Origin of the sequence: Winogradskyella sp. KYW1333 (assembly GCF_003335675.1) — a bacterium.
Classification (GTDB): domain Bacteria; phylum Bacteroidota; class Bacteroidia; order Flavobacteriales; family Flavobacteriaceae; genus Winogradskyella.
In genome coordinates this window covers 115344-173014 of record NZ_QPHL01000016.1, presented here as the reverse complement: position 1 = coordinate 173014, position 57671 = coordinate 115344, and the positions used below count along the sequence as shown (strand labels likewise).

Below are 57671 nucleotides of genomic sequence, written 5' to 3'. Positions count from 1 at the left end.
TATGACTCAACATATGTACATCCATTTTCATCTCTTACTTGAAATGTATAGGTTCCTGGAATTAATCCACTAAAGCTATTTGATATTTGATATGCCGTTGTTGAAGCAGCAGGTGCTATAATTTGGTATTCAAGAGTTCCCGTCCCTCCAATAGTATTTGTTATAGAAACTGTGCTCGTATTCGTTGGACAAGTAATAGGAGTATTATCAAACTCCATATCAGTTGGTGGGTCAATAGGATCTATTACAATTGTATTTACAATATATGTACAAATATTAGCATCACTGATAGTAATAGTGTATGTTCCTGGAGTTAAATTATTGAATACGTTACTAGATTGAAAATTTGTGCCATCAATACTATAGGTATATGGAGGATTTCCTCCAGTAACACCTGTAACGGTTATGGTTCCATCGCCTATACAAGAAAACGAACTCGTTAACTCTGCAGTCCCTGAAATGGCTGTGTTTTCAATTATTGAAACGCTCTGAGTATTTGTGTTACAAATTGCTGTTCCAGATGTGTATTGTATAATGACATCATAGTCATCTGCAGTCAAACCAGAAAATACATTCGAATTTACAAATGTAGTTCCTCCATCAATACTATATTGAATGCTATTTCCATTTGGGTTTGTAACATTTATTGTTATTATACCTGTATCATCTGTGCCACCACATAAAATATCTGTGGTTGAAATATTGAACACTGGCTCTGGGATGGGATCAACAGTGATTGTTGTGTCTGCACTACAGTTGTTAGAATCAACGACCGTTATATCATATGTACCTGCAGAACTAACAGTAAATTCAGGTACTGTTTGAAAATCGGTAGTACTATTTATATAATAAAAGTAAGGCGGTGTTCCTCCAACTGGGTAAATGGTAATCTCACCATCAGTACAAGATAAAGGTATTGTAATTGTAGCCGTAACTGTTAATAATGGTGGATCAGTGATGGTAACATCCTCAGAATAGATACAACCATTTTCAGATTCAACTGTTACCGTATAAGTTCCAGTATTTAAGTTCTCAAAATTATATGTGTTTTCTGTTATTGGCCCAACACTATTAACCAATGTTCCACCATTAAAAATAGAGTAGGAGTATTGAGGGTCAATATCATTTGCAGCTAAAAGTATACTACCCTGTCCGCCATTACATAAAGGCTGAATAACTGTAGCCTCACCAGAGAAATCCCTATCTCTGATTAGTACTTCAGGTACTGAGAAAATACATGGGTTTGTAGGAACACCCACTTGTCTTATATAAACAGTATAAGTACCAGGTGTACTTACAGAAAATAAATTACTTGATTGGTAGTTTACACCATCTAAGCTGTATTCATATCCATTAGGTACGTCGTTTACAATTATATTACCAGGCGTAGTACAAATAATGTCATTAGATTCTACCGTTGGATTGAGTATATTTTCATAAACATTAAAGTAAAACTGATTAAAACATCCTCCAGGATAATTTAAAGTAAGTCTGAATTGACCTGATGAATCAGCCAGAAAATCTGGTCCTGTAGCCACTTGATTCCAAACACAAGAATTTTCTTCGTTAGCACAATCTGGATCTGAAATAGCAGTACAACTAGATTCGTCTAGTTGTTCCCATATGATTGACGTGGTATTGGCAATATTTGTTTCAATAAATCTCGAATCATCAGCACCACATAAGAAAATATTCGGTAATAATTTACCATCATTAGGACAAGTCACAACTTCATCTGCATATGGAATAACAGGGTTTTCAACATCTCCTCCAAATAATTGAACTTCATATTGTTGCTCAATAGATTGACAAGGTGCAATTGCATTATTAAAGGAATAATAAGTTCCAGAAGCATTGACAGTAATTGTTTGCGTATTTCCAATTACAGGTGCACCAGTTGGGCTCGTGGACCATGTGTATGAATCATATCCATTAGCTGCCGTTAGTTCTACAGAATCACCACATAATATAACTTCCTCTATAAACTGACAGTCTAAATCTGCCAAGAAATTAGTTGCTTGTGGAGTGAATAAACAACCTGTATTGCTGTTTAAACTTGGATCATCTGTGATTTGAAACGTTGGATTAAAAAAGCCATTATAGGTTGCAAAGGCTTGATTATTTATAATATTAGAACAGGCATCAGCAAGTTCGCCGCATGAATCTACTACTTGTACTTCAATTCTTATCTCATAAACAGGATCATTCTCTTCTACTAAAGAATTATCAATATTGAATATTATTTCTCGAGTTGTTGAGTTATAACTGGCAACAGTAACTCCAGGTGGTAAAATTAAGTCTGTTGGATAATTAAAGATGATATTAACTGGTAGTATATCCCTAATTAGAAAATTTGTGGCATTATCATTACCTGTATTCTGGAATCCTATGATATAATTGAGAGGAGCTCCTAAATCTACAAGTTCTCCACCAATATCGTTACCCATATCATCTTCTACTATTTTTGTAAGAACTATGTTAGGTTCGATGATTTCTACAGCAAAGGCAAAGAAATAAGGAAAATAAGTATCACCGCTTGTCTCTAAAGTAATAACTCCAGATGTGGCATCATTGGCAATTACAGAATTACCTGGATTAGGGACCGTAATTGTACCAGTATCAAAACCTAAAGTATTAGCACTGTTTGGAACTCTATTTGTAACAGGAGTTGCATCCAAACGTGTAACTGAGCTATTAAAGAAATTAGTTGCTGGTCTATCAACTGTGGAAAGGTTAACTCCATTTAGTAATAATTGATCTCCCAGAATTGGATTATCGCCTTCAAGTGTTGCAAAAGCAAAATTTGCTCTAACTGGAGCAGGAGCAGGGACCGTTCTAAAACCATCCACTGGGATATCTAATGTTTGGTTTCCACCAGTAACACTAATGGCACTGAAACCATCAAAACTCGTAATAGATTTACCAGGTAATGTTGGATCTTCATATACAATAAATAGTGACCAACCAGCTGATTGACCCGTACCGTTAAATGGATTAAATGTTGCAGTTTCTCCAGTTGCAGAAGAGACATTGGCAACAGTATATGTTCCTAAATCGTTTCCAAATCCAGTAACAATGTCTGTAACGTCAGCAAAACACGCATAAGAAAAACTATCTCCACCATCAACAGTCGTACCATTTGAGTCATATATTATTGTTCCTGTAATATCGTTATATCCTCCTTCAGGACCCATGAATTTCACTTCCGTTATTGGTTCACTGCCTGGGTTTACAGCACCCCAATACAAACCTGCATAAATAATTCTAAAACAGTTTGGGTTAGGAATTTCTAAGTCTGCACTAGACGAGCTGAAAGTAGAAGGATCACCATCAATATCGATATATTGCATATCTACATTATGGTTGTATATATTTAAATTATTAAATGGATTATTATCTGGTCCAAGAATATTATTACCAATTAATATAATATCCCCTTTTAAATCTTGATTAAACCTTGGTGTAAATGGCTCATAATTCTGGGCATATGATTGAAGCCCCATTACCAGAATGGTAATTAGAATTATAATTCTTGAAAATGTAGGTCTTTTCATGGCTTTTAAATTTTCACTTTGAAATAGTCTTTAGGGCTCAGACTAAATCATAGCATTGCTTAACTATTTAGTTTTCTATTTTCATGAGGGACATATTTATATTATATGGTCTTGTTCCTTTTTTGTTCAGTGCTTCATTTGCTTCTTGAAGACTATAAAATTTATCAGTATAGATGTAATATTTGCTTGTACTCACGTCGTAAAAGAAATCCACATCTTGTCTACCTGAAGCAATAACCTTAGTAACAAAGTCATTTCTTTTGGCAATATTGCTATGTACTGCAAGCACCAAATAGAATCCACTTTCTACGTTATTGATATTCTTAAGTATCTTAATACTATTGCCTTGATTTTCACCAAAATCAAAATCATTTTCAGAGTATGGTGTATCTGATAAGGACGTGGTTGATTTAATTGTCTTTAATGTTTCTCTATCTTGTGCATAACGCTCCTCTACATTATCATAGGCAGCTCTTACAATACGTCTTCTTTTTTCAAATTCTGTTGCTACTCTAATAGTTTCTAATCGCACTTCCAATCGTTGTTTAGTTTCTAGGGCCTTCAATTGCTCTGCCTCTAAACGCTTTATTTTCTTTCTGTAAAACAATAAAACAGTCTCGTTAGTTAACGTATCTCCAATTTTAGTTTGTTCTTCATAAAGTGATTTCAAGTCCTCAATTTTCTTGTTTTGATCTTCAATTATCCTTTCTAAATCAGTTTTAATAGCATTTAGTTTATTATTTTCTGCCGTAACACTTTTAAATGGGCGTGGTGCAACTGTTATTCCTTGTTCGCTTAGGTCATTTTCTTCTTTAAGTGCTTTTAAATCTTCATCTTTAATTTCTATTATAGTGTTATAATCACTTAATAGTTTGTCTTGCTCTTTTTTAGTTGATTCAACAATTGAATCCATTCCTAACATGGTCTTACCAAACTCATTTTTAGGATTTGTAATTAATTCTTTTTCGGCTTTTTGTTCTTTGAGTAACTTGGCTTCAGCTTCTTCTTTAGCTTTTTGCTCTGCTAATAGTTTAGCTTGTGCCTCAGCTTCTTCCTTTGCTTTTTGTTCTGCTAAAAGCTTAGCCTGATTTTCAGCCTCTTCTCTAGCTTTTTGCTCTGCTATCAGTATAGATTGTGCCTCAGTTTCTCCCTTTGCTTTTTGTTCTGCTAAAAGCTTAGCCTGAGCTTCAGCCTCTTCTTTAGCTTTTTGCTCTGCTAAAAGTTTAGCCTGAGTTTCAGCCTCTTCTTTAGCTCTTTGCTCTTCTAATAGTTTGGCATCTTTCTCTCCTTGTACAGAAGTATTTTCCTGATTGATTATTTCTTCAGAAGATTTTACAATAGCTACTGGTTTTGCAGTAGTGGCTTTCTTTGATGTTGTATTTGTTTTACGTCTTCTTGAGGCAGATACTGTTCTTGAACGACCTGTTCTAGGCTCAGTTGAAATTAGGCCACTTATTTCGTCATCACCACTATTGTAGTAGTTTTTGTTTTCTTTAAACCTGTAAGCCAATGTAATATCATGTGAAGGTCCAAAATTATTAAGATCTCCAACTGTAGTTTCAAAATTATATTCAATTGCAATCTGTGTAGTGATATTTAAACCTAATCCTGCAGAAGGGCCAAATACTGAATTGTAACCAACTTGTGCCCATATACCTTTTGGTACCGTTACCATAGCAATTCCCGAAACTATTGTTTCTTCACTTCTAAATTCTGAACGTACCAAGGCAGAAAACTTTGCATTATCAAAAAATCCACGACTTTGCATATACCCAGTATACATCGCGTGAGCTTGTATACCTTGCTCAGGATTGTCCTCAATCATTTCCGAAGTCTGCAAATTGTATGAAACCAAATTGTTCATAGAAACTCCAAAATCAAAAAACTCTGTACCATAATTAATACCAGGACTTGTTGTAAGAATAAAATTAGATGGCACATTGTTTAATGATGGATCACTAAAGTTTGTAACAACACTAGATGTATTAATACCACTACTATAGGCACCAATGTTCAAACCAAATGTTAGGTTGTTCATTCGGCTAACTCTAGCATTATAAGCAAAGTTTAAAATTCCTCCAAAAGTTGTTAATACACCAAAGTTTTGCTGAAATACGCTCACACCAGCTCCAATATTTTCTCCAAATCTTCCAGTATAACCTGCCATATAGGTTAAAGGTGCATCTTCAAACTGTACCCATTCTCTCTTGTTATAAAGACTAATGAACTTTGATTGTTCTCTAACAAAACTGAATGTTGGGTTTAAGGCAAATCTGTTAAAAGTTAACGAGTTTCTAACTGGTAAAGTTAAAGCAACAACACCATCTTCTTCTTGTGCAATTGTAAATTGCACAGAAAAAAGAATAATAATCAGTATGATAGGTGTCATTTTCATTTTACTTTACTACTGTTATTGAGCCTTTTTTTGTTTCATCATTTTCTGTTGTAATGATGTAAAAGAAAACTTTATTAATACTAATTAAATTCAAGTTTGTTTGCGGCCAATTGTTTTGATAATCAGTTGTTTGAAATACCACAACACCACGATTATCCATTATCATTACTTCTGTATTTGTACCACTTACATACTTTTGAGGTATTACCCAAGTATCATTAATACCATCACCATTCGGGCTAATTACATTAGGTAATTTTTCTACATCTGGAAATGGGTCTTGAGCTTCTTCAATTGTAAATTCATAAGCTTTTGAACTGTTACATCCCGAAGTTTCCGTAATAACAACTTTATAATCACCAAAACTTGAAGCCTCTATAGTATCTGATGTTTCACTTGACATAAGTTGATTCTGAAAGTACCACTGAAATTCTGGTGCCTGCGCATCTGTGGTTACTATTACAGTAATAGACTCGCCATCTTCTATACTGTTAACTTCGTCTACATTAATTTCACTATTAAATAGTTCACTGACTAATTCAATAGTTCCAGAAGCAGAACAATCTCCAAGATCTACTTGTACTGAGAATGTGCCAGATTCATTAGTTTGCAATTGCTGTTCAGTTGCATCAGGAATTATTTCTCCGTTTTTATACCATTGATAGCTAATACCACCAATTGTACTTAGTGTTGTATTTCCTTGCTCAGGACAATATGGATTTCCTAAACTTGAGGCAATCGTAGCATCAGCTTCTCCAGAAGAAGCTTCTGTAATTGTTACTCTGTTGGAAAATGAGTTTGAAGTACATGTTCCATAATTGGTTTCAACGAAATAAGTACCTTCTGTACTAACAGATAGAGTGGGACCTTCAGCTATAAATTCAGATGTAGTAGGGCTTGTTTCTCTAAACCAGTTAAATGTCAATGATGGATAGTTTAATGGAGAATCATTATTACCGTTACCTGGGTTATCTATTGTTAATAAATAACTTCCACCAGTACAATAAGCACCAGTAGAAACTAGATTATTTATAGTAAATGGAGAATCTTGTAATTTAAAATATGCCGCGAAATTTGTTGAACCAGAACTATTTGAGGCTGGAGCACTACTTTTTACTCTTAATCTATAATTTTCACCAGCCGTAGTTTCTGGCATTGAAAATTCTAGTGTAACAGGTGATGTCGTAAACTCACCTGGTTGTGAAATATATATAATGGTTGAATCTGAAAAATCACCGTCTGGATCTGACATCTCAATACTGAACTGGTTTGATGATTCTAATGCACTTTCTGGTGAAAACACAAAAGACAAACTATAAGTATTAAATGTATCATTTGCACAAGCTTGCGTAAACCCTAAGTTTGGTGTACCTAAAACAACTTGAGCCTTTGCTTGCTCTTGAAAGGTTGAAATAAGCAAACAAAGACTAAGAATAAATTTATTCAGGTTTGTTGTGGTTAACATAAGTAGTACTGTAATTTTTTTACAAGCAATAGGTTTGTTTGGGGTAATTACTTTTTAATCATCGTCATCGTCAAAGTAATCGTTAGATGCAATAATTCTGTTGATTCTTAATCTAAAATCCGGATATTTTTTATGGCTTGCACCGATAAAAGTTTCTGAATCTGGTCCTTTTGAATATACGTTGTTAAATGCTCTACTACCGTACCAACTCTCTAAGTCATCGTTGTTGGTGTATCCTTTTCTAAAGATATTACCGTTACAGTTGTTAAAATAAGTTCTAACGAACTCAATTTTGCTTAGGTTGGTATTATTCATTTTAATTTTATCATCTATTACTACAGCTGGATTAAATCCAGATATAACGCTTCTGTCACTCACAAACGAAGTATCATTTCCAATATAAATTGCTTCTTGTACTAAGCCAATTTCAATATCTGATTCTAAATCGTTAGTTATATTTAGTAATGTTAAATTCTCTGCGTTTATATTTGTGTATTCTTTTGTTGGATCTACATCTTCCTTAAAGTCGTATGAAGAAATATATAGTGCTCTGGAACCATCAGGACTTGATACGTAAGGAGATCTTACAGCCAAAGAATTAACTAAGTTGCATTGAGCACCATAATTAAATTTATAGTCATTTTGGTTCGAACGGAACGAAACCATTTTAACCAATATTAAATTACCACCTAATAGATTAAAGGAATTTCCTTCACAATAACTTACCATTACATTATACAATATAGTATCGCTACCAACACCTGCAAGTGTCAATCCACTTAGATTTCCGTGTTGTTTTGTTCTTTTACCGGCAAATTCAATTCTTACATATTTTAATATTCCAGAATTACTCACGGAATTCTCGCCACCATAAACAATATCCATGTAAGAAGAAGGTCTAAGTCCGCAGTTTACTGAAGACTCATTGCCATGTACATTTAATGGAGCATCACCTAAAACAAAAATTCCGCCCCAATCACCTGGTTTCTTAACACTTCTGTTTGAAGTAAAAATAATAGGATCTGTTTGCTTTCCTTCTGCTAGTATTTTTGAACCTTTACTAATTATAAGAGTACCTTTAGTTTTAAAATCACCTAAGATCACTGTACCTGGTTCTATGCTTAGTGTTGAATTATCAGTGACAAATACATCACCTACTAAAAGATAGGTATTACGTTTTGTTAATTTAGTGTCAATAGTAATCCTACCACTCAAAATTTGTGTAGGTTCCTCATATTCAATTTTACTTGGTTTAAACTCTGTCCATGTATCTAGCCAATTATCGTAGCCAATAATTCCTTTTTCTTGTTGAGCAAAACAATTGCTAATTAATAAAAAAGCAATAAGCGTAGTAAATGTAATTTTTCTCATAGTAGTTCAGTTCAGTTAATAAAATTTGGTCGCTTTTATGATAATAAACCAAACTTATGAATAAAGCCTATGAAATACAAATAATATCGATGAAATACACTTAATTAAAGTAAAATGTTTTATTTTCTTACATATATTAAAAATATCAAAATGGCTAAAATTTGAAGCATTTTTAGAGACGTGACCAAACCACAAGAATAAAAAAACCTCGACATTTAATGCCGAGGTTTAATAACTAACTAAATTTAAATCAAAATAAAAAAACTAATTTGTTTTAAAATCGTCATATGTATGAAGTGATTTTAGGGTCTCTTCATAGAATAATATCGCAGCAATGAGATCTGATGTGTCTGAATAGGGTAGAATCTTTTTTTGAAATTCTATGGTACTTTCAAAATACTCACCAGAAGCTTCAATGTTTTCTTCTAATGCCTTCTTATTCTCTTTGGTTTCTGGGATACCTAATGATTCCATTGTTACTCCAGGCTTCGTTGCGAAGGCAATATTTGGTAAAATATTTACTATTACTTCAATTCTTTCAATATATAATACCAATAATTCACCTTTTGGCATATTATCTAAATCTGTTCGGCTATGGTATTTTGAGATACTTGTTTTGCCTGCGATGATACTTTGAGATTTCTTATCTTTTTTTTGAGCAAAACTCATACTTATCATAAGCAAAAAAATAGCACTAAAAAGTGTAATTTTAGTTTTCATATTCATGGGTTTGATTTGGACTTTCTAAAGCAAATCTATATAAATATTCCATAAAACCAAGAAAATTTAACTATATTTTTTAACATTTTAAATGCGTATATCTTAGATAAACGGCATTATAAGTGGATTAAAAGCATATTTAATCGATGAAATACTTTTGTTTTTGCAGTGAATTTTATTGTCGATTTTTAATATTTTGATAAAAAAATTACATAAAAAAATAGAATATAGGATTTAATTAAGACATTTTATTTTGGAAATTTTAAATACTAGATTTTGTGTTTTTTAACGGTAGAAAATGCTGCTTTATACATTTCATCGTAAAAATTCGGCATTCATATTATATTTAGGGAGTTATGAATTTAATCTATGAATTTTGACCTGAACCCAAATTCAAAGTAAATGAGAAGATTAACTAGCCTAATATGTATTTTCTTTTGTCTTTCAGCAATACATCTTGGCTACACTCAAGACATTTCAGACCTATTAGATTATCAAGAACGTCATTCATTATACGACTATAATGATCTTCAATTAAAAAATACGGATACAATACCAGACTTTAATTTAAAAGATGAAAAACTTAAACTTACTGGTACCATATACTTAAGTGATGGAGTTACACCTGCAAAGGATGTGATTCTATTTATTGAACAACCTGATGAAAATGGTAATTTTGATTTACGTGAGGATAATGAAAAGCGATATGTACATCATAGAGCTTGGGTAAAGACAGATGTTGACGGTAAATATACATTCTACACCTTTGTACCAGGTAATGATAGACGCTACAATCAGTTACAACAGATTTTCCCTGTTATAAAAGAGCCATTTAAAACTGAATATGAAATAGATACGTTTTTGTTTGAAGATGATCCATTATTGTCTAAAAGATGTAGAAATAAAATAACAAAAAAATCACATTTATCTAGAATACTAAGTCCTAAGAAGAAAGATGGTATTCTTATAGCAGAAAGAAATATAATTTTGAACCCTTAATTCTAAGTCTGTATAAATTAGTACCATAACCATGTTGTAAAAAAGTCGTAATTATGTATTGCGTCTTTTTTCTTTATCTATTCTACATTAAGCTAAGATACTTTCATGACCAGAATCCTTGACGAATAAGCACAAACTGCTTGTTCTAGTAGTCATTTCTTTAATGAGCACAAATTTTAAATTTGGCTCCATACCAAAGATATCAAGGCCTGCTGATGGTCCTATAGTTACAATATCACTGTAATAAATTCTTGTTTAATATAAATTATCACCTTCAGAATTATTTTAATTGTTATTCAATTATAAGATTCACTTCTTATGTTGAAGTCATAAACATACAAGACATTAATGCGACTTATGAAAGAATGCTTAAGAGTGATGTTAAATATCGCTTTGTTATTGATATGAAATCCCTAAGTTGATTTTGTAAATTTAGTTAAGCATTGGTCTTAATTTTTCCCAAACCGTTTTGGCAACAATTTTATGACCTTCAATAGTTGGATGTATGCCATCTTGCTGATTTAATTCTTTAATACCACCAACTTCATTTAAAATAAAAGGAATGAAGGTAACATCATTTTCTATTGCTAAATCGGCAAATACAAATTTAAATTCCGATGTGTAATCCTGTCCCATATTTGGTGGGAGTTCCATACCAGCTAGGATAATTTCAGCATCACTATATTTCTCCTTTACAGTTTCAATAATGGATTGAAGATTAGATCTTGTTTCTGTAAGAGGAATACCTCTAAGGCCATCATTTGCGCCAAGTTCTAATAAAAAGATATCTACATTTTGTCGTAAAACCCAATCAATTCTACTTCTTCCACCAGAAGAAGTTTCACCGCTTAAACCAGAATTTATTACTGTATAATTAAGATTTAAAGAATCAATTTTTTGTTGTAAAATAGCAGGATAAGCGTCAGAACTATCATCTAAGCCGTAACCAGCAGTAATGCTATCACCAAAACACAGTATAGTTTTAGTCGTTCCCACCATATTTTCGTTTGAATCTTTTTCAGTTTTCATCTGACTTTCAGTTGATTTATCATTACCCTTATCACCACCACAACCTAATAAAACCATAACCACTATAAAATAACAAAACTTTAAGATATTAAGCTTCATACTTTCTAGTGAAATCAATTGCAATTGTGTATTTTGAAATTCGAACATAAGACGTTGTAAAAGTTGTTAAGCCTATGACAAAGATATTAAAGATTAACGGTTTGGAGAAGACCTATAAAAGTGGGCAAAAACAGTTAACAGTATTAAAAGATATTTCATTTGATGTTGAAAAAGGCCAAACTTTCTCAATAGTAGGACCTTCGGGAAGTGGCAAAACTACATTATTAGGATTGTGTGCAGGTTTGGACGAACCAAATTCTGGTAATGTTGAACTTTGTGGGCTTGATTTAAAAAATCTTAACGAGGACGAACGCGCTGAACTTCGGAATAAAGAGGTTGGTTTTATTTTTCAGAATTTTCAATTATTACCAACGCTTACAGCGCTTGAAAATGTGAGTGTTCCATTAGAACTGCAAGGGGCAAAGGATGCCATCCATAAGAGTAAAGAATTATTGGAAAAAGTAGGGCTTGCAGACAGGATGCATCATTACCCATCACAACTTTCTGGTGGTGAACAACAGCGAGTTGCTTTGGCTAGAGCCTTTTCCAATACACCAAGTATCTTGTTTGCTGATGAGCCTACAGGTAATTTAGATGAAGAAACAGGAGAAAAGGTTATACAATTGCTTTTTGATTTAAATAAAGAAGCTGGTACAACACTTATAATTATTTCTCATGACCTAGATTTAGCTAATAGAACACAACAAATATTAAGACTTAAAGGAGGTCAAATACTAACCAATCAAAGAACTTAAGTAAATTGAAACCAACATTTTCATGGTTATTTAAAATGGCATTGCTAGATGCAAAAGCCAGTCGTGTAAGATTGCTTCTGTTTATGTCTTCCATAATTTTGGGTATATCTGCGGTCGTTGCTATTCAGTTATTTTCTGAAAATCTAAGAGATAATATTAAAAGGCAATCTAAAAATCTCATGGGAGCCGATTATATTATAGATACTCGCCAAGAACCAACGGAGCGTGCTCAAGAAATTATTGACTCTCTACAACCTGATGCAATGGAAGTCAATTTTGTTTCGATGATAGCATTCCCGAAAAATGGAGGTACAAAATTAGTGAATGTTAGAGGTATGCAAGGAGATTTTCCATTTTACGGCACCATGAAAACAGAGCCAATTGTCGCTTCCAAAAATTATCAAGACAAAAAAGGAGCTCTAGTTGATGCTACATTGATGTTACAGTATAATATTTTAACTGGTGATTCTATCAAAGTTGGTGAAGTGATATTTCCGATACTAGGTTCATTAAAATCTGTACCTGGAAGCAATGCTGTTTCAACTTCGGTTGCACCTCCGGTGATAATACCATATAGTTCAATTGATGATACAGAATTATTACAATTTGGTAGTCGCAAAGAATTTCAATTTTTTTATAAAGCATCAGACACGCTAGATTTAAATGCCTTTGAAGATAAAATTGATCCTATGTTAGATTTGGCAAATGCAGATTTAGATACACATACAAGTACAAGTCGTCGTTTAGGTAGACGATATGATAATGTTGGCAAGTTTTTGAATTTAGCAGCCTTTATAGCATTACTTCTTGGGTGTATTGGAATAGCTAGCTCAGTACATATTTACATAAGAGAAAAGCTTAAAGCAATTGCCATTTTAAAGTGTTTGGGAGCAAGCCGAAAGCAAAGCTTTTTAATTTTCTTAATCCAAATTTCTGGTATTGGTGTATTAGGCGGATTAATTGGATCATTTATTGGCGTGGTCTTACAAGGTCTATTTCCTTATATACTCAAATCATTTTTACCATTTGAAGTAGAAATGTCAGTTACAGTACAACCAATCATCATTGGTATTCTACTCGGATTATTTATGTCAGTGTTGTTTGCATTAATACCTTTATTACATACCTGGTATGTATCGCCCTTAAAGGTACTGCGAGTGAGTGAGGAGCCACAACAACCAAGGAAAGTGATCACCTTAGTATATTGCTCAATTTTACTTTTCCTGTTTTTATTTTCATTTTGGTTATTGAAAGATGCCTCTTACGCATTAATTTTTGTTTTAGGAGCAGTTATAACTTTTATTATTATAGCAATAGTCGCTAATCTCTTCATGAAATTGGTAAGACGCTTTTTTCCTAAAACTTGGAGTTTTACGTCCAGACAAGGCTTACTTAATTTGTACAGGCCGAATAATCAAACAGTTGTTCTTGTATTAGCTATTGGATTAGGCACCTTTCTTATAAGTACATTGTATTTTACGAAAGATATTTTACTGTCAAAAACAGAAGTGGGACCTACTGCTGAAAATGCCAATATTATCATATTAGATGTACAAAGTCATCAGAGAGAAGCAATGGTATCTCAACTGAACGAAAGTGAAGTACCTATTTTGGATAATATTCCATTAGTAACCATGCGCATGCATCAAATAAAGGATAAACTTCTTAATGAACTAAGGCAAGACACAACAAGACAAGTAAGAGGTTGGATTTTAAATCATGAGTTTAGAACTACTTATCGTGATAAACTAATAGCGTCAGAAATACTTATTAATGGCGAATGGACGGAGGAATTAGGGCGTAATGAGCCTATAGTAATATCTATATCAGATAATTTGGCAGCTGATGCAAACGTTGAAGTCGGGGATAAAATAGTTTTTAATGTCCAAGGTGTTTTAATGGAAACAACTATTGGAAGCATTAGACAGGTAGATTGGGGACGCATGCAACTTAATTTTTCAATTGTTTTCCCAAAAGGAGTTTTAGAAGACGCTCCTCAATTTAGTGTATTCACCACAGCTGCTGAGAATGAACAAGTTTCTGCTAATCTACAGCGTAATTTAGTAGAGAAGTTTCCGAATGTAACTATCATAGACTTAAGACAAGTATTTAATATTGTTGAAGATATTTTAGACAAAGTTGCATGGGTCATAAATTTTATGGCATTCTTTAGCATCATAACTGGACTGATAGTTCTAATAGGATCAGTTAGAACAAGTAAATACCAGCGTATTAAGGAAAGTGTTCTTTTACGTACAATAGGTGCCAAAAATCCTCAAATACTAAAAATTTCTGCACTGGAGTATCTCTTTTTGGGAGCATTGGGTAGTTTAGTTGGTATTTTGCTCGCCCTTATCAGTGGGCTATGTTTAGCACTATTTATTTTTAAAGAACCCTTTACACCATCGGCAATTCCATTCGTAGTATTCTTACCTGGAATTACATTAATTGTTTTGATAATTGGTCTAAGTAATATTAGAGCAGTATTAAATAGTTCTCCATTAGAAGTACTTAGACGAGAAGTATAAGAATTATATTAGATACAAATAGCTAATCTAATAGTGAGGTTATCCCATTATTAATAACACACTAAGGTGCCAGTAATGGTGCTTTTTTTATTCGTATATAATTCTAATAATCAGTATATTTAAGGCTAAAACCAATCAAATCAATTTTGCTCAATAAAAACTAAATTCATTAATGAAAAAATTATTCTACTTCTCAGTAATAATACTACTTTACGTTTCTTGTAATGATAATAATAACAAGAATGAAAAGGCAACTTTTGAGGACACCCAAGCCACTGTAGGTAAGAATTTTACAGGTAATAATGCGACCGTTTACCTAACAGCTCAAAATACAGATAAAAGGTTGGCTTTAGACTCAGAAAATCAATTTACAAACGCAAATCAACCCTTAGAAACGGAAATAGCTGTTTTTGTAAATCCAGAGAAAAAATTCCAAGAGTTTTTAGGAATTGGAGGTGCTATTACAGATGCGTCTGCCGAGGTTTTTTCAAAATTAACTGAAGATAAACAAGAGGAATTACTAAACGCCTATTTTTCAGATGATGGTATAAATTATAATATCATAAGAACTAGTATTCATAGCAGCGATTTTGGTATAGGAAGCCACACCTATATTGAAGAAGGGGATAAGGAACTTAAAACATTTTCAATAAAGAAGGATAAGGTAAAACGAATTCCTATGATTAAACGTGCGCAAGCACTTATTAAGGATGATTTAGTGTTTTATGCTAGTCCATGGAGTCCACCTGCTTTTATGAAAACAAATAAACACATGCTTCAAGGTGGTAAATTGTTACCAGAATATAATCAGACTTGGGCGGATTATTTTGTGAAGTTTATTCAAGCGTACGAAGCGGAAGGAATACCTGTTTGGGGAGTTACCATTCAAAATGAACCTATGGCAGTACAACGATGGGAGTCTTGTATCTATACAGCAGAAGAAGAACGAGATTTTCTAAAAAACTATTTAGGCCCAACCTTCGAATCTAACGGCTATAGCGATAAGAATATTGTAGTTTGGGATCATAACAGAGACTTAATTTCGCATAGAGCGAATACTATTTTTGAGGATCCTGAGGCATTTAAGTATGCTTGGGGAATAGGGTTTCATTGGTATGAAACATGGACAGGTGGTGATCCAAAATATGATAATCTAAAAAACGTTAAAGAATCCTTCCCAACTAAGAATTTACTATTTACCGAAGGTTGTCAGGAAAAGTTCGATCCTACCCAATACCAACGTTGGTCAAATGCAGAGCGATACGGCAATTCTATGATAAACGATTTTAATAGCGGAACAGTAGGTTGGACCGATTGGAATATTCTGTTAAATGAAAACGGTGGGCCAAATCACGTTCAAAATTTTTGCTTTGCACCAATACACGCGGATACTCAAAATAATGAACTTATTTACACACCAACATATTATTATATAGGTCATTTTTCAAAATTTGTTAAACCAGGTGCAAAACTTATAAGTACTACAGCAAGTAGAAGTACTATAGAGAGCTCATCTTTTCAAAATCCAGATGGGCAAATAGTTACTGTAGTGATGAATAAAACAGATGAACCAATAGCCTATAAACTATTAGTCGGTGAGAGTGAAATAGCTTTAGATATACCAGCTCATGCTATGCAATCGATTATATATTAGAAAAAGGATAAAATAGTATAATATTGTGTTAAAAGCGATGTTCTCAGATACTCATTTAATTATTAGTTTTGAAATAGTTGAATGAAACATAAAGTAATTGATACTTAATATCATTAAAAAGAAACATTCAAGACTCATCAAAATAAAAGCTCTTGTTATTCAGGGGCTTTTTTTAGAAATTAGTAATAAAGGGTAGGGATTTATGGACGTAACATGTTATATATTAAAACAAACTAAATTATTATGAAAAAATCAGTATTTATTCTTTTAGCATTTCTAATTTCCAATTGTTCAGATGATGATACAGTAGATCCAACTGTCTTTAATAACAACCTCTCGATTATAGAAAATCTAGAAAATGGTGTTGCAGTCTTAGATATTACAAACGCTTTAGGCGCTGAGGTATTCTATGGATTAGAATATGGTGGTGGATACATTTATTATGTTAATGAGATGGATGGTTCATTAATGGTTGCAACAAATTATTCTCAAATTGGAACTAAATCTTGGGGCGATCATTTTGATTTAACTAATGGTGAAGCAATTGGTGATGGGGAGTTAAACACCGAACAAATTGTTAATGGGAATTTAGCTGATAATAGTAGTGTTCCAAATGGTTTAGAATTTGGTAGCGACGATTATGCATTTAAAATTGCTTATGACCTAAATCATAATTCCTATGACGATTGGTTTATACCAAGTCGTAGTTCTGCAGAAACTATCTTTAATAACCTTCATCTACAAAATATTGGAGATTTTGATGAAACATTGTTTTATTGGACATCAACAAAAGCAGGATATCAACCGTATGTCATTAGTTTTAATTCTAATTTTGGAGGAGAGACATTTCTAGGCTCCTGTTTTAATTCTAATGCAATTATATTGGTCAGAAAAATATAATATCACAGAAATTAAAGAAGGCCAACTTTGAAGAAAGTTGGCCTTTAAAATTGCGTTAGATTTTAAATTTCCAATTCTCTAAAAGATATTTAATTCAGCGCAACATATGCCTTGTTATTAACTTCACTGTCAATTTTGAATTTCAAATTTTTAATTTCATTGTCCTTTTTGATTTCTACTTCATATATTCTATATGTACTACTATTAGAGTTATAGTATACTTTTTGTAGGTTATTAGAAATAGACCATTGGTTATTGTACACTCACATAGAAAACCAAATAATAACAATTGTCTTATAATTTATATTATGTAAAATAGTATTTTGAGCTTACCGCTTTCCTATAATAAATATTAATTATTTTTTTACTTCATAATAAAATTCAGTATTTAAATAGTAATATTTTTACTACATATATAAACGTTTTAACGAATTATTAATTCATTAATCTATTTTATACACATTTATTTTATAAATTCGTTCCACTCCAAATTAAAAAAACTTAATCTAAATGAAACTATCTCGATTACGATCTAATTCGACCAAATCTAGAATTCAATTACTACATCAATATTATTCATATACCGGTTTTTATGAATTTGTTTTGCTTGCATTGAAAAATGCCTTTCCATATATAGTTGGTTTTATTGCAGCAATTGTTACGTTAAATCAGTTTGTTGATATTAATTTGACTTTAGAACGCGTTACACAACTATTACCAGTTTATGGTGTTTTAGGTTTCTTCTTTGTTTCAGAAACTATACTTGGTCTTGTGCCTCCTGAGATATTTATCGCCTGGTCTGGTAATATGCCAAGACCATGGCAGTATTTAAGTATTTTGGCATTATTGTCTTACTCTGGAGGTTTAATGGCCTATTGGTTCGGAAAATGCATTACAACTATGCCAACTGTTCATAACTATTTAGAGGTGAAAATGGCAAAACAACTTAGAAACTCGAAAAAATGGGGCGGTATACTCATCGTAATCGGAGCCATATTACCATTGCCATTTGCAGTATCGTGCATGACAGCAGGTATTATTAATTACCCTTTTAAAAGTGTTATGTATTATGGTTCATTGCGCATCATTCGCATTTTCGCATATGGCTTTGTTATTTTCAGTATGTTATAGAGATATGTATTTTTTTATAGTTGGTATATAATTTTTTAATCCTTATCGCTGTCAATGTATTCATAACCTTGATTAATACCTTTTTCAATAGCAGGAACGCCACGATCCATCCAAATAGGCTTTGGTTCTCCTTTTAAATAATAATCAAAAAATTGCGCCATTCTTATATTAAAATCCACACGGTTTTGCATTTTTAGTGGCCAATGTGGTTCGTCGTTATAATTCAAGAACCAAGAAGGTTTTCCAAGACGTCTTAAACTCACAAAAAACTCAATACCTTGATACCATGGCACATGACCATCAGCATCATTATGCATTATCAATAGTGGTGTATTAATTTTATCGATATTGAAAATCGGAGAATTTTCAATATAGCGTTGGGGGTATTCCCAAGGCGTACCTCCTATTCTACTTTGTGTATGTTCGTATTGGAATTGACGGCTTAGACCTGTCCACCAACGAATTCCACCATAAGCGCTAATCATGTTTGGAACCGGGGCACCAGATTCGGCAGCTTTAAAAATATCTGTTTTGGTAACCAGGTATGCGATTTGATATCCTCCCCAACTATGACCTTGAACTCCAATATTATCCTTGTCTATAAAGCCTTTTTCAATTAACATGGTTATTCCAGGAATAACACAGTTAAAAGCACTTTCACCAGGATAACCATCTCGATAGTATACATCAGGATTAAAAATTACATAACCTCTACTTGCATAGAACGGATAGTTTATTGTACTACGACCATAGCTTGGTGCTCGATGACGATACAATCCGTCAGAGCTTTTCTCATAGAAATTAACGATTAATGGATATTTCTTTTTAGAATCAAAATTTTCTGGTTTAATCAACATTCCTCTTAAAAGTTTGCCATCTAAAGAAGTCCATTCTACCATTTCTGAAGTTCCCCAGTTATAATCACCTTGTTGTGGATTAGCATCTGTTATTTGCTTTGGTGATTTAAATGAAAGATTAGTACTCCAAAAATTAGGGAAATCTGTGAAGGACTGTCTGGTGAATACAAGTCGATTCTTTTTATCGTTTTGTGCCATTGCAATTTGACCATATGAATATGGTCCTTCTTCTAATTGTTTTAGTGACTTTCGTTTTGGATTGTAACTCGCCGTTCCGCCATATTTATTGCCTTCATTGAATGTGCTTAACATCCAATTTTTACTTTCAGAAATTGATCTTTCTTCATTATCTAACTTTACATAACGGTAACGAACCTTAGATGCTCTACCATTGGTTAAATTTTCTGGTTTTCCAGTATCAGGATCAAATGACCAAATATCAAAACGATCATAAATCAGGAATTTAGCATCATTCTCGGTCCACCCTGCATAACCGTAACTGTATGGGTCATCCGGATAATCGTGTAATTCGTTATAAAATTGACGTCCCTTAGTTAATGCAGTATACTTTAAAGTGTTAAGGTTATAAGTGTACCAAGTGCTATCCTTTCGGCTATAGCCATATAGATAGTTTCCTTTTGGACTTATTGAACTTCCTCCATATACTTTCTTAGCTATATCAGTGCGTTCGCCAGTATTTAAATCTAAGCGTTGCATATCCATTGGACGCTGGGCCGTCCATTGACTCTGTAATAAATACGGTGTTTGGTTACCTAAAACTGCATATCTACTATTCCCTTCATCACTGTATCTTGCTAAGTCATATTCTGTATCGGCAACTGGGATAACCTTATTGCTGGTAAAATCGTATAAACTCATATACGCTTTTTTCTTATCGTTTTTTAGATCTAATTCTTGAACAGTATATAATCTAGGTTCATCATAAGTCCAAACTTCTACGTTAACGATTTCCTCATCAAGTAAAGTTGTGTCTTGAACAATTGGTGTTGTTTGTAACCCAAAGAATAATCGGTTTTCATTTTTTGAAAATCTTAATTGTTCATCACTAGAAACCAACATATTTGCGCCATTTTCTTTAGAATCTGCTATTAATTTAGCAGTAGTATCTCCTTGATTCCAAGCATAGAGTTTAGGCATTTTTATTAAGCTTTTAGTTGAGTCCGCATCTACCACAAAACCTATGCGTCTACCTGATTCTGATATACCCAACTGAGGATATTTAGTTTTATGGTGACTAGACATTAACAAAGTCTTGGAAGCTTTGTCTATATCATAACTATAAACACCACCTCCAAGGCTATCTATTGTGCCTGAAGTTGCATAAACCAGATGACGTCCTTCCTTAGCCATGGCATAGCGATGTACGTATTTAAGAGTGTCTTCAACACCTGTTTCTAGGTTTCTTATTACCAGATGAAAACCATTGTCTTTAGAGACCTTTTTTAATTTCTTTTTAACTTTAGTGGTATCATTCTCTTTTGATTTTGAAGTGTCTTTATTGGTAGATTTTGGTGCTTCTAACGTATAAGCAACTATTCCAGACCATTTTTCTGGCATTTTATAGGATTTTACATTCGGAATCTTTTGCAGTGATTTACTATCTAAATTATAAATCAGTAAAGAATCCTTTGGTAAATCTTTCTTTTTCAACTTTTTACGCTTCATTTCTCTAATACTATCCTTTAAAGCATTGACTGCAAACACTACATGTTTAGAATCATATGAAAATGCACCACCTTTACTGCGTTCATAGGTCATTATTTTTCTGCCATCCATATCGTGTAAATGAAGTTTTTGGTCTTTTTCCTCTGGTCCAAGATTATAAAGCATATAATCACCTGAATTTGAAACTTCAACATTTCTAATACGGTTCCATAATGCCTTATCTTCGTGCTGCATTACTTTCTTCTGTGCTGTTGTATTTATTGTAAAGAATAACAGCCCTAAAATCATTAAAATTCTCATATAATTTTTCAGTTTAATTATTGTTTTCGTAACCACGTCCTTGTGTATACAGTGCACTGCCATATACTAGCTTTTGTTCAAAATTATTCAATATTTAAATAGAAGAATGGTTAATTTACCCACTCAAATCTCAGAATAATCTATTATATACATTATTTAATCCTTAGGAGGATAACCATGTATTTCCTCAAATTTCTCATCAAAATTAGCCCGTAGATAAGAGTTTAATTTCATTTTGTAGTCATCTTTTAACCACTTCAAGAAATTATGGGTGCTTTTACTTATACACTTGGCGTAAGTTTCAATTCTTTGATTTATATCATCTTTAAGCAGTTTTGCTAAAGCTATGGCATCATATACATCCTCACTGTTTTCGATACATATTTTAGCGTGATGCTCTATAGACCGTTCAAGCACCACCTTTGACGATTCTCCGTTATCCACAGCATCTTTGTAGCACTGACGAATATCAAAATAAGTAACTTCTGATTTAGAAAATTCATCCTTAATTTCATCTGCCAATTCATGTTTAAAGTTGGCCTCAATGGCTTCGTCACTTTTAATACGATCTGCATACCAATTAGGTGACTTAAATATTAATTGCCAGTCTAGGTCAGCTCCCCAAGGTCCAAAACGATACAAGTTATTCCCTAAATCTATGATAGTAAATTTAGATTTATTGTTCAAAATTCTAGATCCTCGTCCTACCATCTGATAGTAGAGCGTAAGAGATTTTGTTGCTCTATTTAAAAGAATAGTGTCAATTGTAGGTTCATCAAAGCCAGTGGTAAGGATACTTACTGAAGTTAAAATGGCATCCGGTGTTTCATGAAACCAATCTAGAATTTGCCTTCTTTGTTTTTTATTTGCCGTATTATCTAAATGCATTATGGGCAGGCCTGCTTGTCTAAAGGCATAATAAACACTAATTGAAGTATTAATACCATTATTAAAAATCAAAGTCTTCTTCCCTAGTGAATGTTTTTTATAGGCATCAATTGTTTTTTGCAACATTGCAGGGCTAGTATATAAATCTTCTGAAGATTTCACAGTATAATCACCATTTGAACCTATTTCTAAGGACGTAAGTCCCATGTCGTAAGCATAGGTTTCTGCTCTAGCCAAAAATTCGTTTTCGATAAGGTTTTCAATAGTTTCACCCGCAATTAACTCATTATAATTGTCCTTCATTGGTAAGTCCTTGTTAGAACTTAAAGGGGTTGCCGTAACACCTAATATGAACGATTTTTCAAAGAACTTGAATAATTTAGTAAATGAATTATAGTGTGCCTCATCAATAATAACCAGCCCAACATCAGAAATGTCTAGCATATTATCGTTTAACCTGTTATTTAAAGTCTCAACCATTGCAACAAAACAAGTGTACTCAGCTTGATTATCTAGATTTGCATTGCTACTTACAATCTTATTGGTAACACCAAAACTAGTGAGCATTTTAGAAGTCTGATTACAAAGCTCAATACGGTGTGTCATTACAAGAACCTTTTTATTATGGTTTTTTAGGTATTGACGAACCATTTCAGAAAAAATTACCGTCTTCCCTCCTCCGGTTGGTAATTGATACAATAAATGATAATCATAAGGAGCTGTATCAAATTTTTCGAAAATTTTACTAATGGCACCTTGTTGGTAGTCGTATAATTCTTTATCAGTCTTCTTTTCTTGGACTGTTTGATTATCTTGAGACATACTTACTATGTTTGTTAATTATTGAGGTACAAAAATAGTCTATTTTAACAGATGTTAAAGCGATTTGAGTTCAACAATAATTGTGTTAATTTTGCATTCTTTCAGTATATAGTATATAACAAAAATGAAAAAATCCCTTTTATGTTTCATATGTCTAGTTATTACACTTTATGTACAATCACAGGAAAACCCTTCACATAGAAGCTTAAAGATTCAACTTCCTGTTGCATCGCTTAATAAACTGGCAAATCCAAATGAAATAGAAATACCACTGATTGAAAAAGACTCAGTTCTAAATATAAAATCTATATTAAACATAAAGGAGGATCACTGGAATACGATAGTATATAATCCCTACAAAGACTATGCACCTGATTATCCGTTTAAAATATTTTTTGAAGACTCGGTTTATGCATCACCAATTTTAAAGGAAAAAGTTATTACATCTAGATATGGCTGGCGTCGAGGCAGACCTCATAAAGGTATTGATATAGATTTGGTTACAGGAGATAGTGTAGTCTCAATGTTAGATGGTATAGTACGTTTTGCAAGATATAGCGGAGGTCACGGTAAAACAGTTGTTGTTAGACATTACAACGGTTTAGAAACAACATATGCTCATCTTTCTCGTATTGGAGTTAAAGCAAATGATAGTGTTTCAAAAGGTCAGTACCTTGGTAAAGGTGGTAATACGGGCAACTCCAGAGGGAGTCATTTACATCTCGTAACCAGTTTTAAAGGGGAATATATTCACCCTGAATATTTATTTGAAATTACCGAAGACAATAAAGTACGTTCTAAAGAGCTTTGGGTAACACGTAAATGGACGAGAACAAGATATCATAACTCTAGACGACTGACTAAACTAGCGTTGTATGAAACTGAAGAGGAAGCTCGTAAGAGTTTAATTAAACAAACAAAGGTTTATATAGTTAGAAAAGGTGATACTTTGTCAAGAATTTCTAACAGAAATAATATAACTATTGCTTCAATTTGTAAGTCTAATTCAATCAGGAAAAACTCAACTCTCAGAATTGGCCAGAAGCTAATATTAGAGCTTTGATTTTATTGGTAAATAAACGTCCTCTTCAGACTTATCACTATTATTGATATATTTCTTTCCCATAACTTGAAAATGAGGCCTACTATCTACTTTATAGCCAGAATTTGGTAACCACTCAGACAATATTTCACGGTATAATGCACCAGCATCCATTCCCTTTAGAACAAAAACTGCATACTCGCCTGCAGGAATAGTTAGGCCACTCAACCCTTCTGGAATATTATTTAAGTCAGACACTTCTGCACATGCCCAAATATCAAAAGCCAATTTGGTGTTAGAAAAGTCTTTATAGTTCTGCAGAGCAATAAGTTCTTCATTTAGAGTATTGGTCACCTTAAATTTATTTGGCATAAACTGTTTCCACAAAGCAATAATTTTATGCATTTCACCATGATGCATACTACCTCGCATTCCTATAAGGTGTTTTTCACCAATTGTCTTAATAGTTGGATTCAATAGTTGACTACGATTTTTTAACTCTCACAGCATTCATTCCCCTTTGTCCTTTCTCGAGTTCAAAAGTAACCTTATCATTTTCAATTATATCATCGATTATACCACTAACGTGGGTGAAGTATTTCTCGTTTGTTTCTGTGTCTATTATAAAACCAAATCCCTTTGAGCTGTCGTAAAATGAAACCTTACCTTTTCTAATCGGATCAAACTCTTCCTCATCACCTTCTTCCTTTTTTGGAATACCGATTTCAATATTTTCGGCCTTTACTTTTACTTTCATAGAAGGATCTGGAGGTGTATCAGTTAAATTACCATTATAATCAACGTAAGCTATTGGTATTCCCTGAGACCCACCTTCTTCTTTGGCAAGTTTACGCGCCTCCATTTTTTTGCGTTTGTCTTCACGCTTTTTTAATCTCTTTTTTTCTTTTTCACTTTTACTAAATGTCTGTTGTGATCTACCCATGTAATGATTTAAAATTAATATTCACTTGCTTAAGAAAATACTAATAATGATTACTAAATAACTTACGAAACAGAGAATCTTAAAATACCGAAAAAATAACTTGGAATACTTGTTACTTGTGAGGTGTACCTTCAATAAACTTAGTGTAAAGGTACTGTTTCTTTTTAAAATTATATGTACTCTGAAGATAAGTTTTCAACAACAAGGCCATCCTCTAAACTCATGATTAAACCTTGAGCAGCCCGTTCACCTGACAACATCGCTCCATTTAATGATCCATTTAATAAATGGTCTCCGGCTAAATATATGTTTGGCTTCAATTGTGTTTCAGTTGGTGAAATCTCGTATTGCAAATATTCTAAGTCTGGTAAAGCCTGCTTTATATGGTAGGTTTTGATAAATTTTAAAACTTCAATATTGCAATACTTTTTCAGGTCTTGTTCTACCCTCTCAGTTAGTTGTTGTTCATTTAATTGATGCTCTTTTACTACAGTGACAGAAAGCAATTCATTATCACCTCTAGAAGAGGTCTTGATACTATTATGAAAAAAGATATTATTAATTAAGGCATCATTATCAGCCACTAAACCGATTAGAGGCTTATCAATGTTACGTTTATCGACTTCAAAATATAAACAATAACAAGATTTCCACTGTTGTTCCTGATCCTTTAAATTTGAAATAAATTGACTTGGTGAAGTGGCGATAATTGTGAAATGTGTATCTAATACTTCACCATTATCTAATAGTATTCTATTGTCTTCTACAGATTTAACCTTAGTGTTAAATCTAAATTGGGTATGTTTAAGTTGGTCTTTAATTTGATTAGGTATTGCTCCGATTCCAGCTTTTGGAAGTGTAGCAGATCCCTCTCCAAACATCTTATAGACAAACTCAAACATAATACTGAGAGTTCTGAGTTCAGGTTCTAAGAATATTCCAGAGAAAAATGGTTTAAAGAAATTATCAATTATCTTATCTGAAAATCCATAATCCTTTAAATATTCTAGAGTAGATTGTGATTTTTCCTGAAAAATTTGATTTATGGATTTCTTTTTTAACTGTCTGTTTAACTTCAATATTTTCAATTTGTCACTTAGTGTACCGACTGATGCCATTATGGTTGGTAACAACAAACCTAAATTACGACTTGGATCTCCTATGGTTTGTGACTTAGCATTAGTAAAAATGGTTGCACCTGGTAAAAATTTTTGAAGGTCTAAGTCATTATAATCCAAATGCTCTTGAGCTTTTGGATAAGCATCAAGTAATACTTGAAAACCATGATCTAATTGATATCCATCAACAATGTCCGTTTTAACTCTACCACCAACATTATCAGAAGATTCTAGAATGATTGGCCTATAACCATTAGCTTCTAAAGTTTTAGCTGCTATTAACCCGCTAATTCCAGCACCAATAATATGAATTATATATTCCTCTCTTTCCATTTATTGTCTAAAGATTGTACCTATGTATTCTATTTCTTCATTCAATGAATAAACCTTCAAAAAAGCCTTACCATTTGGCATTATTCTAATATTGAATTGAAATGACATTTCTCCAGAAGCAAGGTCAAATGACAGTTCTACTGATTGGTTTTCATCATTGGTTTGCACTTTGTAATTCTTAATTCTGTCCTTTTCAAATGAAACAACACTAGATTTAGAACTTGTAATAGGTATTAATGACCCAGATAACTTGTTTTCAATAAAGGATACCTTACTATAGTTTTTTTCGCGTTGTGAACCATCATAAACCATGAGAGATCTAAACTCATATGAGTTACTTTCTATAATTGTCTTATTTCTCTCATATGTTTTTTCAAGTGTAATATTATCTGTTTTATGGGATTGAGCTGTTATACCTGAAATTGAAAAAATAAAAATGATAAAAACTAATGAGATTGATTTTAAGAATTCATAAAATAGGTTTTTCATTTGTATGCTCAGTGTATTTAAAGATTGGTTTCATGTATATAACATGCTAAAGATAATTAATCGAAATTGAGTATTAATATTTTTTATTAAAAGCTGTTAAAAACACCATTTAAAATACAATTCTCATGTATTTTTGTACAAATATTTTCTAATGACAAAACTGTTGCCACTATTCAGAATTACTGCTATTCTCGAAGGGCTTTCATACATTTTATTACTATTCATTGCAGTGCCTATCAAATATTTACAAGATGACCCACAATTTGTAAAAATGCTAGGTATGCCACATGGTTTATTTTTTATGGCCTATATAGTCCTTGCAGTAATGCTTGGTGCTGAATTAAAATGGCCTAACAAAACATTATTTATTGTCCTTGTTGCCGCAATAATTCCTTTTGGAACTTTCTATATTGACAAAAAATATTTAAGAAATGAAAACGCTTAGTATAAGACATTATATATATGACCTCTTGATGGAAAAGGGGTTTTCAGAAACTTCAGCTCAGTACATAAACATGATTTGTTTATTGTTAGCTGTATTAGTTATTGCGTTTGTAGTTGATTTTATTACAAAAAGACTTCTTTGGCGTTTTTCTGCTGGTCTTGCAAAACGGACTAAAACCAATTTTGATGATATCCTAATTAGTAATAAACTACCAAGAAACATAGCGCACATAATTCCGCTTATAATTCTTATAGAATTTGTTCCTGAGGTTTTTACAGATTTTGAATATGCCGAAGATATTATTGAAAAAACTTTAAAAGTTATTACTGTAATATTAACGCTTAGGATAATTAGAAGTTTTTTAAATTCTATTAAAGACTATCTAAAAACATTAGCTAAATATAAAGACAAACCTGTTGATAGTTACATACAAGTATTTATGATATTTGCATGGATTTTAGGCGTCTTTGGAATCTTTTCTATCCTTACAGGTATTACTTTTTTGAAATTTGCATTTACCCTTGGTACTGCATCTGCAGTTATCCTGTTAATTTTTAAAGACACTATTTTAGGGTTTGTAGCAAGTATTCAAGTGTCTATTAATGACATGGTGCGTATTGGAGACTGGATTACTTTTGAGAAATATGGTGCTGATGGTGATGTCATAGAAATAAACCTGGCAACTGTTAAAGTGCAAAATTGGGATAAAACAATAACAACCATTCCGACATATGCTTTGATATCTGATTCTTTTAAGAACTGGAGAGGTATGATGTCTTCTGGTGGTAGGAGGATAAAACGATCAGTTATTATAAAAACTTCGACTATAAAATTTTTAACGGATGAAGATATTCAGCGCTTTAAAAAAATTCAATTAATATCTAGTTTCATAGAACAAAAATCAAAAGAGATTAAAACGTTTAATACAGATAATGCTATTGATAAATCTGTGCTTATCAATGGGCGCAATTTGACCAATTTTGGAGTGTTTAGAAAATACCTTTTAACCTATGTTGAGAATCACTCAGCTATAAACCATAATATGACTTTAATGGTCCGTCAACTAGAACCAACACCTCAAGGTATACCAATGGAGATTTATGCATTTAGTGCAGACATACGCTGGCAAAATTATGAGTTTATTATGGGTGATATTTTTGATCATGTTTTAGCTTCTGTATCTTATTTTGATTTAGAAATTTACGAACTAAGTGTTGCAAATTCTGATTAACTTTTAGATAACTTAAAACGGCATTGTTAATAACAACGTTAACAAGATATCGATGCTATAAAAATATTCTTAGGGTTAATAATTAAATTTAATTCCAAATTAATCCTACCTAATCATGAACAAACGATCCGAAAACCTACACACTATTAGACCTATTATAGCCTCTGCTAAAATTTATGAAGCAATGAGTGCTGACGAAAAGTTTCAAAATGAAACCCTAAGACCTATAATAAAAATGCAACATGATTTATTTGTTGCCGTCTTTAAAAATTATATTTCTAAGCGCAAGAATGTATTTTATGAACTGTCATTACAAAAGCAGTTAGATTATATGGAAAATGCTATTCACAAGGACATGAAGTTTAGAAATTCTATTAAGGGTATGATTATTGGCCAATTTACAATTGAAGAGTACGATACTTATATTCAAAATTCGTCTGCATTAAATAAGCGTATGATGAATATTGTAAAGAATCGCCTAATAAATAGCATTCAATTGTTTATAAAGCCAGATGTTCTAAAGGCTGTCTAAAGCAAAGATTCTCCATTTAAATTTGTTGTGAGAACATCACTCATATAATCAAAGAATGGTCTCACATTGACAAATGAGGTGTTTACATCATCTAGGAAACCCTTTGAATTAACCTCTTTATCAGTATATTTTTTAATAAATATAAATTGCTTTTTCCTAATCAAATCAATTGCTTGGTGTTCTTTATCAAATCCCTTTGGAGCTGTTTTTAATTCGTCACCAACAAAACCTCCCCAAGTATTATTGAATTTTGTCTGATTTAATATTTCACGTATTTCACTATCATCCATTTCAAACTCTTTTCTTATCCTGAACAAATCTTCCTTGTTTGGCTCCCAAAATCCAGTAGCAATAAATGACTCATTTTTTGGTTGTAGATGCAAATAGTAGCCACCTCTCAATTCAGGTTTTTTTCTATGAAACGAACCACCGAAATGGGTTTTATATGGAAGTTTATTTTTAGAAAATCTTACATCTCTATAAATTCTAAAAACTTTTACCTTATCTATTTGATCATGGTTATTCAATAATTCACCAAGAGAGTTGTAGGCTTCCTTTACTTTGGTTTCTATTGCTTTAAATTCTGCTTTATTATCGTTAAACCAATCTCTATTGTTGTTTTTGGATAATTTTTTTAGAAAAGGAAGAGTCTCTTTTGGAATTGTATTGACCATTGTATTTAACTATTTATATAAAAATAGAAAAAGCCTTTTAAATATGGTATTTACTTAACTATGAATTAACGATTCTTCTAATGATTGAAGTTTCTTAATAGCCCCAAAACTCAAATGTTAAAAAATAAACTTGCGTAGTGATATAATTTTCACTATCATGCACTCCTATTTAAAATTCACAATAAATTTATGGGTAGACCAGCAACTAGACCAACCAAATTAAAGGATGGTTTTTACATTGAAATTAGAAACAAAGGCTCAAAATCAGGTGTTAAACTTTACAGTGGTACAAAATTACAAATGCATCGTGCAATTAAAATGTACGAGCGTTCTAAAGAGGTCATCATTCTTGGTGAATCTGTTAACGGTAAATTTGTAGATAAAGAGCCAAAATTACATGTTGTAGAATAAGAAATTTAATATTTTAAATTAAAGGGTGTTAGCAAAAACTAACGCCCTTTTTTCTTTGTGTAAAATCAATTTATCAAACATTTTTAATTGTTTTTTTATAAATTGTAATAGGTATAACTAACTAAATCATCAATATTATGACATCAACAACACAAAAACCACCAGTATGGTTTTGGATTATTAGTGTATTAGCTTTAGTCTGGAATGCAATGGGTATAATGGCCTATTTGGGCAGAGCATTTGCTACAGACGAAATGATTGCGGCACTTCCAGAAGAACAGCAAGCAGAATTTCTAGTGGAATATCCTGCATGGTATACTGCAGCATTTGCCTTAGCAGTATTCGGTGGTGCCTTAGGAGCTCTTTTCTTATTGATCAGAAAAAAATGGGCAATCTCAATGTTTGTTTTATCAGCTCTGTCTGCCATAGTTCAGCATGTTTATTTATTTATAAACGTTGAGGGTATGAGTTTAACAATGCCAATAATGGTAATGGTAATTTGTGTTGTACTAGTTTGGTTTGCTAGACATTCATCATCTAAGAACTGGATATCTTAAAAATTAACCAACCAATCAATAAAGAGGTATTAGTATTTACTAATGCCTTTTTTGGTTTTAAAATATTAGATTTGGTAACAAATAAAAATTATGAAGTTAGGTACAATTGATTGGGTAATAATCATTTTCTTTTTAAGCTTATTTGCATTTATTGGTGTATATGTTTCCAAACGCGCTGGTAAAAACACTAATGAGTTTTTTCTCTCTGGTAGAAATATGCCTTGGTGGTTATTAGGTGTAAGTATGGTAGCAACCACATTTGCGGCTGATACACCAGGACTTGTGACTGAATTGGTTAGAAATGATGGTGTATCTGGCAATTGGGTTTGGTGGGCATTATTGCTTACAGGTATGCTAACTGTATTTTTTTATGCAAAACTATGGAGAAGAAGTGGTATTACAACTGATCTTGAATTTTATGAACTTAGATATACTGGTAAAAGTGCTGCATTTTTAAGGGGATTTAGAGCCATTTATTTAGGTGTAATATTTAACATTATTACAATGGCTGGTGTATGTTTAGCCGGAGTAAAAATTGCTAATATTTTGCTTGGTTTTTCACAAGAGCAAACCTTAATATATTCTTCAATAATTGTTGTTTTTTATGCATCTTTAGGAGGATTGAAAGGTGTACTTATAACCGATTTCATTCAATTTATTATTGCAATGATTGGTAGTATTTGGGCCACGATCTATATTGTTGGTCTACCTGAAATAAATGGTTTGTCAGCGCTCTTAACTCATGATAGTGTAAGTTCTAAATTAGATTTTTTTCCTGATTTTAATAATACCGAGGCTTTAATTACCCTATTAATTATTCCTCTTGCTGTTCAATGGTGGAGTACATGGTATCCTGGTGCCGAACCAGGTGGTGGTGGATATATTGCTCAGAGAATGTTAGCTGCTAAGAACGAAAAACACGCAACTTGGGCAACCTTGTTCTTTAATTTTGCACATTATGCAATGAGGCCTTGGCCGTGGATTATTGTAGGTCTTGCTTCATTAGTTATATTCCCAGACCTTAATTCTATTTCAAGTGCATTTCCAGGTCTAACTGCTGAGATGCAAGGAGATGATGTTGCTTATGCCGCTATGATGACATATTTACCTGCAGGACTAATAGGAATTGTTATGACATCCTTAATCGCTGCATTTATGAGTACTATATCAACTCAATTGAATTGGGGAAGTTCTTATGTAGTTAATGATTTTTATAGTAGATTCATTAATAAAGAAGCATCAGAAAAACAAAAAGTACGCTTTGGTAGAATTTCTACTGTTTTATTGATGATTTTAGCAGCTTGGTTTTCTTTTTATTTGCAATCTGCAAAGGATGTATTTAACCTGTTATTACAGATAGGTGCTGGTACTGGTTTGCTTTTTATACTTAGATGGTTTTGGCATCGCGTGAATCCATTTAGTGAAATAGCTGCAATGGTGATTTCATTTTCTATTGCATTATTCTTTTTCATTAATGGAAAGTTAGATGTTCATATCATAGATTTACCGTCACATTGGCAATTAGTCACTGGAGTTGTAATTACCACATTGGGTTGGGTCTTGGTGACTGTATTTACCAAACCTACAAATCAAAAGACAATAGATGAGTTTGATAGCTTGGTTTTTGCTGGTAAATCTAAATTTAATGGTTTTGGATTAAAAATCGTAGCATTCATTATTGGTACCTTAGGAGTGTATTCAACATTATTCGGTATAGGTAGTTTTATTTATGGTAATACTATTAAGGGAATTATTCTTTTAAGCTTAAGTACAATAGCCTGTATAATTATAGTAAAAATTATCCAGAAAACTGATTAATCAAAATCTAAGGAATGGAGTATTAAACCTGATGCAGGAGCAATATAATCCATAACTTCCTGGCTATCATCTTTTAATGTTGAAGCAATATAATCTAGGGTTACTTCTCCCCTTCCTAATTTTATCAAACAACCAAACATTAATCTAATTTGATTACGCATAAATCCTTTTCCTCTAATTTTAAATACATATGTTGATTCGGGAAAGAAATTAGCGGAATATATGTTATTATTGGTAATTACAGATTTTTCAATTGTTCTAATATATTCACCTTTGTTAGTTGCGCGATAGCAATAAGATTTAAAATTATGAGTACCCTCAAATAACCTCGCACCTTCTTTCATTAATTCTACATCTAACCGATCTAAAATGGTAGATAAAATTGGCGCACAAAACGGGTGATTTTTAGTGCCTTCAGAGAAAACATAATGATATTCCTTAATTTTAGAATCTTGAATTATATTAAATTTTTGGTCTACCTCTTTAATCTTTAATGCTCTAATGTCTTGGGGTAAATTATGGTTGAATAATTGAAGAAAGGCATCAAAATCCTCTATCGGCTTGTCATAAAGAAACAGCTCTAATGCGGCTTCATTGGCAGAAACCATTGCATCCGTTCTTCCTGCACCTAAAGTTTTAAATTTTTGATCGCCTAAAATGAACTTAAACGTCCTATCGATCATTAAATGCAATGTTTTTACATCAGGTTGTTTTTGCCAACCATGAAAACGATAACCTAAATACTGAATTTTAATGAGGTAGTAATAGCGTTTATTAAACATAAATACAAGAACGCCATTTTGAAGTAACTACACAAATAAACTAGTTGTCTTTGTCTAATGGTAGTATTTCTTCTGTATATCTTATCGCAGTCCTATTAGAACCGTAAACGATCATATTGCTCTTGTAGTTAGTAAATACAACCATTCTAATCCTAAATTGTTCCACGGTACTATTAGCGTCAAATTGAATAATAATTTTATCGCCATCTTTCTTTTCTTCGATTGAAAAATCGGTATATAGACCAGAAAAATTAATACCATTATCTGAAATATCACTGAATCCCACATTACGCATTTCTCCAAAAAATGACAAACTACCTTTTGCAGTGTCACCATCTAAAATTAAAAAATCACCATTGCTTGACAAATTTATTTGACCTCCCAAGTTTTGAGTACCTTTCATTAATGCATTAGTAGCCCGTATTACATCATTAGATTGCATAGGATAAGCAAACTTAGCATCAAATTTAAATAATTTGGCCCGAACCATTTCTCTTAATTCTTCTTCCTTCTTAATTTCCTCAGGAGAGAATTCTTTTTTTGAACTACCACAAGCAAATAATATGGTAAAGATTAAATACAACAAAACAAACCTTAATTTCACAATATAGAATATTAAATCACACATTTAAAGATAATAATTATGTGTTTTTTAAATATTAAAATTCCTTGAAAATTGCATCAATAAAGGTACTTTTACTTTATGCTTAAAAACATGTCATAAGCTAGGTTTTAATTATTTTCAAAAGAATTGAAAAGTGAATTCTCACGACAAAGAAATATTACAAGAAATGTTTAATGGCTATCAGGGCACTCCTCTACTTTGGAAAGACAAAAAGGTATTTAATATGGAGCAATATGTTCCGGATTCGACATCCAAGCTCTTTATTAGAGATAAGGAATTTAATTCAATTCGTCTTGGGAATCTAGTAGAAAAGTTTGTGTCATTTCAGATACAAAATCTATCTAATGCAGAAATAATTGCAGAGAACTTACAGATAAATAAAGAAAAGGAGACCACTGGTGAGCTAGATCTATTGTTTCTTCTAGAACAACAACCAATTCATTTAGAAATTATTTATAAATTCTATCTGTTCGATTCTAATGCTGATCCTAATGATTCACTTGGGCATTGGATTGGACCCAACAGAAAGGATAGTTTGATTTACAAGCTCAACAAGTTAAAAAATAGGCAATTACCACTTCTCTTTAAGCCTGAAGCTATTTCAGCAATCAAAAGCCTAGGTATTGATGTGGCTAAAATTAAGCAACTCACATGCTTTAAAGCACAGCTTTTTGTACCTTATAAAAGTAATGCAGAAAAGCTTAAACCTTTAAATGAACAGTGCCTTACGGGTGAGTATTTCAATTATAATTTAATAGAGTCCTTGAAGAATTGTCAATTTTATATACCTACTAAATTAGAATGGCTGTGCAAAATCAGAAGTAATATAAAATGGTTAGATTTTAATACAGCACATGCTAAAATCAAGAAGTTTATCAATGAAAATAGATCACCTCTTATTTGGGTAAAACAGGAAAATAATAGCTTACAAAAATATTTTGTTACATGGTGGTGAATTTTAAATAAGAAAAAGGGTGCATCATTATTATAAAATATATAAACCCTATGGGTATTTAAGTCAATTTGTGAACAACCAGAAGAAAAGGAAAAGTAAGCATCTTTTAGGTGAGCTAGATGAATTTTCTAAAGATACTATGGCTGTTGGTAGATTAGACGAAAAATCTGAAGGTTTATTGTTACTGACAACAGATGGAAAGTTTAGCCAATTAATAACAAGTTCTAAAATTGAAAAAGAATACCACGTAATGGTAGATGGTATCATTGATGAAATAGCAATTAATGAATTAAGAAATGGTGTAGATATTACTGTAAAAGGCAAATTCTATAAAACACAGGCTTGCGATGTTTCATTATTATCTAATACAAGCCATATTATTGATAGGTTTGTGAGAGAAGAACGTCATGGTCCGACCTCATGGATTTCAATTATATTAAAAGAAGGTAAATATAGACAGGTAAGGAAAATGACTGCCAAGGTTGGATTTCCAACTCTACGCTTGGTAAGAGTACGTATTGGAAACTATAAACTAGAAGGCATGAAACCTGGAGATATTTCTAAATTTAATTATTAGAAGCTTCGTCATTGTCTTCCTTATCTCCTGCTTTAGGTTTTATTACAGTTTTTTGATTATTGAAGATTATCCTAGCTTTCACACCAGTTAAGAGATTCCACTCTTTTGAAGAAATTACTTTTCCTGCATCATCATAAACTACAAATTCAGCTGTATTTGGGCCAGAATCACCTTGATTAAGCGCGATGATATCTACTATATTTTTACCTTCTGCCAGGTTAACTTCAACTCTTCTGTAACTGTTAGTAAGTAATAGGTTATGTTTTACTATAAAACCATTTAATACAATTTGCACCCTATCACCATCAGGAAACTCATGATCTCTGCATACTATATTAACAAACTTTGTATCCACATTGTGTTCACCTAGAAACTGATCTGACATTGTTTTGATCACACCACCTTTTACAAGTTCTTTCTTCCAACGTTTTTCGTAAATCTCACCTGGACTTTTTAAACCATCATCATAAACCATGGAGAATGGCGTCTCAGATTCTTTCATTTTAAAGTTCTTAGTATCGTTTTTAGAACCTGAATTTTTATTGTCTTCCTTTTCTAATTTTGGTGCTACCTTAATTCTTAATGGAATGGAGTCTTTTTCCTTATCTGACTTCTCAGCAGGAATTCTTATGGATTTAGTTTTCTTGTCCTTAACTTGAGAATACACCATTGTGGCACATAACATGCTAAAAACAATTAATGTAGATTTGAGTGTTTTCACTTTTATTTAGACTAGAATTCTATTTTAAACTTGGGTTCAAAAACTGTACCTATTTCAAAATAAACGCTAAAAAATATAATTCCTTACAAAAAAACGTTAAAACTTACCGTTAAAACTTATTCTCAATTTCCTGTTATATTCCTCAAAAAGCCAATCTTTATAATTATCTGTACTATTCATAATACAGTAACTATATTGTTTAATACGGTATGCAATATCATCTTGCAACAACTTAGTTAATGCCCTTGCATCGTATACATCCTCACTGTTTTCAATACACATTTGAGAATGTTGGGCAATTGATAGTTCAATGACTGTAAAAGATTTTTTACCTGAGTTAATCACATCTTTATAAGTGGCTTTAACATCAAACTCCAAGCTGGAAGATTTTTTAAATTGTTCCTTTACAGATTCTGGCATAACGTAAACAAAATCGCGTTCTAATAACTCATCATCAATAATATTCTCGAGATATAAATCTGGATATTTAAAAATGTGTTGCCAGTCAACAGGTTGGCTCCAAGGACCAAACCTTGCAATATTGTTACCAAGATCTATAACTTGAAAAGTGTTTCTGTCTTTAAAAATTCTGCTACCACGACCAATCATCTGAAAATATAAAGTTAATGACCGAGTAGCTCTATTAAGTATGATTGATTCTACAGTTGGTTCATCAAATCCGGTTGTGAGAATACTGACCGAAGTCAACACAGCATCTGGAGTATTTTTGAACCACTTTAAAATATCCTTACGCTCTTGTTTACTCGCGGTATTGTCTAAATGCTTTACGTTATAACCAGCCTTCTTAAATGTATAATATACTTCCTTTGACGTATATATACCATTATTAAAAATCAGTGTTTTTTTACCTTTTGCTAATTCTTCATAGGCCATTAGCAACTTAGATTGCATTAATGTATTGGTGTAAAGTGCTTCAGAAGACTTTACGGTATAATCTCCATTAATACCTATTTTTAATGTGGTTAAACCAACATCATAATGATACAAATCTGCTGTAGCTAAAAATCCATTCTTAATAAGTGTAGCAATATCATCACCAACTATAAGTTTATCATAGTTATCTTTCATTGGTAACTTAATATTACTACTTAAAGGTGTTGCAGTAACTCCCAATATAAAGCAGTTCTCAAAAAATTTGAATAACTTTCTAAATGAGTTATAATGAGCCTCGTCAATGATTACAAGTCCCACATTATTTAACTCAAAATCTTTATCAGATAATCTATTATTAAGTGTTTCAACCATTGCCACAAAACACTTGTAATCGTCTTGATCTGGTAAGGTTTTAACCTTACTGTTTATGACTTTATTCTTAACCTTAAATCCTGTAAGAACATTCGAAGTTTGTCTACACAACTCAATACGATGCGTTAAGATTACCACCTTTTTATTGTGCTTTTCAATGTAACGTCTTACTATCTCAGAAAAAATTACAGTCTTCCCTCCTCCGGTTGGTAATTGATACAGCAAATTAAACTTATCATCTTCCTCGTCCATTACATCAAAAATGCGGTTGAGGTCCTTAATCTGATAATCATAAAGGCGCTTTTCTGTAATATTTTCGTTTAACGTTCCTGTAGACATTGAAAATTGCTAAGTCATTAATTTTGCAAAAATAGCACATTGTAAGTGTTTCTCGTAGCTATTGTTAATAACCTTTAACAAGATTGGTATTGTTCTTGGCCTTTATAGTATTAACATTTAAAATATTCAAATTATGAATACTTCACGAGGACAATCTGCCACGGTCAACGCAGGTTCAATGGCAGACATTGCTTTTTTATTACTTATTTTCTTTTTAGTAACCACTACAATATCTGATGAAAAAGGAATTTTACAACAATTACCAGCAGAATGTCCTTCAGGAACAATTTGCAAAGCAGATATCGCGGAAAGGAATTTATTGAGAATTTATATAAATGCTGAAAATGAAATAATAGTAAAGAATGAAATTATCCTTATTGAGAAATTAAAATAATCCATAATTGAGTTTGTTGATAGTAACGGATCAGATTCATGTGGTTATTGTAACGTAAATAAGAGTGAACAATCTTCAGATCATCCCAAAGAGGCGGTCATATCTCTGAGCCATGATGCATCAACATCTAATGAAGCATTTGTAGCTGTACAAGATTAATTAACCAAAGCATACTTCCTTTGAAGAGAAAAATATGCTAAACGGTTTTTTTATAAAGCTCCAAACGAGTTGTCTAAAAATGAACTGTTTACAGTTTAAAAGGCCTACCCTTTCATTGTTTCAGAAGTTAAAATAATGCGTAAATAGTTAAAGTATGTTAAATTACTACTATGTAATGCAAAGTACTGTAACAAATTAATTTTTGTGTCGTCTATATTATGTAATCAATTAAAAACGAAAATCATGAGAACATTAGACAATAATCAATTAACTTGTACAATAAGAGGCACAAAAAGTCATACTTGGAACAACAAAAGACGTTACAGATAATAACGTAATTCATCAATCACTAAATCAAATAGTTATGAGAGCTTTATCAAAAATCGTCAATACATCTAACAGTTTAGATGATGACCTAGAAACTATCAAGTTATGAGAATTGAAACTAATCAAAGTCAATCAAAGTAAAAAGCCAGTTTATTTAATAAACGGGCTTTTATTTTATTATAAAATCTTTAAATTATTCCTTAATAATTTTTTGAACAAAACTACTGGTCGCAGTACTTAGTTTAATAAAGTAAATACCGGTACTTAATTCTGATAATGAAATTCTATTTAGCGTATTAATAGGTAATTTACCTACTTGAACATTTTGACCTAGAGCATTTACAACTTCGTAATCCAATACTTCACTAATGTTTTGTGTACGAATATTTAATTCGTCCTCAACTGGGTTTGGATAAATTGAAACATAATCTGCTAGTGAGTTATCATCAATACTAAGTGGATCCAATGCTTTAAATAAAACTGATTCGCTAGCTCCAAAATCACCTCCTGCTATTATTACATTTCCATCTCCATCCTCTAAACTATAAGAACCACTTCCAAATCCACAACAAATACCATCTCCATAGGAATCTAAAATAGTAAATGTATAACATTCATCAAATGCAGGAATTGAAATTGTCTCTTGATAAGTAGTGGCATTGGCATATGCTGCTCCTCCATTACTAATTAATACCCCTAAACTATTTCTCACCTCCCATGTAGTCTCACTTGCATAATTATCCGTAGTGATATCAAGAATGATGTCATTGGTTGAGTACTCTGGTGAAACTTCGAAGGCAAAAACAAAAGTGTTATTTGAGGTATTTTCATCTACAGTACTATTTGGATTTGTTACTTGAACAGTAAACGAATGACCACCAGGAGCTAAGCCAGGGTAGGTTGGATTAGCTATTACTTGACTTGCATCTGTAGCCAAATTACCAGTCCAATTAATTGTTGTTTCTGGCTCTGAATCTAAATGATATGTTACATCTGCGGATATTAAGTTTAAATTTCCTGGATTTATAAGTGTTACATCTGGAGAAAAATCTTCAGAACACAAAATCGCTTCATTACCACTACCGGCAGAAACTCTTGCGTCAATATCATAGGTTTCCAATGGAGGATATATTCCAACCTCTGTTGCTCCTGTATTCCCTGGATCTAACCAATCTCGTAATCTTGATGAGGCCGAACTACCAAAGTCCCAGGCCACACCAAAACGACCATAGATATCAAACCCTCCATTGTCGTTAGTGCCAGAACAAGCAGCGCTACCTCCGGATAATACACCTATCAACTCTCCATTCTCATTAAACAATCCTGATCCTGAAGATCCAGGTTCTGTAACACCTAAATCCCAATCAGCAATACGCCAAACCTGAGTTGTAGGATTTCCATTAAAATTGGTCTGAGTTCTAGTACCTCCTTGATCGTCTCTACAAACCTTTTGAATATCTCCACTTGGGTGATGTATTCCAAAATTCAAATTAGGAGTTTGTGTCGTTGAGTTATTCCAACCAGCCCAAACTACGTCAGGGTTATTATTAAAAAATGTTGGGTCAGTTATTTCAACTAATGCCATATCTGATTGTGAACTATTTGCTCTTAAAACTGCACCACTTACGGTTTGATTAAATGGGCCATTTGTGCTATTGGTAAACGTGCCACAAGAAGGGTTCGGACTTCTCCAGTTAAAACGAAAGGCCCAACTAGTTGAAAAACCACAGTGATTTGCAGTCATAAAATATGGTGTACCGTCATTACTCGTGTTATTCACCAATGTACCGGAACAAAAGCCTGTGTTTCCGGTTACAAGCATACCTGACGCCTTTTTAACGCTCTCTTTTACAGTATCGATATTATAAGAGTCAGTGCCTGGAGGTGTAATATCACAATCAACATCATGGTTACATGCACCAGAATCGTTAAGTGCCTTTTGGTACGTTTCTGCCGTTCTGTATCCATGGATTACAGAGCCTACTGTTAATTTTGCTTGACCTTTAATGTTTGCAGGTTGATGATACTCAATCCAAGCTCTATCTCCTTCTACCAACCAAGTACCTAACACTTCTTCAGGGTTGTTATTGTGATATGTAAAAGGTCTGATAATATCAGTTTTTTCATTGTTGTAGACATACAATTTGGCACCTTCAGGAATCCGAAAGACATCAAAGAAAAAGTTTAATGATAATGCTCCTTCAGATGTATAAGACATTCTCCATACCTTATCTCCATTAGGTAAAGTTGTCCATTTACCTACTTCATTGAAATTATGATCCACATAGAGTTCATGACCAAAGCGCCATGGTTTTGACTTGTCCTTATCATTAATTAAATCTTCATCTTGAATACTCTTCAAGTCAAATGATTGAAGTTTAAATGGTTTTGAACTTGAAGTAAATTCATTGGGCTGTTTCCAGCTTGGTGGCTTAACATCTTCCGGAATGATTTGACCGAATGAAAATGCTGAAACGCAAAGCACCAACAATAGTAGTTTGTTTTTCATTTTAGATAATTTTTTTAGTGTCCCCAATTTACCAATTTAATTGGAAAGCATTAAGATATTTTTAGCTTTTGTAGATTGTGACTATACAAAGCACTAAAAATTCCGATAAACTAATAAGCGACCAACTCCATTAAAACATCATTAAGCTTAGATTTAGCTAAATATTGATCTTCTAATTGTTGAGCAAACGGAATAGGTGTTTCCATACTTGCCAAGCGTTTAATTGGAGCATCTAAAAACTCAAAGCATTCCTCCATAATTAATGCCGAAATATCGCTCGCAATACCACCAAATAAAGAATCTTCTTGAAGAATGAGTACTTTACCTGTCTTTTTAACTGAATGTATTATTGATTCTATGTCTAGCGGCTGGAGAGTTCTTAAATCAATGAGATCAGCAGATATATCAGAATTAGCGTCAAGTGATTCAATAGCCCAATGCACACCAGCTCCATATGTAATTATACTTATATCATCACCATCTCTAACCTTAGAGACCTTACCAAATGGTAATGTATAGTAATCAGTTGGCACGTTTTGACGTATGCTTCTATATAATGCCTTATGCTCAAAGAACATTACCGGATTTGGATCATTAATTGCAGTTGCCATCAATCCTTTAGCATCATAAGGAAATGCTGGGTATACTACTTTGAGTCCAGGTGTTTTTGTAAACCAGGCTTCATTTGTCTGAGAATGAAAAGGACCTGCTCCTACACCAGCACCGCATGGCATACGTACAACAACATCAGCACTTTGTTCCCATCTATAATGTGATTTTGCCAAATAATTTACAATTGGATTAAACCCTGAAGTTACAAAGTCTGAAAACTGCATTTCTACAACTGCTTTCATGCCTGCAATAGACAATCCCATACCAGCTTCAACTATAGCAGATTCACAAATAGGTGTATTTCTAACTCGTTCTTTTCCAAATTGTTCAACAAAGCCTTCTGTAATTTTAAAAACACCACCATATTCAGCAATATCCTGTCCCATAATAACAAGATCTTTGTGCTTTTCCATTGATTGTTTTAATCCTTCTGAAATAGCATCAATCAATCTTAACTCATTTACTTTTTTGTTAGGTGTAATATCTTGATATTCAAATGATTTATAAACATCAATTAATTCATCACTTCTATTTGGAGTGATAGCTTCTTCAGCATAAGCTGACTCCAATGATCTATCTATATCAGCTTTTATTTCAGAGCTATACTGCTCTTCGATTTCTTGATTTAAAATCTTCTTACTAAACAAGTAACTTCGGAAATTTTCAATAGGATCTTTAGCTTCCCATTCTTTCATTAATTCATTCGGCACATACTTTGTACCACTCGCCTCTTCATGACCTCTTCTTCTAAATGTTTTAAATTCAATAAGGAGAGGTCTTGGACGCTTTCTTATACTTTCAGCTAATTTCTTAACCTTAGTATAAGTCTCAATTATATTATTACCATCTAATATAAAAGACTCCATGCCATAACCTTTACCTCTATCTGCTATATGTTTGCAACGGTATTGCTCATTTATTGGTGTTGATAATCCATAACCATTGTTTTCAATACAAAAAATTACAGGTAATTGCCAAACAGCAGCAACATTTAAAGCCTCATGAAAATCTCCCTCACTTGTACCGCCTTCACCTGTAAAAACCGCTGTAACTTGTCCGTTTTTTTTAAGAAGGTTAGCTAATGCTATACCATCAGCAACTCCTAATTGTGGACCTAAATGAGAAATCATTCCCACAATATTGTAATCTTGTGTTCCAAAATGAAAAGATCTATCGCGGCCTTTGGTAAAACCACTCGCTTTACCTTGCCACTGACAAAACAAACGATGTAATGGGATTTCACGTGTTGTAAAAACCCCTAAATTCCTGTGCATCGGAAGTATATACTCACTCGGTTTTAGGGCCATTGTTACTCCAACAGAAATAGCTTCTTGTCCAATGCCAGAGAACCATTTAGAAATTTTGCCTTGCCTAAGAAGAATTAACATCTTTTCTTCAATTAACCGTGGCCTCAGCATATTGTAATAAAGTCTCAGTAAAACTTTATCATTTAAATCCCTTTTATCGTAATTAATATTGCTCTTAGTTATGGTGGGCATAATGCATTTTAAAGATTATCTCAAATGTAAATAAATTTGATGCAACATTTATATAAACACCTTTAAATTGTAAATAAATCGGACCTAATAATTTAGTAGTATTTTCGTTAGATTTGTATATTGAATAAAAATAAAACACAATCTAATGGATAGAATACCTAGCGTAGATTTAATGGACTTCATTTCTAATGATCCTGAGCGAAAGCAAAAGTTTATAAATGAAATAGGAAAGGCGTACGAAGAAATTGGTTTTGTTGCTCTAAAAGGCCATTTTTTGGACGACAATTTGGTAGATAGACTTTACAATGAAGTAAAAACGTTCTTTAGTTTACCGGTTGAAACAAAAAAAAGATATGAAATTCCTGGAATTGGTGGCCAAAGAGGCTATGTCTCTTTTGGTAAAGAAAGTGCCAAGGGAAAGAAAGAAGGTGACTTAAAAGAATTCTGGCATTTTGGACAATATGTTGAGGATGATGAAGAAAGGAAAAAGGAATATCCGGATAATGTAGAAGTTAAAGAAGTTCCAGAATTTAATAAAGTGGGGAAAGAAGCTTATGAAATGCTTGAGAAAACTGCAAAGTATGTATTGCGCGCTTTAGCATTGCATTTAAATTTGGAAGAAACCTATTTTGACGAGTACATACATAACGGTAATTCTATATTAAGACCTATTCATTATCCACCAATTATTGAAGAACCTGAGAATGCCGTGCGAGCAGCCGCTCATGGTGATATAAATCTAATTACTTTATTAATGGGAGCACAAGGTCGAGGCCTTCAAGTACAAAGACATGATGGTGAGTGGATTGATGCTATTGCAGAACCAGATGAATTAATGATTAATGTTGGCGACATGCTCTCACGACATACAAACAATAGGTTAAAATCTACTATTCATAGAGTTGTAAATCCACCACGTGAACTTTGGGGAACTTCTAGATATTCAATACCTTTTTTTATGCACCCAATTAGTGAAATGAAATTAGATGTATTGGATAGTTGTGTTGACGAAAAGAATCATAAAAAATTCGATGATATTACTGCAGGTGAGTTTTTAAATGAAAGACTTGTTGAACTTGGCTTGATAAAGAAATAGAATGGATTTAAAAGATCAATTAAAAAATTTATTTCCTGATCACGTTGAAGTTCCTAATGAAAACCTGAACGAAAAAGAAAGTGGTGTTTGGATGCAAGATGATCCTATAATTTGCAAATACGAAAAAAGAAAAGGTAAACCAATAACAATTCTTGAAGGTTATACTGGTACAACTAATGATTTCAAGAAACTAGCAAAAGAGCTTAAATCTAAATTAAGTGTTGGAGGTAGTTTTAAGGATAACAAAATCATTATTCAAGGTGATTATAGAGATAAAATTATGTCCATGTTAAAAGAAAAAGGATTTAACGTTAAACGAGTTGGAGGTTAATTATTATGGGTAAAACTTGTTTGCATATTACTAATGGTAATATTCTAACTGATTATTTGAGAGAACTAGGCTTTAAAAATGATATACTAACCTGGCAAGAAATGCTTTGCGAAGGGCCAACTATACCAAAAATTGACTCAGAAGAGTTTTTCGAAATTAGAGCTGATTTTTTAAAGTCTTATTATGATATTGAAGTTGACACAAATGAACTTAAGGAAGAGTTATCAAAACTAGATGATGTTGAAAAGTACGATGAGATAAATCTCTGGTTTGAATATGATTTGTTTTGTCACATTAATTTAATTGGCGTCCTTAATCTTTTGCATCAAAAAGAAATAGAAAAACCACTATATTTAATTTGTAGCGGACGAGTCGAAGGAGAAAAAAGCCTAAAAGGATTAGGAGAACTTAATCCTGATCAAATAGAACGGCACTATAAAGACAAGGTATTATTAAGTCAAGATGACAAAGATTTAGCAATTGCCTTATGGCGAACATACTGTGGTAAAGATCACAATATTTTAAAACCGTATATAGTAACAAATTCTAACTTCAGATACATGAGTAATTGCCTAAAAGCTCATTTGAAGCGATATCCTCACCAAAAGAGTGGTTTAAGTGTTTTAGAAGATAATATCCTTAGGTTAATTAGAGACAACCAGATTAACTCAGAACATCATTTAATGGGTTATTGTTTAAATTATCAAGGTTTTTATGGATATGGTGATTTACAGATGAAGAGATTAATCGATAAACTATCCATATTTTTTGAGGTTTCTGAGGAAGGTATAAATCTAAACAGAAAAGGACATGAGGCGTTATTGAGAAGGTATAATTATGCAGTGGAAGTCAATAACGATATGAGTTATGGAGGTGTTAAAAGGTTAGAATACCAATTTAGTGTAGATCAAAATAAACTTGTAAAAACGGTATTGCATGTCAATTAAAAATTCCGAATTAATATTAAACCCAGATGGCAGTGTTTACCATCTAAATTTGAAACCAGATGATATTTCAGACACTATCATTTTTGTTGGTGATCAAGATAGAGTTGAGAAAATCACAAAACATTTTGACAGCATTGAGTTTAGTACTCAAAAACGTGAATTTAAAACACAGACTGGGTATTATAAAGACAGAAGGATTTCTGTAATTTCTACAGGTATTGGTCCAGATAATATTGATATAGTACTTAATGAGCTTGATGCATTAGTTAATATAGATTTAAAAACACGCAAACCAAAAACAGAATTAACCAGTCTAAATATTGTAAGAATTGGCACCTCAGGATCATTGCAGGCAGATATTCCTGTTGATTCCTTTATAATGAGCACCCATGGTTTAGATATAAACGGTATGCTTCATTTTTACCAAATTAATGGTATTAGCAATCCGGAAATTGAGGATGCCTTTATAAAACATACAAAATGGGATAAGAATAAAGCAAGACCAATTATTATTAATAATAGCAAGTACTTAGAAAAACACTTCAAAAGTGAAAAAGTTTTTATGGGTATGACCGGAACTGCTGGCGGTTTTTATGGCCCTCAAGGAAGAGTGCTTAGACTACCCTTATATGACGACCAACTCAATTCAAAACTAGATAACTTCAGTTATAAAGAATTTAGAATCACCAATTTTGAAATGGAAACCTCAGTTATTTATGGACTTTCCAAACTTTTAGGACATGAAGCCTTATCGCTTAATGCTATTATAGCAAATAGATCTAATGGTGATTTTAGTAAAAATCCTAAAAAAACAGTTGAGAAATTAATCTTATATGCCTTAGAACGCATCGTTAATATCTAATATGAAAAAAGTCAATATAGGAGGTGTTCCTGAACATTTCAATCTTGCATGGTACTTAACTTTAAAGAATGGTGAATACAAGAATGCGGGAATTAATTTAAGATGGCATGATTATTATAGTGGTACTGGCGCAATGTGCAAAGCTTTACGTTCTGGCGAAATTGACATAGCTGTTATCCTTACTGAGGGTATCATAAAAGATATAATTGCAGGCAACCCTTCTAAAATTGTTCAAACTTTCGTAAAAACTCCATTGATCTGGGGAATTCATGTGGCGAATAAATCAAAGTTTGAATCCTTGGAGGATATTAAGGGCTCTCGAGCTGCAATAAGCCGATATGGTTCGGGTTCACATCTTATGGCCTATATAAATGCCAAGAATAATAAATGGGACTTGAACAAAGATTTAAAGTTTGAAGTCATTAAAAATCTTGATGGTGCGGTTAAGGGTTTAACCGATGAAGAAGCAGATTATTTTATGTGGGAAAAATTTACCACAAAACCTTTAGTTGATAATGGAACATTTAGACGCATAGGCAATTGCCCTTCCCCTTGGCCATGTTTTGTTATTGCAGTGCGCAATGAATTTATCGAAAATCAAGAAGAAGCCCTGAGAAGAATTTTGAACATCATTAATATTTCAACTACTGATTTTAAATCTATACCAAGTATCGATAAAACCATTGCAAATAGGTACGATCAAAAACTGGAAGATGTACAAGAATGGTTATCTCTTACAGAATGGTCTCAAGAGGTTATTGATGAAAAAACCATAGAAAATGTTCAAGATGAACTCCTAAATTTGAACATAATTCCAAAAAAAGTGAAATATTCAGAATTAACTACTAATATTTAGCAATCTTCTATAAAAGACCCTTTAATTTTACGATAAGTTTAATATTTGTCGATAAAACGTTTGTTTTTTACGACTAAATACATTATTTTTTAATAATATATTTAGATTTTTCTTACAATATAACAGGCTAAAGTACAGATTATCCATTTTTTAATTATATTTACCAAGCCAACTATGTGCTATTAACAAAAAAAAACAGACTAATATGCTATTAACAATTACTCTGATTTTAAGTTTTCTGGTGGCGGTGAATTTTTTGCTTTTAATATTTAGTTGTAATAAATCAACAAAAAAAGTAAATAACAAAAAGCCACAAATAATAAGAAACGAGAAACCTACTTTAGTGACCACTCAATTGCAGACAGCCCAGCTTGCAGCAACAGGGAGTTAGTTGTACTAAATTGCTTATTACCAAACCAATACCCCCTATTTGCGCTTAGTGGAGACGGATGACCAGTTTCCAAAACAAAGTGGTTATTGGTATTGATTAATTTCTTTTTCTTGTTAGCATATCCGCCCCAAAGCATAAAGACTACATTTTCTTTATTATCGCTAATGATTTCAATTACCTTATCTGTAAAAGTCTCCCAACCCTTCTTTTGATGGCTCCCAGCTTGATTTGCTCTAACAGTTAATGTTGCATTTAATAAAAGAACACCCTGATCAGCCCATTTTTCAAGGTTTCCACTTACAGGATAATTAATGTTTAAATCGTCTTCTAATTCTTTAAGTATATTTTTTAATGAAGGTGGATGTTGTATACCGTCATTTACTGAAAAGCACAAGCCATTTGCTTGACCTATTCCATGATATGGGTCTTGCCCAATAATTACAACTTTTACAGCCTCGAATGAACAATGATTAAAAGCATTGAATATTTGTGATCCCTTAGGGAAGCAAGTATAATTTTTATACTCAGCTTTAACAAATTCTGCTAAACTCTTAAAATAAGATTTATCAAACTCTGCTTGCAAATATTGTTTCCAACTAGGACCTATTGAAACATTCATTTAAGTAGTTTTTTCAAAAATAAGCATATCATAGCAACCTTGCATATTATTCTTATTAGAGTAATTACCGTAAATTTGCGTTTTTAATTCTGAAACAGACATGATAAAAATTCATGAAAAAACCTTAAAAGACCTTGAGTTTTTTACGGTTTTAGAACAAATAAATGAATACGCTATCACCTCTTTAGGAAAAGAGGCTGTTTCATCTATTTTTCCCTTTGAAGTTGAAACTAAACTTAAGCGTGAGTTAGACTATGTCAATGAGTATTTATCTTCGTTTGATAATGACAATAGAATACCTAACCATGGTTTTGAGCCGATAACAAAGGAGATTCAGTTATTAAAAATTGAAAACACATATTTAGAAGTTCCTAGTTTACAAAAACTGGTAAGTATTTCTTTAACAGCAAACAGTATTGTGAAATTTTTAGATAAATTCAAAGAATACTATTCACAATTATATCAATATAGCCAACATATTGAATTAATTACAAGCATTATTGAACAGGTTGATGCAGTTGTGGATCGATTTGGTGATATTAAAGACAATGCATCTGCTCAATTATTAGAATTAAGAAAAGAAATAAATAAGTTAAAGGGTAAAATAAATAGCAGTTTTTCATCTGCACTTAACAGATATCACGGCCTAGAATATTTAGATGACATAAGAGAATCTGTAGTTGATAATAGACGGGTTCTCGCAGTTAAGGCCATGTATAGAAGGAAAGTTAAGGGTGCAATAATGGGTGGTAGTAAAACTGGTAGTATTGTCTATATAGAGCCTGAAACTACACTACAACATACAAGAGAACTAAATAATTTAGAATACGAAGAAAAGGAAGAGGTTATTAAAATACTGAAAGAATTGACAAATTATATTCGTTTGTTTCTTCCACTGTTGAATGATTACCAATCTTTTTTAACTAAAATAGATGTTATTTCTGCAAAGGCTAAATACGCAAAATCGATTAATGCCATTTTACCAGAAATTACGGATGCTCGTGAATTGAATCTTATTAATGCCTATCACCCACTGCTTTTTATAACAAACAAAGAAAAGGGTGAAAAAACATTCCCTCAATCTATAAGTTTAAGTAACGAAAAGAGAATTATAGTTATTTCAGGACCTAATGCTGGTGGTAAAAGTATAACCCTAAAAACCGTTGGCCTCTTACAAGTTATGCTTCAGAGTGGTATTTTAATTCCTGTTCATGAACGTAGTAAGGCTTATTTATTTGACAGAATTATAAGTGATATTGGAGATAATCAATCCATTGAAAACCATCTAAGCACTTATAGTTATCGCTTAAAACAAATGAATTACTTTTTAAAGAAGTGCAATTCTAAAACTCTTTTCTTAATTGACGAATTTGGTACTGGTAGTGATCCAGAATTAGGTGGTGCACTTGCTGAAACTTTTTTAGAGGTATTTTATGAACGAAAGTCCTTTGGTATAATCACCACCCACTACTCTAACCTAAAATTACTGGCAAACGAATTACCTCATATGCAAAATGCCAATATGCTTTTTAATGAAAAGAGTTTAGAACCCATGTACAAATTGGTAACAGGTCAAGCAGGTAGTTCATTTACATTTGAGGTTGCTCAAAAGAATGGTATTCCATATAGCCTTATAAATAAATCGAAAAAGAAGATTGAGCGTGGTAAGGTAAGATTTGATGCAACAATTGCGAAGCTACAAAAACAAAGAAGCCGATTAGAAAAGACAGAACAGTCTTTGAAGGCGTATGAAAAGAAGAAACTTTCTGAGGCCGAAAAACTAGAACTCACAAATGCCAAAATTCAAAAGAAACTAGAAAGTTTTCAAGAGCTTTATGATAGTAATCAACGCTTAATTTACTTAGGACAGAAAGTGAATGGCCTTGCCGAAAAGTTTCAGAACAATAAGAAGAAGCGCGAATTAATGGCAGAATTATTCCGGGTAGTACAGATTGAAAATTCTAAACGTAAAAAAATGTCTGCTAAACAGAAACGCGCTGAAAAAGCTGAGGAAAATCAGATAAAACAAGAGGCGGAGAAAAAGGTTAATATAATCCGTAAAAAGAAAAAAACTGCAAAAAAGAAAGAAGTTGTGTTTCAAAATCCAAAACCGATATTAAAAGTAGGAGATCGCGTCCGCATGCATGATGGTAGAGCCGTTGGTTCAATCGATACAATAGAAAAAAATAAAGCCACAGTAAACTATGGTTTATTCACTACAAACGTGAGTCTTGATTTACTAGAACTGGTTGAGGCCAATAAGAAATAATTACTAAGTTAGTGGTAACCTATATTGGCATTGTTTATTATTGTATTACCTTTACATCGTGATTAAGGAAGTTCCAAAATCTAAACAACTTATTCTTTTTGATGGTGTTTGCAACCTATGCAACAACAGTGTTTTGTATATTATAAAACGTGATAAAAAGGAAAAATTTTTATTTGCTCCACTACAGGGCGAAATTGGTAACAAAATCATAAACTATTTTAAAATAAATACTAAGAAAATAGATTCAATATTATTATATGATCCTATAACGGATAAAATATATTACAAATCTAATGCGGCACTTCGCATAGCAAATCAGTTGAACTACCCTACTAAATTACTATCTATATTCTATATTATTCCGACCGTTGTTAGAAATTGGGTATACAATTTTATTGCAAAAAACAGATATAAATGGTTTGGAAAAAAAGACGCTTGCATTATACCTAATCCAGAATTGCAGGCCAAATTTATAAAATAAAAAAAAGCCTTTTTAGCTTCCATTCTAAAAGGCTTTTCTAATTAACAACTTACTTAAAACTATTTCGTTTAAACAAATTTTAAATTTTGTTGAATGAGGGAAATAACAAAAAATTAATAGCACATTAGTTTTGTTACATCAAAAATAGAGTATCTAGTTTCAATGATTAAAAAAAATCGATGTATTGTCAAATCTTTTGATTAAAAAATTATAATGGTTAAAAACTTCTATGAGTTACACATTGTCATTTCTGTTTCACTAATTCCATACTCAGTTTTACTAAATCTAATTCAATACATACATGTTTGATTTTTTAATTTATAAAACCCAATTAAATTAAATCTAAGCTTTCAAGCAAATGTTTAGAGCTTATTAATGTTGCGAACCTCAAAGTATGAAAATATTGATTCGACCCTAGCTTCTGTTAGTTAGAAATGAGTTGAATTCTAATTGGAGACATGTCTAACTTGCTATTAGTATCATTGAAGATGATGGACTGAGAAACCTCTAGCTTTGAGGTTTTAAATTAGGTTAAATTTTGGAAGCTATTTTAAACTTTTAAGAATGAAATCTAAATTAGGATCCATGTTATCATTATTTGCAAAGCCATCCGTAAAATATTTAGACTGAACAGCCAATCCTAAATCTTGTAGTTTTACAATAGTTGGTATATACTCTTGACTTACTTTACCAGTTAAAAGTATTCCTAAGTCCTGCCCTTTTTTAGCATACTTATATACATTTCTAATACCACGCAAATAAAGGTGGTCCTTTGTAAAACCTCCTCCTCTATGAACCCTTAATGTTATAACAAAAGCTTTATCTCTATTGAGCTTATGTTGGCTGTGCAATAAATGGAATGTGTCTGAAAAACTGTAACCTTTATGCAAGCTATCTACAGCTATAACCCTAAATGCAAGTTCCTTTAACCGTTCAATAGTTAGGCAACCACTCATGAATTCTGAATATACAGCGAGACCTTCTTGAGTCTCTACATTATTTGGGAATCCATTTGAAAATACTTTTAAGGGCTGTATTAAACCATTAAATGTAGTAACCATATGCACACCAATCTCATGATTTGTAAGTACCTTGAGTTGATTTAAACTAAAATTGTGGCTCTTTCTCAATACTAGTGTTTGCGTATTATTAAGTACCATTGCTGCCGCAGAGATATTATTGGATATTTTAATATTATAATTAAAATCATAACGTTTAGAAAACTCATCGAAATATTCTCTAGCCTCTTCAGAATTATACATTGGAAGCATTTCCTCATTAAAATCGGAATCATCAAAACGCAGAATGAATTTAGCATTATCCAAATCTTTCTCGGTCGGTGTGCCGAAACTTTTGAGACTGTTAAAATAAAACTTTCTACCATGCCCAATGGTTTGTATACATTCTATTAAACCAGAATACTCATATATGATATCTTCATATAATTGTCTTATGTCAAGATCTGTTATACGCTCTAATCGTTGAGAAAAGAATAGCCGATGCAACTTATATCCATTAAATCTTATCTTAGGATATTTAAACTCTGGTTCATACTTATACTTTGAAGAAAAAAACTTCTTCTTTTCAGAGGCAATATTTAATGGATTGATGTAATTGAGCAGTTCAATATTCCTAACCAGTCGATTTAGATTTGCGTCTATATCAAATAAATCTTGGTATTCGTCTGTAGTCTTTATTTTAGACATTTACTTTAAATGTGTTGTGGAAAGCTTCAGCATGCTTGGGCAAAAGTGTTCTTAATTGATTCTCAACTGCATTAACTACTTCAGGATAAATTATCTGATCTAATTCTTCACAGTAAACTTTTGCAATTTCAGTCGCCAAAACTAAGGTATTCTTAAAGTTTTTGGTAATGAATTTTAAAAAATATCCATTGCCATAAAAAGTATTGTTTTCTGCTGCTGTTTGCTTAATACCATGAGGTAGTTTTATACTTTCCAACATTTGTCTCCAAGATTCAACTTGGTCTCCAAACCTTTCATTGTCAATATTTGAGGTTCCTAGGTTCCAAGTTGGCACTTCCCTATCCCAGCGTTTCCAGTTATAGCTATGCATATCATAAACTATACATGAACCAAATTTGGTTTCAATTTTATCGATTAAAGCTTCTACAACCTTATAAAAGTTATTGTGTTTCTTAAGGCTGTTGGCTTTTTCCTCATCTGATAATGGTACTCTCCAAAGCTCTTTACCCCAAGCGGTTTCAAAAACTGCTTCTTCAGGTGGACGGTTTAGGTCGTATTCAAATCTAGAATCACATCCTGCGATTAATATAGGGTGTGATATGACCATATTTTTAGTCTCAGGATCCTCCTCATACCATCTCTCATATTCAGTATGCAAACAATTGTCCCAAAGCGAACGTCTAAACTGGTGTCCATCATGCACAGCACCACAGACATATGGCACATAGCTATCTATCTTTAATGTTAATGAATAATCACTTGAAACAGCATGAAATAATTCCTCTGTTTCTATTTTAGTAATAATAGAATCTATAGAAAGTTGTTGCATCATAATGTATTAAATAATCGTTCTAATGATTTTAGTAGGTTGCGCTCATTAATATTAAATTCTCCATCAGCAAAAAACAAAGTTCTAATATCTGCTAGAAGCACTTGAATATCTTCACTTTCATAATTATGTTGGCGTAGGCTTGTCATTATTTTTTGAATCCCTTGATAATCATTATCATTATTAAATTCATCATGAATTTCTTGAAAGGTGTTCATGTCTACTTTAGAAATAATAATATTACGTTCCTTATTATCTTCTTTAAAGTCTGAATTGGCGGCAAAAAGTAAAATGTAGGCTACAAGTTCATCTCTTGTCCAGTCAAGTGTTTTCATTATTTATTTGTTAGAGTTCCATATTCTGCCCATGAACCATCATAGACAGCAAGGTTATTATAATTACATAGTTTGGCTGCTAAGGCGAGTATACAAGCCGTAATTCCCGAACCACAACTAAATACTAACTTAGATTCTTTCTTTACTAATTTATTAAAGATTGTTGAAAGTTCCTTTACTGGTTTCAATTTATTGTTATCGAAGAGCTCTGTGTATGGCAAATTTATAGAATTTGGTATAGTGCCACGTCTCAAACCTGCTCTAGGTTCATCAACCAAACAATCAAATCTATCTTTTGATCTAGCATCTATAATTAGTGTTTGCGAATCATCAATAAATGATTGAAGATCCAAAAAATTAGTCATTAATTCTGGCTGATAAATTGCTGAGAAATCACCAGTAACCATTGCTGTTTGATCAAAATTGTCCAGTTTAAAATTGTTCGCTTTCCATTCTGGTAAACCACCATCTAATACCACAATATTGTTAAATCCAAATGTCTTAAAAAGCCACCAGGCCCTTGCAGAAGAGTAAATGCCTCTATCGTCATAAACAACAATTACCGAATCATTATTAATGCCTAAGACCTGAGCTTCACTTTCAAATTGGCTTTCATTTGGCAACGTACTTGGAAATTGAGCATTAAGATTACTAAATTTTCCTTTGATATCAAAAAATCTTGCATTTGGTATACATAGAGAGTCGTCATCTATTTTCTTATTAATTGTAGCATCTAGAATAACCAGATTTTCCAGTTGTAAATTATAATGTAGCCAATTAATTGAGACTAAATTAGATACAAGTATAAAAGACTTGTTCATCAATTTAAATATTATGCCTCATCAACTGCTTTACGCAATCTAGTTCGTCTATCGAAGGCTTGTAATTTATCAATTACTTTGCTTTCAAGAAAATCAATAACCTTCTCCTCTACTTTGCGTTTGTTTTTATATACCTTATTGATATAAGTAATTCCACCTGGTGACATCACATTCACTTCAACTAGTTTACCACCAATTACATCAATACCTACAAAATAAAGACCGTCCTTGACCAATTTTGGTCCTATTTGCTTACAGAGTGCTTTTTCTGCTTTTGTTAACGTATGTTTTTGTACGGATCCACCTGCAGAGACATTAGAACGATGATCATCCTTGCCGGGAACGCGCCTCATTGCACCTACTGGGTCACCATTTAAAAGCAGAATTCTAACATCACCTTGATCTGCACCTTCGATATAATCTTGCAGAATTACGTAGTTAGACTCACCTTCACCTGTTGTTATATAAAAATCCAATAACGAATTAATATTACTCATTGCAGATTTTTCTATTAGAATTACTCCAGATCCACCAAAACCATTTAATGGCTTAAGAATCATCTTATCTGCTTTAGAATCTTTTATTTGCTTGATTAAATAATCCTTATTCTTTGAGACATGTGTATTAGGGATAATATTGCTATGTGCATCACCAAAGGCTGCTGTATAAAGTTTATTATTAGCTTCTCGCATACCTTGAAGTGAATTTATAATAAACACATCGTCCTTTACAGAATCAAGAAAATTCAACATAATTGGGTCCAAAGGTGGGTTGGCCCTAAAGAATATAGCATCAAATCCTGCAAGCGGTAACATCTCTTCTCGCAATTCAGCTTTTCTATAAAAGGCTTTTAATGTAGAGGGTACTTTATCCATACGCCCAATAACCGTGCAAAACGCATTAGTAACACTATCTCTTATGGTTAAATTAGCTGGTGTACACATGGCTACACCATGTTTGCGTCTTACACATTCCCTAATAAGAGCTAAACTGGTGTCGTTTTCAGCATCTATATTTTCCCAAGGGTACATTATAAAACAGATGTTCATGTACTATGATTTTAACTGATTATTTAGATATTTAAATTTAGTGACTTTTAATAAGCCAATAAAATTATTTTACTTCGTTATAATGGTCATCCCATTCTTTTGGTTGTGGCTTACCTAATTTACCTACAGATTTAGCCACTAGCATTGATACTGTAGCGTCTCCTGTAACATTAATTACAGTTCTGCACATATCTAATGGTCTGTCTACAGCAAAAATTAATGCTAAACCAATTGCCAGTTTATCTGCAGGAAATCCTACAGCTTCAAGAACAATGACGAGCATAACCATACCAGCCCCTGGTACTGCAGCACTACCAATTGAAGCTAATAACGCTGTAAGAACAATTATTAACTGGTCTGCAAAAGTTAAATCAAAACCTAATGCCTGTGCTATAAAAACAGTTGCAACTGCCTGATATAAACTAGTACCATCCATATTTATAGTTGCTCCTACAGGCAGCACAAAACTCGATACTTCTTTATCAACTCCAATATGTTCCTCTACACGTTCCATTGTAACTGGTAAAGTAGCGGCACTACTGCTCGTAGAAAATGCCAAAAGTTGAGCAGGACTTATTTTTTGCAAAAACCAAATTGGATTTTTCCGAGTTATTGTTGCAACCAAGATTAAATAGAAAATAACCATTAAAATAAGCCCAACAACTACAACCAAAGAATAATATAATAATGCATAAAGTAATTCTGGATCACCGGATGACACTACTACATTTGCCAACAACGCGAATACAGCTATGGGTGCTGTTAGCATTATCAGATCTACCATTTTAAGAACAACATCGTTTAGAGAATCAAATATGTCCTTCAATGGTTTGGCTTTTTCTTCACCAATCAAAAGCATTGATATCCCTAGAAATATGGCAAAAAATATGACCTGAAGCATTAATTTATTATTGCTTAACGCCATAAAAATATTTTCAGGTACCATATCCACTAAAAACTGCATTGGTCCACTGTCTTTTTGCCTTATAGCCTCAGTGATCTTTCCTTGCACACTACTATCATTAGCATAAGTTTCAGTCAATTTTGCAATGGTCTCATCCGAAACACCGTCACCAGGTTGTAAAACATTTACCAATAATAATCCAATGGTAATGGCCACAACCGTTGTGGCAACATATATACCTATTGTTCGGAGTCCGATATTGGCAAATTTTGAAATATCCTTAAGATCAGAAATTCCTTTAATCAAAGATGCCAAGATTAATGGGATTGCGATAAGTTTCAACAGCTTTACAAAGATTGTACCAGCCCAGTTAATCCATTTATCCACAAATTCAGCTCCTCCATCTACTTGAAGCATTATAAATCCAAATACTACACCAAGTAGCATTCCTATTAGTATTTTCCAATGTAGAGCAAGTTTTTTCATAAGTTATTTGTCCTCAATTATATAAAAAATTGGATGCGTTCGCGAGTTCTTTAATTGTTAGTTTCTTGCCTTCTTAAAAGCAAATAATCCGCAATTACCAGAGCTGCCATTGCTTCTACAATAGGTACAGCCCTTGGTACTACACAAGGATCATGTCTTCCTTTACCTTGCATTTCAA

General features: G+C 32.5%; 51 protein-coding genes and 1 pseudogene (2 of these 52 cut by a window edge). 24 read left to right on the top strand and 28 right to left on the bottom strand.

Annotation, left to right across the window (positions count from 1 at the left end):
* From DUZ96_RS08385 to DUZ96_RS08365, 5 genes are all read right to left on the bottom strand, one after another.
* Positions 1-3554, bottom strand: the start of a protein-coding gene (locus DUZ96_RS08385; RefSeq protein WP_114301492.1) for a T9SS type B sorting domain-containing protein. It extends 4660 nt beyond the left edge of the window; only the first 3554 of its 8214 coding nucleotides appear in the window; it begins with the start codon at positions 3552-3554; its stop codon lies off the left edge, out of view.
* Positions 3555-3621: 67 nt separating this feature from the next.
* Positions 3622-5943: a PorP/SprF family type IX secretion system membrane protein gene (locus DUZ96_RS08380; RefSeq protein ID WP_258774351.1), complete on the bottom strand. Its 2322-nt coding sequence runs from the start codon at positions 5941-5943 to the stop codon at positions 3622-3624.
* 7 nt (positions 5944-5950) lie between these two features.
* On the bottom strand, positions 5951-7414 hold the full coding sequence (locus DUZ96_RS08375; protein ID WP_114301490.1) for a gliding motility-associated C-terminal domain-containing protein: 1464 nt from the start codon (positions 7412-7414) through the stop codon (positions 5951-5953).
* 54 nt (positions 7415-7468) lie between these two features.
* A complete protein-coding gene (locus DUZ96_RS08370) occupies positions 7469-8785 on the bottom strand; it encodes a hypothetical protein (protein WP_114301489.1) in 1317 nt (438 codons plus the stop codon).
* Positions 8786-9049: 264 nt separating this feature from the next.
* Positions 9050-9505, bottom strand: coding sequence for a hypothetical protein (locus tag DUZ96_RS08365; RefSeq protein ID WP_114301488.1), 456 nt, complete (start codon positions 9503-9505; stop codon positions 9050-9052).
* A 402-nt stretch (positions 9506-9907) separates the two neighbouring features.
* On the opposite strand from DUZ96_RS08365, the gene DUZ96_RS08360 reads away from it, so the two are divergent.
* A complete protein-coding gene (locus tag DUZ96_RS08360; RefSeq protein WP_114301487.1) occupies positions 9908-10504 on the top strand; it encodes a hypothetical protein in 597 nt (198 codons plus the stop codon).
* An 87-nt stretch (positions 10505-10591) separates the two neighbouring features.
* Here DUZ96_RS08360 and DUZ96_RS13240 read toward each other — a convergent pair whose 3' ends face one another.
* The gene (locus tag DUZ96_RS13240; RefSeq protein WP_409010769.1) at positions 10592-10729 is read right to left on the bottom strand and encodes a hypothetical protein; all 138 of its coding nucleotides are present in this window, start codon (positions 10727-10729) and stop codon (positions 10592-10594) included.
* 86 nt (positions 10730-10815) lie between these two features.
* On the opposite strand from DUZ96_RS13240, the pseudogene DUZ96_RS13120 reads away from it, so the two are divergent.
* Positions 10816-10926 (top strand): annotated as a pseudogene (locus DUZ96_RS13120) (alcohol dehydrogenase); the annotation flags it as partial.
* Between the two features lie 10 nt (positions 10927-10936).
* Here the strand turns inward: DUZ96_RS13120 and DUZ96_RS08350 are convergent.
* Entirely contained in the window at positions 10937-11632 is a 696-nt protein-coding gene (locus tag DUZ96_RS08350) for an arylesterase (protein WP_258774350.1), read from the bottom strand.
* Positions 11633-11706: 74 nt separating this feature from the next.
* On the opposite strand from DUZ96_RS08350, the gene DUZ96_RS08345 reads away from it, so the two are divergent.
* The 5 genes from DUZ96_RS08345 (at position 11707) to DUZ96_RS08325 (ending at position 18600) form a co-directional block, all read left to right on the top strand.
* Positions 11707-12387 carry an ABC transporter ATP-binding protein gene (locus DUZ96_RS08345; RefSeq protein ID WP_114301485.1) on the top strand — a complete coding sequence of 227 codons (681 nt, stop codon included), beginning with the start codon at positions 11707-11709 and terminating at the stop codon, positions 12385-12387.
* Between the two features lie 35 nt (positions 12388-12422).
* On the top strand, positions 12423-14915 hold the full coding sequence (locus DUZ96_RS08340; RefSeq protein ID WP_114301484.1) for an ABC transporter permease: 2493 nt from the start codon (positions 12423-12425) through the stop codon (positions 14913-14915).
* 172 nt (positions 14916-15087) lie between these two features.
* Positions 15088-16569: a glycoside hydrolase family 30 beta sandwich domain-containing protein gene (locus DUZ96_RS08335; RefSeq protein ID WP_114301483.1), complete on the top strand. Its 1482-nt coding sequence runs from the start codon at positions 15088-15090 to the stop codon at positions 16567-16569.
* 243 nt (positions 16570-16812) lie between these two features.
* Positions 16813-17469: a hypothetical protein gene (locus DUZ96_RS08330; protein ID WP_114301482.1), complete on the top strand. Its 657-nt coding sequence runs from the start codon at positions 16813-16815 to the stop codon at positions 17467-17469.
* 510 nt (positions 17470-17979) lie between these two features.
* On the top strand, positions 17980-18600 hold the full coding sequence (locus DUZ96_RS08325; RefSeq protein WP_114301481.1) for a YqaA family protein: 621 nt from the start codon (positions 17980-17982) through the stop codon (positions 18598-18600).
* A 35-nt stretch (positions 18601-18635) separates the two neighbouring features.
* Here the strand turns inward: DUZ96_RS08325 and DUZ96_RS08320 are convergent, their stop codons facing one another.
* Both DUZ96_RS08320 and DUZ96_RS08315 read right to left on the bottom strand, forming a co-directional pair.
* Positions 18636-21443 carry a prolyl oligopeptidase family serine peptidase gene (locus tag DUZ96_RS08320; RefSeq protein WP_181855256.1) on the bottom strand — a complete coding sequence of 936 codons (2808 nt, stop codon included), beginning with the start codon at positions 21441-21443 and terminating at the stop codon, positions 18636-18638.
* A 156-nt stretch (positions 21444-21599) separates the two neighbouring features.
* Entirely contained in the window at positions 21600-23153 is a 1554-nt protein-coding gene (locus tag DUZ96_RS08315) for a DEAD/DEAH box helicase (RefSeq protein ID WP_114301479.1), read from the bottom strand.
* A 124-nt stretch (positions 23154-23277) separates the two neighbouring features.
* Between DUZ96_RS08315 and DUZ96_RS08310 the strand changes: the two genes are divergently transcribed.
* Positions 23278-24216, top strand: a complete 939-nt coding sequence (locus DUZ96_RS08310; RefSeq protein ID WP_114301478.1) for a peptidoglycan DD-metalloendopeptidase family protein — start codon at positions 23278-23280, stop codon at positions 24214-24216.
* On the opposite strand, the gene DUZ96_RS08305 is transcribed toward DUZ96_RS08310, so the two are convergent.
* The 4 genes from DUZ96_RS08305 to DUZ96_RS08290 all read right to left on the bottom strand — a co-directional run bounded on the left by DUZ96_RS08305 (position 24205) and on the right by DUZ96_RS08290 (position 27078).
* On the bottom strand, positions 24205-24672 hold the full coding sequence (locus DUZ96_RS08305; protein ID WP_114301477.1) for a GyrI-like domain-containing protein: 468 nt from the start codon (positions 24670-24672) through the stop codon (positions 24205-24207). The genes DUZ96_RS08310 and DUZ96_RS08305 overlap by 12 nt on opposite strands.
* Before the next feature lie 7 nt (positions 24673-24679).
* Positions 24680-25138: a cold-shock protein gene (locus DUZ96_RS08300; protein WP_114301476.1), complete on the bottom strand. Its 459-nt coding sequence runs from the start codon at positions 25136-25138 to the stop codon at positions 24680-24682.
* Positions 25139-25308: 170 nt separating this feature from the next.
* Positions 25309-26589, bottom strand: a complete 1281-nt coding sequence (locus DUZ96_RS08295) for an NAD(P)/FAD-dependent oxidoreductase (protein WP_114301475.1) — start codon at positions 26587-26589, stop codon at positions 25309-25311.
* Entirely contained in the window at positions 26590-27078 is a 489-nt protein-coding gene (locus DUZ96_RS08290) for a DUF4251 domain-containing protein (RefSeq protein WP_114301474.1), read from the bottom strand.
* A gap of 151 nt (positions 27079-27229) precedes the next feature.
* On the opposite strand from DUZ96_RS08290, the gene DUZ96_RS08285 reads away from it, so the two are divergent.
* From DUZ96_RS08285 to DUZ96_RS08275, 3 genes are all read left to right on the top strand, one after another.
* Positions 27230-27523, top strand: coding sequence for a DUF3817 domain-containing protein (locus DUZ96_RS08285; protein ID WP_181855255.1), 294 nt, complete (start codon positions 27230-27232; stop codon positions 27521-27523).
* A complete protein-coding gene (locus DUZ96_RS08280) occupies positions 27510-28754 on the top strand; it encodes a mechanosensitive ion channel family protein (RefSeq protein ID WP_114301473.1) in 1245 nt (414 codons plus the stop codon). The genes DUZ96_RS08285 and DUZ96_RS08280 overlap by 14 nt, the downstream gene beginning before the upstream one ends.
* Positions 28755-28869: 115 nt before the next feature.
* Positions 28870-29286, top strand: coding sequence for a glyoxalase (locus tag DUZ96_RS08275; protein ID WP_114301472.1), 417 nt, complete (start codon positions 28870-28872; stop codon positions 29284-29286).
* Here DUZ96_RS08275 and DUZ96_RS08270 read toward each other — a convergent pair.
* The gene (locus tag DUZ96_RS08270; RefSeq protein ID WP_114301471.1) at positions 29283-29960 is read right to left on the bottom strand and encodes a DUF2461 domain-containing protein; all 678 of its coding nucleotides are present in this window, start codon (positions 29958-29960) and stop codon (positions 29283-29285) included. The genes DUZ96_RS08275 and DUZ96_RS08270 overlap by 4 nt on opposite strands.
* Positions 29961-30149: 189 nt before the next feature.
* On the opposite strand from DUZ96_RS08270, the gene DUZ96_RS08265 reads away from it, so the two are divergent.
* From DUZ96_RS08265 to DUZ96_RS08255, 3 genes are all read left to right on the top strand, one after another.
* Positions 30150-30371 carry a hypothetical protein gene (locus DUZ96_RS08265; protein WP_114301470.1) on the top strand — a complete coding sequence of 74 codons (222 nt, stop codon included), beginning with the start codon at positions 30150-30152 and terminating at the stop codon, positions 30369-30371.
* 137 nt (positions 30372-30508) lie between these two features.
* Complete coding sequence (locus DUZ96_RS08260) at positions 30509-30928, top strand: hypothetical protein (protein ID WP_114301469.1); 420 nt, start codon at positions 30509-30511, stop codon at positions 30926-30928.
* A 90-nt stretch (positions 30929-31018) separates the two neighbouring features.
* Positions 31019-32746: a sodium:solute symporter family protein gene (locus tag DUZ96_RS08255; protein WP_114301468.1), complete on the top strand. Its 1728-nt coding sequence runs from the start codon at positions 31019-31021 to the stop codon at positions 32744-32746.
* On the opposite strand, the gene truA is transcribed toward DUZ96_RS08255, so the two are convergent.
* Together truA and DUZ96_RS08245 are read right to left on the bottom strand one after the other, a co-directional pair.
* On the bottom strand, positions 32743-33528 hold the full coding sequence (gene truA, locus DUZ96_RS08250; protein WP_114301467.1) for a tRNA pseudouridine(38-40) synthase TruA: 786 nt from the start codon (positions 33526-33528) through the stop codon (positions 32743-32745). The genes DUZ96_RS08255 and truA overlap by 4 nt on opposite strands.
* A 40-nt stretch (positions 33529-33568) precedes the next feature.
* Positions 33569-34132 (bottom strand): DUF4251 domain-containing protein, encoded by a 564-nt coding sequence (locus tag DUZ96_RS08245; RefSeq protein ID WP_181855254.1) that lies wholly within the window; start codon positions 34130-34132, stop codon positions 33569-33571.
* 154 nt (positions 34133-34286) lie between these two features.
* On the opposite strand from DUZ96_RS08245, the gene DUZ96_RS08240 reads away from it, so the two are divergent.
* Entirely contained in the window at positions 34287-35108 is an 822-nt protein-coding gene (locus DUZ96_RS08240) for a DUF1853 family protein (protein WP_114301465.1), read from the top strand.
* A 70-nt stretch (positions 35109-35178) separates the two neighbouring features.
* On the top strand, positions 35179-35685 hold the full coding sequence (locus tag DUZ96_RS08235; RefSeq protein WP_409010767.1) for a pseudouridine synthase: 507 nt from the start codon (positions 35179-35181) through the stop codon (positions 35683-35685).
* Here the strand turns inward: DUZ96_RS08235 and DUZ96_RS08230 are convergent.
* Both DUZ96_RS08230 and DUZ96_RS08225 read right to left on the bottom strand, forming a co-directional pair.
* On the bottom strand, positions 35675-36406 hold the full coding sequence (locus DUZ96_RS08230) for a hypothetical protein (protein WP_147267071.1): 732 nt from the start codon (positions 36404-36406) through the stop codon (positions 35675-35677). The two genes, DUZ96_RS08235 and DUZ96_RS08230, sit on opposite strands and share 11 nt — an antisense overlap.
* Positions 36407-36502: 96 nt before the next feature.
* Complete coding sequence (locus tag DUZ96_RS08225; RefSeq protein ID WP_114301462.1) at positions 36503-38011, bottom strand: DEAD/DEAH box helicase; 1509 nt, start codon at positions 38009-38011, stop codon at positions 36503-36505.
* 133 nt (positions 38012-38144) lie between these two features.
* On the opposite strand from DUZ96_RS08225, the gene DUZ96_RS13115 reads away from it, so the two are divergent.
* On the top strand, positions 38145-38405 hold the full coding sequence (locus DUZ96_RS13115) for a biopolymer transporter ExbD (RefSeq protein WP_258774349.1): 261 nt from the start codon (positions 38145-38147) through the stop codon (positions 38403-38405).
* A gap of 679 nt (positions 38406-39084) precedes the next feature.
* Here the strand turns inward: DUZ96_RS13115 and DUZ96_RS08215 are convergent.
* Positions 39085-41400 (bottom strand): T9SS type A sorting domain-containing protein, encoded by a 2316-nt coding sequence (locus tag DUZ96_RS08215; RefSeq protein WP_114301461.1) that lies wholly within the window; start codon positions 41398-41400, stop codon positions 39085-39087.
* Between the two features lie 110 nt (positions 41401-41510).
* Complete coding sequence (locus DUZ96_RS08210) at positions 41511-43511, bottom strand: thiamine pyrophosphate-dependent enzyme (RefSeq protein ID WP_114301460.1); 2001 nt, start codon at positions 43509-43511, stop codon at positions 41511-41513.
* A 145-nt stretch (positions 43512-43656) separates the two neighbouring features.
* Here DUZ96_RS08210 and DUZ96_RS08205 point away from each other — a divergent pair, with 145 nt between their 5' ends.
* From DUZ96_RS08205 to DUZ96_RS08185, 5 genes are read left to right on the top strand one after another with little or no spacing between them, the layout of a single operon-like run.
* Positions 43657-44607 carry an isopenicillin N synthase family oxygenase gene (locus tag DUZ96_RS08205; RefSeq protein WP_114301459.1) on the top strand — a complete coding sequence of 317 codons (951 nt, stop codon included), beginning with the start codon at positions 43657-43659 and terminating at the stop codon, positions 44605-44607.
* A 1-nt stretch (position 44608) separates the two neighbouring features.
* The gene (locus DUZ96_RS08200) at positions 44609-44938 is read left to right on the top strand and encodes a translation initiation factor (RefSeq protein WP_114301458.1); all 330 of its coding nucleotides are present in this window, start codon (positions 44609-44611) and stop codon (positions 44936-44938) included.
* 5 nt (positions 44939-44943) lie between these two features.
* Positions 44944-45885 (top strand): DUF1835 domain-containing protein, encoded by a 942-nt coding sequence (locus DUZ96_RS08195; RefSeq protein WP_114301457.1) that lies wholly within the window; start codon positions 44944-44946, stop codon positions 45883-45885.
* A complete protein-coding gene (locus tag DUZ96_RS08190) occupies positions 45875-46747 on the top strand; it encodes a nucleoside phosphorylase (RefSeq protein ID WP_114301456.1) in 873 nt (290 codons plus the stop codon). The genes DUZ96_RS08195 and DUZ96_RS08190 overlap by 11 nt, the downstream gene beginning before the upstream one ends.
* A gap of 1 nt (position 46748) precedes the next feature.
* Positions 46749-47603, top strand: a complete 855-nt coding sequence (locus DUZ96_RS08185; RefSeq protein WP_114301455.1) for a substrate-binding domain-containing protein — start codon at positions 46749-46751, stop codon at positions 47601-47603.
* Between the two features lie 335 nt (positions 47604-47938).
* On the opposite strand, the gene DUZ96_RS08180 is transcribed toward DUZ96_RS08185, so the two are convergent.
* Positions 47939-48613, bottom strand: a complete 675-nt coding sequence (locus tag DUZ96_RS08180) for a uracil-DNA glycosylase (protein WP_114301454.1) — start codon at positions 48611-48613, stop codon at positions 47939-47941.
* A gap of 100 nt (positions 48614-48713) precedes the next feature.
* Between DUZ96_RS08180 and DUZ96_RS08175 the strand changes: the two genes are divergently transcribed.
* Together DUZ96_RS08175 and DUZ96_RS08170 are read left to right on the top strand one after the other, a co-directional pair.
* The gene (locus tag DUZ96_RS08175) at positions 48714-50882 is read left to right on the top strand and encodes an endonuclease MutS2 (RefSeq protein WP_114301453.1); all 2169 of its coding nucleotides are present in this window, start codon (positions 48714-48716) and stop codon (positions 50880-50882) included.
* 58 nt (positions 50883-50940) lie between these two features.
* Entirely contained in the window at positions 50941-51363 is a 423-nt protein-coding gene (locus DUZ96_RS08170) for a thiol-disulfide oxidoreductase DCC family protein (RefSeq protein ID WP_114301452.1), read from the top strand.
* A 545-nt stretch (positions 51364-51908) separates the two neighbouring features.
* Here the strand turns inward: DUZ96_RS08170 and DUZ96_RS08165 are convergent.
* From DUZ96_RS08165 to aroC, 7 genes are all read right to left on the bottom strand, one after another.
* Complete coding sequence (locus DUZ96_RS08165) at positions 51909-53069, bottom strand: flavohemoglobin expression-modulating QEGLA motif protein (RefSeq protein ID WP_114301451.1); 1161 nt, start codon at positions 53067-53069, stop codon at positions 51909-51911.
* Positions 53062-53898, bottom strand: a complete 837-nt coding sequence (locus tag DUZ96_RS08160; RefSeq protein ID WP_114301754.1) for an N-formylglutamate amidohydrolase — start codon at positions 53896-53898, stop codon at positions 53062-53064. Before DUZ96_RS08160 ends, DUZ96_RS08165 begins: the two co-directional genes overlap by 8 nt.
* A complete protein-coding gene (locus tag DUZ96_RS08155) occupies positions 53898-54233 on the bottom strand; it encodes a TerB family tellurite resistance protein (protein ID WP_114301450.1) in 336 nt (111 codons plus the stop codon). Before DUZ96_RS08155 ends, DUZ96_RS08160 begins: the two co-directional genes overlap by 1 nt.
* Entirely contained in the window at positions 54233-55054 is an 822-nt protein-coding gene (locus tag DUZ96_RS08150; RefSeq protein ID WP_114301449.1) for a sulfurtransferase, read from the bottom strand. The genes DUZ96_RS08155 and DUZ96_RS08150 overlap by 1 nt, the downstream gene beginning before the upstream one ends.
* An 11-nt stretch (positions 55055-55065) precedes the next feature.
* The gene (gshB, locus tag DUZ96_RS08145; RefSeq protein WP_114301448.1) at positions 55066-56103 is read right to left on the bottom strand and encodes a glutathione synthase; all 1038 of its coding nucleotides are present in this window, start codon (positions 56101-56103) and stop codon (positions 55066-55068) included.
* 64 nt (positions 56104-56167) lie between these two features.
* Entirely contained in the window at positions 56168-57493 is a 1326-nt protein-coding gene (locus tag DUZ96_RS08140; protein ID WP_114301447.1) for a dicarboxylate/amino acid:cation symporter, read from the bottom strand.
* Positions 57494-57543: 50 nt separating this feature from the next.
* On the bottom strand, positions 57544-57671 hold the 3' end of the coding sequence (aroC, locus tag DUZ96_RS08135) for a chorismate synthase (protein WP_114301446.1). Its footprint extends 940 nt past the window's final position; only the last 128 of its 1068 coding nucleotides appear in the window; its start codon lies off the right edge, out of view; it ends in the stop codon at positions 57544-57546.

Excerpts from the sequence above, each read along its gene's own strand:
- DUZ96_RS08380 (WP_258774351.1), bottom strand. The coding sequence starts at position 5,943 with ATGACACCTATCATACTGATTATTATTCTTTTTTCTGTGCAATTTACA.
- DUZ96_RS08375 (WP_114301490.1), bottom strand. The coding sequence starts at position 7,414 with ATGTTAACCACAACAAACCTGAATAAATTTATTCTTAGTCTTTGTTTG.
- DUZ96_RS08370 (WP_114301489.1), bottom strand. The coding sequence starts at position 8,785 with ATGAGAAAAATTACATTTACTACGCTTATTGCTTTTTTATTAATTAGC.
- DUZ96_RS08365 (WP_114301488.1), bottom strand. The coding sequence starts at position 9,505 with ATGAAAACTAAAATTACACTTTTTAGTGCTATTTTTTTGCTTATGATA.
- DUZ96_RS08360 (WP_114301487.1), top strand. The coding sequence starts at position 9,908 with ATGAGAAGATTAACTAGCCTAATATGTATTTTCTTTTGTCTTTCAGCA.
- DUZ96_RS08350 (WP_258774350.1), bottom strand. The coding sequence starts at position 11,632 with ATGAAGCTTAATATCTTAAAGTTTTGTTATTTTATAGTGGTTATGGTT.
- DUZ96_RS08345 (WP_114301485.1), top strand. The coding sequence starts at position 11,707 with ATGACAAAGATATTAAAGATTAACGGTTTGGAGAAGACCTATAAAAGT.
- DUZ96_RS08340 (WP_114301484.1), top strand. The coding sequence starts at position 12,423 with ATGGCATTGCTAGATGCAAAAGCCAGTCGTGTAAGATTGCTTCTGTTT.
- DUZ96_RS08335 (WP_114301483.1), top strand. The coding sequence starts at position 15,088 with ATGAAAAAATTATTCTACTTCTCAGTAATAATACTACTTTACGTTTCT.
- DUZ96_RS08330 (WP_114301482.1), top strand. The coding sequence starts at position 16,813 with ATGAAAAAATCAGTATTTATTCTTTTAGCATTTCTAATTTCCAATTGT.
- DUZ96_RS08325 (WP_114301481.1), top strand. The coding sequence starts at position 17,980 with ATGAAACTATCTCGATTACGATCTAATTCGACCAAATCTAGAATTCAA.
- DUZ96_RS08320 (WP_181855256.1), bottom strand. The coding sequence starts at position 21,443 with ATGAGAATTTTAATGATTTTAGGGCTGTTATTCTTTACAATAAATACA.
- DUZ96_RS08315 (WP_114301479.1), bottom strand. The coding sequence starts at position 23,153 with ATGTCTCAAGATAATCAAACAGTCCAAGAAAAGAAGACTGATAAAGAA.
- DUZ96_RS08310 (WP_114301478.1), top strand. The coding sequence starts at position 23,278 with ATGAAAAAATCCCTTTTATGTTTCATATGTCTAGTTATTACACTTTAT.
- DUZ96_RS08300 (WP_114301476.1), bottom strand. The coding sequence starts at position 25,138 with ATGGGTAGATCACAACAGACATTTAGTAAAAGTGAAAAAGAAAAAAAG.
- DUZ96_RS08295 (WP_114301475.1), bottom strand. The coding sequence starts at position 26,589 with ATGGAAAGAGAGGAATATATAATTCATATTATTGGTGCTGGAATTAGC.
- DUZ96_RS08290 (WP_114301474.1), bottom strand. The coding sequence starts at position 27,078 with ATGAAAAACCTATTTTATGAATTCTTAAAATCAATCTCATTAGTTTTT.
- DUZ96_RS08285 (WP_181855255.1), top strand. The coding sequence starts at position 27,230 with ATGACAAAACTGTTGCCACTATTCAGAATTACTGCTATTCTCGAAGGG.
- DUZ96_RS08280 (WP_114301473.1), top strand. The coding sequence starts at position 27,510 with ATGAAAACGCTTAGTATAAGACATTATATATATGACCTCTTGATGGAA.
- DUZ96_RS08275 (WP_114301472.1), top strand. The coding sequence starts at position 28,870 with ATGAACAAACGATCCGAAAACCTACACACTATTAGACCTATTATAGCC.
- DUZ96_RS08270 (WP_114301471.1), bottom strand. The coding sequence starts at position 29,960 with ATGGTCAATACAATTCCAAAAGAGACTCTTCCTTTTCTAAAAAAATTA.
- DUZ96_RS08265 (WP_114301470.1), top strand. The coding sequence starts at position 30,150 with ATGGGTAGACCAGCAACTAGACCAACCAAATTAAAGGATGGTTTTTAC.
- DUZ96_RS08260 (WP_114301469.1), top strand. The coding sequence starts at position 30,509 with ATGACATCAACAACACAAAAACCACCAGTATGGTTTTGGATTATTAGT.
- DUZ96_RS08255 (WP_114301468.1), top strand. The coding sequence starts at position 31,019 with ATGAAGTTAGGTACAATTGATTGGGTAATAATCATTTTCTTTTTAAGC.
- truA (WP_114301467.1), bottom strand. The coding sequence starts at position 33,528 with ATGTTTAATAAACGCTATTACTACCTCATTAAAATTCAGTATTTAGGT.
- DUZ96_RS08225 (WP_114301462.1), bottom strand. The coding sequence starts at position 38,011 with ATGTCTACAGGAACGTTAAACGAAAATATTACAGAAAAGCGCCTTTAT.
- DUZ96_RS13115 (WP_258774349.1), top strand. The coding sequence starts at position 38,145 with ATGAATACTTCACGAGGACAATCTGCCACGGTCAACGCAGGTTCAATG.
- DUZ96_RS08215 (WP_114301461.1), bottom strand. The coding sequence starts at position 41,400 with ATGAAAAACAAACTACTATTGTTGGTGCTTTGCGTTTCAGCATTTTCA.
- DUZ96_RS08210 (WP_114301460.1), bottom strand. The coding sequence starts at position 43,511 with ATGCCCACCATAACTAAGAGCAATATTAATTACGATAAAAGGGATTTA.
- DUZ96_RS08205 (WP_114301459.1), top strand. The coding sequence starts at position 43,657 with ATGGATAGAATACCTAGCGTAGATTTAATGGACTTCATTTCTAATGAT.
- DUZ96_RS08200 (WP_114301458.1), top strand. The coding sequence starts at position 44,609 with ATGGATTTAAAAGATCAATTAAAAAATTTATTTCCTGATCACGTTGAA.
- DUZ96_RS08195 (WP_114301457.1), top strand. The coding sequence starts at position 44,944 with ATGGGTAAAACTTGTTTGCATATTACTAATGGTAATATTCTAACTGAT.
- DUZ96_RS08190 (WP_114301456.1), top strand. The coding sequence starts at position 45,875 with ATGTCAATTAAAAATTCCGAATTAATATTAAACCCAGATGGCAGTGTT.
- DUZ96_RS08185 (WP_114301455.1), top strand. The coding sequence starts at position 46,749 with ATGAAAAAAGTCAATATAGGAGGTGTTCCTGAACATTTCAATCTTGCA.
- DUZ96_RS08180 (WP_114301454.1), bottom strand. The coding sequence starts at position 48,613 with ATGAATGTTTCAATAGGTCCTAGTTGGAAACAATATTTGCAAGCAGAG.
- DUZ96_RS08175 (WP_114301453.1), top strand. The coding sequence starts at position 48,714 with ATGATAAAAATTCATGAAAAAACCTTAAAAGACCTTGAGTTTTTTACG.
- DUZ96_RS08165 (WP_114301451.1), bottom strand. The coding sequence starts at position 53,069 with ATGTCTAAAATAAAGACTACAGACGAATACCAAGATTTATTTGATATA.
- DUZ96_RS08160 (WP_114301754.1), bottom strand. The coding sequence starts at position 53,898 with ATGCAACAACTTTCTATAGATTCTATTATTACTAAAATAGAAACAGAG.
- DUZ96_RS08155 (WP_114301450.1), bottom strand. The coding sequence starts at position 54,233 with ATGAAAACACTTGACTGGACAAGAGATGAACTTGTAGCCTACATTTTA.
- DUZ96_RS08150 (WP_114301449.1), bottom strand. The coding sequence starts at position 55,054 with ATGAACAAGTCTTTTATACTTGTATCTAATTTAGTCTCAATTAATTGG.
- gshB (WP_114301448.1), bottom strand. The coding sequence starts at position 56,103 with ATGAACATCTGTTTTATAATGTACCCTTGGGAAAATATAGATGCTGAA.
- DUZ96_RS08140 (WP_114301447.1), bottom strand. The coding sequence starts at position 57,493 with ATGAAAAAACTTGCTCTACATTGGAAAATACTAATAGGAATGCTACTT.